The sequence below is a fragment of the Pseudomonas sp. PB120 genome, assembly GCF_009761815.1.
Taxonomy (GTDB): Bacteria; Pseudomonadota; Gammaproteobacteria; order Pseudomonadales; family Pseudomonadaceae; genus Aquipseudomonas.
Window position 1 is genome coordinate 113,944 of the sequence record NZ_RWIN01000039.1, and the last position, 53,549, is coordinate 167,492.

42 protein-coding genes (1 of these 42 running past the window's edge) are annotated in these 53,549 nt (G+C 59.9%); 27 read left to right on the forward strand and 15 right to left on the reverse strand.

Annotation, left to right across the window (positions count from 1 at the left end):
- A protein-coding gene (gene acnA / locus EJA72_RS07875) for an aconitate hydratase AcnA (protein ID WP_157710930.1) crosses the window boundary here: on the reverse strand, positions 1 to 491 show its 5' end (the start). 2,251 nt of this gene lie to the left of the window's left edge; only the first 491 of its 2,742 coding nucleotides appear in the window; the start codon lies at positions 489 to 491; its stop codon lies off the left edge, out of view.
- Between the two features lie 210 nt (positions 492 to 701).
- On the opposite strand from acnA, the gene rlmM reads away from it, so the two are divergent.
- The gene (gene rlmM, locus EJA72_RS07880) at positions 702 to 1,775 is read left to right on the forward strand and encodes a 23S rRNA (cytidine(2498)-2'-O)-methyltransferase RlmM (RefSeq protein WP_157710931.1); all 1,074 of its coding nucleotides are present in this window, start codon (positions 702 to 704) and stop codon (positions 1,773 to 1,775) included.
- Between the two features lie 195 nt (positions 1,776 to 1,970).
- Positions 1,971 to 2,222 carry a sulfurtransferase TusA gene (gene tusA / locus EJA72_RS07885; protein ID WP_157710932.1) on the forward strand — a complete coding sequence of 84 codons (252 nt, stop codon included), beginning with the start codon at positions 1,971 to 1,973 and terminating at the stop codon, positions 2,220 to 2,222.
- Here tusA and EJA72_RS07890 read toward each other — a convergent pair.
- Positions 2,219 to 3,628: an MATE family efflux transporter gene (locus tag EJA72_RS07890; protein WP_157710933.1), complete on the reverse strand. Its 1,410-nt coding sequence runs from the start codon at positions 3,626 to 3,628 to the stop codon at positions 2,219 to 2,221. The genes tusA and EJA72_RS07890 overlap by 4 nt on opposite strands.
- A gap of 317 nt (positions 3,629 to 3,945) precedes the next feature.
- Between EJA72_RS07890 and pdxB the strand changes: the two genes are divergently transcribed.
- A complete protein-coding gene (pdxB, locus tag EJA72_RS07895; RefSeq protein WP_157710934.1) occupies positions 3,946 to 5,088 on the forward strand; it encodes a 4-phosphoerythronate dehydrogenase PdxB in 1,143 nt (380 codons plus the stop codon).
- A gap of 169 nt (positions 5,089 to 5,257) precedes the next feature.
- Here the strand turns inward: pdxB and EJA72_RS28940 are convergent, their stop codons facing one another.
- Positions 5,258 to 5,434, reverse strand: coding sequence for a PA1571 family protein (locus tag EJA72_RS28940; protein ID WP_178129162.1), 177 nt, complete (start codon positions 5,432 to 5,434; stop codon positions 5,258 to 5,260).
- A 260-nt stretch (positions 5,435 to 5,694) separates the two neighbouring features.
- Between EJA72_RS28940 and EJA72_RS07900 the strand changes: the two genes are divergently transcribed.
- Both EJA72_RS07900 and EJA72_RS07905 read left to right on the forward strand, forming a co-directional pair.
- The gene (locus tag EJA72_RS07900) at positions 5,695 to 7,470 is read left to right on the forward strand and encodes an ABC transporter transmembrane domain-containing protein (RefSeq protein WP_157710935.1); all 1,776 of its coding nucleotides are present in this window, start codon (positions 5,695 to 5,697) and stop codon (positions 7,468 to 7,470) included.
- 68 nt (positions 7,471 to 7,538) lie between these two features.
- Complete coding sequence (locus EJA72_RS07905) at positions 7,539 to 8,573, forward strand: Fic family protein (RefSeq protein WP_157710936.1); 1,035 nt, start codon at positions 7,539 to 7,541, stop codon at positions 8,571 to 8,573.
- A gap of 71 nt (positions 8,574 to 8,644) precedes the next feature.
- Here EJA72_RS07905 and EJA72_RS07910 read toward each other — a convergent pair whose 3' ends face one another.
- Positions 8,645 to 10,573: a transglycosylase SLT domain-containing protein gene (locus tag EJA72_RS07910; protein ID WP_157710937.1), complete on the reverse strand. Its 1,929-nt coding sequence runs from the start codon at positions 10,571 to 10,573 to the stop codon at positions 8,645 to 8,647.
- Between the two features lie 212 nt (positions 10,574 to 10,785).
- Between EJA72_RS07910 and EJA72_RS07915 the strand changes: the two genes are divergently transcribed.
- Positions 10,786 to 12,705 (forward strand): ATP-binding cassette domain-containing protein, encoded by a 1,920-nt coding sequence (locus EJA72_RS07915; protein WP_157710938.1) that lies wholly within the window; start codon positions 10,786 to 10,788, stop codon positions 12,703 to 12,705.
- Positions 12,706 to 12,892: 187 nt separating this feature from the next.
- On the opposite strand, the gene EJA72_RS07920 is transcribed toward EJA72_RS07915, so the two are convergent.
- The gene (locus EJA72_RS07920) at positions 12,893 to 13,330 is read right to left on the reverse strand and encodes a universal stress protein (protein ID WP_157710939.1); all 438 of its coding nucleotides are present in this window, start codon (positions 13,328 to 13,330) and stop codon (positions 12,893 to 12,895) included.
- Positions 13,331 to 13,434: 104 nt separating this feature from the next.
- Between EJA72_RS07920 and EJA72_RS07925 the strand changes: the two genes are divergently transcribed.
- The 7 genes from EJA72_RS07925 to EJA72_RS07955 all read left to right on the forward strand — a co-directional run bounded on the left by EJA72_RS07925 (position 13,435) and on the right by EJA72_RS07955 (position 21,933).
- A complete protein-coding gene (locus EJA72_RS07925; RefSeq protein WP_157710940.1) occupies positions 13,435 to 13,872 on the forward strand; it encodes a hypothetical protein in 438 nt (145 codons plus the stop codon).
- A 606-nt stretch (positions 13,873 to 14,478) separates the two neighbouring features.
- Positions 14,479 to 16,626 (forward strand): fatty acid oxidation complex subunit alpha FadB, encoded by a 2,148-nt coding sequence (fadB, locus tag EJA72_RS07930; protein ID WP_157710941.1) that lies wholly within the window; start codon positions 14,479 to 14,481, stop codon positions 16,624 to 16,626.
- Between the two features lie 33 nt (positions 16,627 to 16,659).
- Positions 16,660 to 17,835 carry an acetyl-CoA C-acyltransferase FadA gene (gene fadA / locus EJA72_RS07935; RefSeq protein WP_090182092.1) on the forward strand — a complete coding sequence of 392 codons (1,176 nt, stop codon included), beginning with the start codon at positions 16,660 to 16,662 and terminating at the stop codon, positions 17,833 to 17,835.
- A 99-nt stretch (positions 17,836 to 17,934) separates the two neighbouring features.
- A complete protein-coding gene (locus EJA72_RS07940; RefSeq protein ID WP_157710942.1) occupies positions 17,935 to 18,171 on the forward strand; it encodes a DUF1653 domain-containing protein in 237 nt (78 codons plus the stop codon).
- Between the two features lie 114 nt (positions 18,172 to 18,285).
- A complete protein-coding gene (gene topA, locus EJA72_RS07945) occupies positions 18,286 to 20,913 on the forward strand; it encodes a type I DNA topoisomerase (RefSeq protein ID WP_157710943.1) in 2,628 nt (875 codons plus the stop codon).
- A gap of 155 nt (positions 20,914 to 21,068) precedes the next feature.
- Complete coding sequence (locus EJA72_RS07950; RefSeq protein WP_157710944.1) at positions 21,069 to 21,593, forward strand: DUF6586 family protein; 525 nt, start codon at positions 21,069 to 21,071, stop codon at positions 21,591 to 21,593.
- 106 nt (positions 21,594 to 21,699) lie between these two features.
- Positions 21,700 to 21,933 (forward strand): hypothetical protein, encoded by a 234-nt coding sequence (locus EJA72_RS07955; RefSeq protein ID WP_008028479.1) that lies wholly within the window; start codon positions 21,700 to 21,702, stop codon positions 21,931 to 21,933.
- Between the two features lie 92 nt (positions 21,934 to 22,025).
- On the opposite strand, the gene sulA is transcribed toward EJA72_RS07955, so the two are convergent.
- Together sulA and lexA are read right to left on the reverse strand one after the other, a co-directional pair.
- On the reverse strand, positions 22,026 to 22,499 hold the full coding sequence (gene sulA, locus EJA72_RS07960; RefSeq protein WP_157710945.1) for an SOS-induced cell division inhibitor SulA: 474 nt from the start codon (positions 22,497 to 22,499) through the stop codon (positions 22,026 to 22,028).
- A 10-nt stretch (positions 22,500 to 22,509) separates the two neighbouring features.
- The gene (gene lexA / locus EJA72_RS07965) at positions 22,510 to 23,118 is read right to left on the reverse strand and encodes a transcriptional repressor LexA (protein ID WP_157710946.1); all 609 of its coding nucleotides are present in this window, start codon (positions 23,116 to 23,118) and stop codon (positions 22,510 to 22,512) included.
- Positions 23,119 to 23,347: 229 nt separating this feature from the next.
- Between lexA and EJA72_RS07970 the strand changes: the two genes are divergently transcribed.
- Both EJA72_RS07970 and nagZ read left to right on the forward strand, forming a co-directional pair.
- A complete protein-coding gene (locus tag EJA72_RS07970) occupies positions 23,348 to 24,055 on the forward strand; it encodes a TetR/AcrR family transcriptional regulator (RefSeq protein ID WP_090182102.1) in 708 nt (235 codons plus the stop codon).
- Positions 24,056 to 24,211: 156 nt separating this feature from the next.
- Positions 24,212 to 25,222 (forward strand): beta-N-acetylhexosaminidase, encoded by a 1,011-nt coding sequence (gene nagZ / locus EJA72_RS07975; protein ID WP_157710947.1) that lies wholly within the window; start codon positions 24,212 to 24,214, stop codon positions 25,220 to 25,222.
- 193 nt (positions 25,223 to 25,415) lie between these two features.
- On the opposite strand, the gene EJA72_RS07980 is transcribed toward nagZ, so the two are convergent.
- The 3 genes from EJA72_RS07980 to mfd are packed head-to-tail and all read right to left on the reverse strand — an operon-like array spanning position 25,416 to position 32,147.
- On the reverse strand, positions 25,416 to 28,109 hold the full coding sequence (locus tag EJA72_RS07980; RefSeq protein WP_157710948.1) for a DEAD/DEAH box helicase: 2,694 nt from the start codon (positions 28,107 to 28,109) through the stop codon (positions 25,416 to 25,418).
- A gap of 11 nt (positions 28,110 to 28,120) precedes the next feature.
- Positions 28,121 to 28,687 (reverse strand): CsiV family protein, encoded by a 567-nt coding sequence (locus EJA72_RS07985; protein WP_157710949.1) that lies wholly within the window; start codon positions 28,685 to 28,687, stop codon positions 28,121 to 28,123.
- 10 nt (positions 28,688 to 28,697) lie between these two features.
- The gene (gene mfd / locus EJA72_RS07990; protein WP_178129164.1) at positions 28,698 to 32,147 is read right to left on the reverse strand and encodes a transcription-repair coupling factor; all 3,450 of its coding nucleotides are present in this window, start codon (positions 32,145 to 32,147) and stop codon (positions 28,698 to 28,700) included.
- A 362-nt stretch (positions 32,148 to 32,509) separates the two neighbouring features.
- Between mfd and EJA72_RS07995 the strand changes: the two genes are divergently transcribed.
- The 5 genes from EJA72_RS07995 to EJA72_RS08015 all read left to right on the forward strand — a co-directional run bounded on the left by EJA72_RS07995 (position 32,510) and on the right by EJA72_RS08015 (position 40,551).
- On the forward strand, positions 32,510 to 33,973 hold the full coding sequence (locus tag EJA72_RS07995; protein WP_157710950.1) for a glyceraldehyde-3-phosphate dehydrogenase: 1,464 nt from the start codon (positions 32,510 to 32,512) through the stop codon (positions 33,971 to 33,973).
- A 677-nt stretch (positions 33,974 to 34,650) separates the two neighbouring features.
- Entirely contained in the window at positions 34,651 to 35,709 is a 1,059-nt protein-coding gene (locus tag EJA72_RS08000; protein ID WP_372240687.1) for an HlyD family efflux transporter periplasmic adaptor subunit, read from the forward strand.
- Complete coding sequence (locus tag EJA72_RS08005; RefSeq protein WP_157710952.1) at positions 35,706 to 36,950, forward strand: hypothetical protein; 1,245 nt, start codon at positions 35,706 to 35,708, stop codon at positions 36,948 to 36,950. The genes EJA72_RS08000 and EJA72_RS08005 overlap by 4 nt, the downstream gene beginning before the upstream one ends.
- Before the next feature lies 1 nt (position 36,951).
- Positions 36,952 to 39,102 (forward strand): glycosyltransferase family 2 protein, encoded by a 2,151-nt coding sequence (locus tag EJA72_RS08010; RefSeq protein ID WP_157710953.1) that lies wholly within the window; start codon positions 36,952 to 36,954, stop codon positions 39,100 to 39,102.
- Between the two features lie 9 nt (positions 39,103 to 39,111).
- Positions 39,112 to 40,551 (forward strand): efflux transporter outer membrane subunit, encoded by a 1,440-nt coding sequence (locus tag EJA72_RS08015; protein WP_157710954.1) that lies wholly within the window; start codon positions 39,112 to 39,114, stop codon positions 40,549 to 40,551.
- A gap of 164 nt (positions 40,552 to 40,715) precedes the next feature.
- Here the strand turns inward: EJA72_RS08015 and EJA72_RS08020 are convergent, their stop codons facing one another.
- Positions 40,716 to 42,017, reverse strand: coding sequence for an MFS transporter (locus EJA72_RS08020; protein ID WP_157710955.1), 1,302 nt, complete (start codon positions 42,015 to 42,017; stop codon positions 40,716 to 40,718).
- Between the two features lie 367 nt (positions 42,018 to 42,384).
- Between EJA72_RS08020 and EJA72_RS08025 the strand changes: the two genes are divergently transcribed.
- Positions 42,385 to 43,422, forward strand: coding sequence for an FAD:protein FMN transferase (locus tag EJA72_RS08025; RefSeq protein ID WP_157710956.1), 1,038 nt, complete (start codon positions 42,385 to 42,387; stop codon positions 43,420 to 43,422).
- A gap of 207 nt (positions 43,423 to 43,629) precedes the next feature.
- Complete coding sequence (sthA, locus tag EJA72_RS08030) at positions 43,630 to 45,024, forward strand: Si-specific NAD(P)(+) transhydrogenase (protein WP_007984277.1); 1,395 nt, start codon at positions 43,630 to 43,632, stop codon at positions 45,022 to 45,024.
- A gap of 42 nt (positions 45,025 to 45,066) precedes the next feature.
- Here the strand turns inward: sthA and EJA72_RS08035 are convergent, their stop codons facing one another.
- A complete protein-coding gene (locus tag EJA72_RS08035) occupies positions 45,067 to 45,789 on the reverse strand; it encodes a glycerophosphodiester phosphodiesterase family protein (protein WP_178129166.1) in 723 nt (240 codons plus the stop codon).
- 14 nt (positions 45,790 to 45,803) lie between these two features.
- Positions 45,804 to 46,385: a PilZ domain-containing protein gene (locus tag EJA72_RS08040; RefSeq protein ID WP_157710957.1), complete on the reverse strand. Its 582-nt coding sequence runs from the start codon at positions 46,383 to 46,385 to the stop codon at positions 45,804 to 45,806.
- A gap of 94 nt (positions 46,386 to 46,479) precedes the next feature.
- Between EJA72_RS08040 and EJA72_RS08045 the strand changes: the two genes are divergently transcribed.
- From EJA72_RS08045 to EJA72_RS08055, 3 genes are all read left to right on the forward strand, one after another.
- Positions 46,480 to 47,730 (forward strand): lipoprotein-releasing ABC transporter permease subunit, encoded by a 1,251-nt coding sequence (locus EJA72_RS08045; protein WP_157710958.1) that lies wholly within the window; start codon positions 46,480 to 46,482, stop codon positions 47,728 to 47,730.
- Positions 47,731 to 47,737: 7 nt separating this feature from the next.
- Positions 47,738 to 48,421 (forward strand): lipoprotein-releasing ABC transporter ATP-binding protein LolD, encoded by a 684-nt coding sequence (lolD, locus tag EJA72_RS08050; RefSeq protein WP_178129168.1) that lies wholly within the window; start codon positions 47,738 to 47,740, stop codon positions 48,419 to 48,421.
- Between the two features lie 65 nt (positions 48,422 to 48,486).
- Positions 48,487 to 49,731, forward strand: a complete 1,245-nt coding sequence (locus EJA72_RS08055) for a lipoprotein-releasing ABC transporter permease subunit (protein WP_157710960.1) — start codon at positions 48,487 to 48,489, stop codon at positions 49,729 to 49,731.
- Positions 49,732 to 49,837: 106 nt separating this feature from the next.
- On the opposite strand, the gene EJA72_RS08060 is transcribed toward EJA72_RS08055, so the two are convergent.
- Positions 49,838 to 51,187: a heavy metal sensor histidine kinase gene (locus EJA72_RS08060; RefSeq protein WP_157710961.1), complete on the reverse strand. Its 1,350-nt coding sequence runs from the start codon at positions 51,185 to 51,187 to the stop codon at positions 49,838 to 49,840.
- Positions 51,187 to 51,867, reverse strand: a complete 681-nt coding sequence (locus EJA72_RS08065) for a heavy metal response regulator transcription factor (RefSeq protein WP_157710962.1) — start codon at positions 51,865 to 51,867, stop codon at positions 51,187 to 51,189. Before EJA72_RS08065 ends, EJA72_RS08060 begins: the two co-directional genes overlap by 1 nt.
- A 154-nt stretch (positions 51,868 to 52,021) precedes the next feature.
- On the opposite strand from EJA72_RS08065, the gene EJA72_RS08070 reads away from it, so the two are divergent.
- Together EJA72_RS08070 and queF are read left to right on the forward strand one after the other, a co-directional pair.
- Positions 52,022 to 52,558, forward strand: coding sequence for a plastocyanin/azurin family copper-binding protein (locus tag EJA72_RS08070; protein WP_157710963.1), 537 nt, complete (start codon positions 52,022 to 52,024; stop codon positions 52,556 to 52,558).
- A 61-nt stretch (positions 52,559 to 52,619) separates the two neighbouring features.
- Entirely contained in the window at positions 52,620 to 53,450 is an 831-nt protein-coding gene (queF, locus tag EJA72_RS08075) for an NADPH-dependent 7-cyano-7-deazaguanine reductase QueF (protein WP_157710964.1), read from the forward strand.
- The last annotated feature ends 99 nt before the right edge of the window (positions 53,451 to 53,549 follow it).

Consider the following 53,549-nt stretch of genomic DNA (forward strand, 5'->3'; position numbering starts at 1 on the left):
TGGCCCCAGCGCAGGAACGCGTATCGCTCGCCGTTGCGCTGCATTTCGATGTCGACGTTCTGCTCGAAGGCGCTGGAACTGCCGAACTTGTCGACCATCACCGAATGGTCGATCACCAGGTCCACGGGGGAGAGCGGGTTGATGCGTTGCGGATCGCCGCCGGCTTTGGCCATCGCGGCGCGCATGGCGGCCAGGTCAACCACGGCGGGCACGCCGGTAAAGTCCTGCATCAACACCCGCGCGGGACGGTACTGGATTTCGCGGTCGGAGCGTCGCTCCTTGAGCCAGGCGGCAATCGCCTTGAGGTCGGCGCCGGTGACGGTTTTTTCGTCCTCCCAACGCAGCAGGTTTTCCAGCAGCACTTTCAACGACATGGGCAGCGTGTCGAGATCGCCGAGGCTTTTGGCGGCGTCGGGCAAACTGAAATAATGGTAAGTCTTGTCTTCGACTTGCAGGGTTTTAAGGGTTTTCAGGCTATCGAGGGACGGCATTGAAATGACTCCTTTGAGTCCGCACGGCGACGGACTGACGGGACGAACAGAGCTTTCAACCTAGCCCTGTTTGGGCGTTAAGGCTAATAACTGGACTCTATGGTTAAGTCCAAGGTTCCGAACTCGGCTATCATGCGCCGGTTTTCGTGACAGGCTTTGCTACAGGGCAAGTTTGCGCATCAATTCATTGCCGATTGCCCAGGAGATTCAATGAACACCCTCTTTATGCATTGCCGGCCGGGCTTCGAAGGCGAAGTCTGTTCCGAGATTTCCGAACACGCCGCGCGGCTGAACGTGGCCGGTTATGCCAAGGCCAAGGCCGCCAGCGCCTGCGCCGAATTTATCTGCACCGAAGAAGACGGCGCCGAGCGCCTGATGCGTGGCCAGCGTTTCTCGGACCTGATCTTCCCGCGTCAATGGGCTCGCGGGATTTTCATCGACCTGCCTGAAACCGACCGCATCAGCGTGATCCTCGCGCACATGGCCGACTTTCCGCTGTGCGGCAGTCTGTGGCTGGAGATGGTCGACACCAACGACGGCAAAGAGCTGTCGAACTTCTGCAAAAAATTCGAAGTTCACCTGCGCAAGGCGTTGATGGCGGCCGGCAAGCTTGTAGAGGACGCGCACAAGCCGCGTTTGTTGTTGACCTTCAAGAGCGGCCGCGAAGTATTCATGGGCCTGGCCGAGTCAAACAACTCGGCGATGTGGCCGATGGGCATTCCGCGCCTGAAGTTCCCCCGCGAAGCGCCAAGCCGCTCGACCCTGAAGCTGGAAGAGGCGTGGCACCATTTCATCCCCCGCGACCAGTGGGACGAGCGCTTGCACAGTGACATGACCGGCGTGGATCTCGGTGCCGCGCCCGGCGGCTGGACCTGGCAACTGGTCAACCGTGGCATGCTCGTCACCGCCATCGACAATGGCCCGATGGCCGAAAGCCTGATGGACACCGGTCTGGTACAACACCTGATGGCCGACGGTTTTACCTACAAGCCCCGACAGCCGGTGGACTGGATGGTTTGCGACATCGTCGAGAAACCGGCGCGCAACGCCGCGATGCTCGAAGAATGGATCGGCGAAGGCCATTGCCGCGAAGCGGTGGTCAATCTCAAGCTGCCGATGAAACAGCGTTACGCTGAAGTGAAGCGTTTGCTGGAACGCATCGCCGACGGTTTCAAGGAGCGCGGTATCCGGGTGGAGATTGGCTGCAAGCAGCTGTATCACGACCGTGAAGAAGTGACCTGCCACCTGCGCCGACTCGACGTAAAGAAACCCAAGTCCCGCTGAAACGCAGGTGTTCCCCTGTAGGAGCGAGCCTGCTCGCGATGGTCCCGAGAGCGCCAAGGGGTATCAGGCCCCCAGCGTTATCGTTAACGACCATCGCGAGCAGGCTCGCTCCTAGAGGAGGGGGGTGGCGACATGCCACAGATGACCGAACACCCGGCATTGCGCGACAATGCCGGCACGATTTAGGAGTAAATCATGAGTGAAATGATCAATACGCCGGTAGACGGCACCCTCGACGCGACGGGCCTCAACTGCCCGGAACCCGTGATGATGCTGCACCAGCACATCCGTGACCTGGCGCCCGGCGGCCTGCTCAAGGTGATCGCCACCGACCCGTCGACCCGCCGCGATATCCCCAAGTTTTGCGTGTTCCTGGACCACGAACTGGTCGCGCAGCATGAAGAGGCTGGCACCTACCTCTACTGGATCCGCAAGAAACTCGCTTAACCCGCCGACGGGCTGATGCGGATCCGCTTGCGTGCACTGCGCGCCAGGCGGATCGACAGCATCAGCGCTGCGCAACTCAAGCCCACGATCAAACCTTGCCACAGTCCGCTCGGGCCACTGGGCGCGCCGAGCCAATCGGTCAGTCCCAGCGCGTAACCCACCGGCAAACCAATGCCCCAGTACGCGAACAGCGTCAGGATCATCGTCACCCGCGTGTCCTGATAGCCGCGCAATGCGCCGGCCGCCGTGACCTGGATCGCATCGGAAAACTGGAACAGCGCCGAATACACAATCAGCATGGCCGCCACATGGATCACGGTCGGGTCCGAGGTGTAGATGGTCGCGATGTGCTCGCGCAGCAACAGCATCATGCTTGCGGAAAGACAGGCGTACGCCAGCGCGGTGCCCATGCCGACACCGGCGGCAAAACGTGCTTCGCGCGGTTCCTGGCGACCGAGCGCCTGGCCGACGCGCACGGTCACGGCCATGCCGAGGGAGTAGGGGATCATGAACACCAGCGAACTGAAGTTCAGCGCGATCTGATGCCCGGCCACCACGGTCGCGCCGAGGCTGCCGATCAGCAGGGCGATCACCGCGAAAATGCTCGACTCGGCGAACACCGCAATACCGATCGGCAGGCCGATGCCGAGCAGGCGCTTGATCACCGACCATTGCGGCCAGTCAAACCGGCTGAACAACTGGCTCGACTGATAGGCCGGCGCCCAGCGCTCCCAACCCGCCATGCCCAGCGCCATGACCCACATCACAATCGCCGTGGCCCAGCCGCAACCGACACCGCCCATGGCCGGCACGCCGAAATGGCCGTAGATGAAGATGTAGTTCAGCGGAATATTCAGCGCCAGGCCGCACAGGCCCAGCACCATGGCCGGGCGGGTGCGGCCCAGGCCGTCGCTGAAACAGCGCAGCACATGGTAGAACGCAACGGCAGGCAGGCCGCTGGCGATGCCGTGCAGGTATTGCATGCATGGGCCGATCAGCTCGGGATCGACTTTCATTGCGTGCAGGATCGGCTCGGCGCTGAACAGCATGCCGGTCGCCATCAATCCCACCACCAGCGCCAGCCACAACGCCTGACGCACGATCGGGCCGATCTCGCTGTGGGTGCCAGCACCGAAGCGCTGCGCGACTTTCGGCGTGGTGGCCAACAGGGTGCCGGTCATCAACAGAAATACCGGGACCCAGATCGAGTTACCCAGCGCCACCGCTGCCAGGTCGCGGGGCCCGACACGGCCCGCCATCACCGCATCGACGAAGCCCATCGCCGTCGTGGCAAGCTGCGCGACCATGATCGGCAGTGCCAGGCCGAGCAGGTTTTTCAGCTCCAGGCGAATGCGCGCGGGGCGAGTGAGGGAAATGGCGGCAGGGCGGTCAGTCACAGAACTCAAGGGCGAAACGTCCAAAGGTTTTAAGGCGCGAGGCGCCGCATTCTACGCCTTGACGCAACGGTCAGGAAAAGTCCCGTGTTAGGGATTTGTAATCAACATACACAGAACCCCTGTAGCAGCTGGCGCAGCCTGCGTCCGGCTGCGCAGCAGTCGTAAAACCGGACAACGCGCTGCAACAGGAAGACTGTGCACTCAGGCTTACGACTGCTGCGCAGCCGGACGCAGGCTGCGCCAGCTGCTACAGAGAAGTGCGCAATGCCCGCTGGCCCAGCACAGTCATCTGCGCCTACACTGCCGATCCCCCAAAGGAGCCCGCCATGCTGATTGTTGCCGACGAAAATATCCCGCTGCTCGATGCCTTCTTCGCAGGTTTCGGTGAAATTCGCCGGGTGCCGGGACGTTCCATCGACCGCGCCACGGTCGAACAGGCCGATGTGTTGCTGGTGCGTTCGGTGACCAACGTCAACCGTGCACTGCTCGAAGGCAGCAAGGTGCGCTTTGTTGGCACGTGCACCATCGGCACCGATCACCTGGACCTGGATTACTTTCAACAGGCCGGCATCACCTGGTCCAGCGCGCCCGGCTGCAACGCCCGTGGCGTAGTCGACTACGTGCTGGGCAGTTTGCTGACCCTCGCCGAAATCGAAGGCGCCGACCTGACTCAACGCACGTACGGGGTGGTCGGTGCCGGTGAAGTCGGTGGCCGTCTGGTCAAGGTGTTGCAAGGCCTGGGCTGGAAGGTGTTGGTGTGTGATCCGCCACGACAAGCGGCGGAGGGCGGAGACTTCGTCAGCCTTGAGCACATCATCGAACAGTGCGACGTCATCAGCCTGCACACGCCGCTGAAAAAGCACGGCGCTCAGACCACCTGGCACCTGTTCGATAACAACCGTTTGAACCAACTTAAACCCGGCACCTGGCTGATCAACGCCAGTCGCGGCCCGGTGGTGGACAACGCTGCCCTGCGCCAGGTGCTGCTGCAGCGCGAAGACCTGCAAGCGGTGCTGGATGTGTGGGAAGGCGAGCCGGAGGTCGATGTCGCGCTGGCCGAACTGTGCGTGCTGGCGACACCGCATATTGCCGGTTACAGCCTCGATGGCAAGCAGCGCGGGACGGCGCAGATCTATCAGGCGTACTGCGAGTTCCTCGGGCAGGCGCCCCAGGTCAATCTGAGTGACTTGCTGCCGGCGCCCTGGTTGTCCCGGGTGACGTTGAACGCTGAATGCGATCCGGCCTGGGCGTTGGCGATGCTGTGCCGTGGCGTGTACGACCCGCGCCGGGACGATGCGGATTTCCGCCGTAGCCTCGTAGGCAATGTGAACGAGCAACGTGCGGCGTTCGATGCACTGCGCAAGCATTATCCGGCGCGGCGGGAGATTGATGGGTTGCAGGTGCGGATTGACGGGGATTCGCCTGAATTGCGACAGATCGTGGCGGCGTTGGGGGCTCAAGTCTTATAAGAAACCGAGTTGGCCCTATCGCGAGCAGGCTCGCTCCTACAGGGTTTATTGTGTGCGCCACAGATCAAATGTAGGAGCGAGCCTGCTCGCGATAGGGTGCGCAGCACCCTCAAAAAGCGCCCACAAAAAACCCGGCCATCAGGGCCGGGTCAAGAAGACGGTGGCTACATCACTTTTGTTCGGCAGGCTTGACCAATCGCTGTTCCAGTTCGCGGCACGCGTCCTGGATCATGTCTTCAGTGATCGGTACTTCGCGCCCATCCACGATAATCGAGCAACCCAGAGACTGGTGCGGCTTCGTGCGGATCACTTCAATTTTGTCATCGCTGCTGTTTTGCAAGGACATGGCCTGTCTCCTCTTCAGGTTGTGTGCTTACTATAGAACCGCCAAGTGACCAGGCTGTGACAATTCCCTGCGATCTTTCCAGGGCGGCAACTCCAGTCCACCAGAAATACGACAGCCTTGCTACCCGCACTTTAGACCGATAGCGTCTAGGCACTAGTCTTGGCGGTCATAATTAACCGGACTCATTGTGATTTACCGGTTTTCAGGTTCGAGGCCAGTGTAGGCTGGGCCCTGTCAATTTTCTGTGATCAGGCTATCGGATGATTTCAATACTGTCTTCGCGTCACCGTCGTGCCCTTCGCCTGACCAGCCAGTTTCTTGCGCCTTATCGCTGGCAGGCGTTCGGCGCGTTACTGGCGTTAATCGTCACGGCCGGAATCACCTTGTCGATGGGGCAGGGGATTCGGCTGTTGGTGGATCAGGGGTTCATGACCCAGTCTGCGCATTTGCTCAACCAGACCATCGGCTTGTTCATGTTGCTGGTGCTCGGTCTGGCGATCGGGACCTTTGCGCGGTTTTATCTGGTGTCCTGGATTGGCGAGCGCGTCGTCGCGGACATTCGTCGTCAGGTGTTCAACCACCTGGTCTATCTGCACCCGGGGTTTTACGAAGACAACCGCAGCTCCGAGATTCAATCGCGCCTGACGGCCGACACGACGTTACTGCAATCGGTGATCGGCTCTTCGCTGTCGCTGTTTTTGCGCAATTTGCTGATGGTGATCGGCGGCATTGTCTTGCTGTTCATCACGAACCCCAAGCTGACCAGCATCGTGGTCATTGCGTTGCCGCTGGTGATCGCGCCGATCCTGATTTTCGGTCGTCGGGTGCGCAGCCTGTCCCGCCTGAGTCAGGACCGGATCGCCGACATCGGCAGCTACGTCTCCGAAACCCTGGGCCAGATCAAAACCGTGCAGGCCTACAACCATCAGGTCCAGGACGAACAGCGTTTTGCCGTGACCGTGGAGGAGGCGTTCAACACCGCGCGCAAGCGCATCTTCCAGCGCGCCTGGCTGATTACGCTGGTGATCGTGCTGGTGCTGGGCGCAGTCGGGGTGATGCTCTGGGTAGGCGGCATGGATGTGATTGCCGGGCGGATTTCGGCCGGGGCGCTGGCGGCGTTTGTGTTCTACAGCCTGATCGTTGGCAGCGCCTTCGGGACATTGAGCGAAGTCATCGGCGAGTTGCAGCGCGCGGCCGGGGCGGCCGAGCGAATTGCCGAGTTGCTGCGCTCGGAAAACATCATCCAGCCACCGGCCACGGGGCTGGTCACGTTACCCGAACGGGTGAAGGGCGATCTGCTGTTGCAGGACGTGCGTTTTTCCTACCCGTCACGTCCTGAAAGCTACGCGGTCGATGGCTTGAATCTGGCGATCAATGCCGGCGAAACCCTGGCGCTTGTAGGGCCGTCCGGCGCAGGCAAGTCGACGGTATATGACTTGCTGTTGCGTTTCTATGATCCGGCCCACGGCCGCATCCTGCTCGATGGCGTGCCCCTGACACAGCTCGACCCGCTGGACCTGCGCCGTTGTTTCGCGTTGGTGTCGCAAACACCGGCGCTGTTCTTCGGCAGTATCGAGGAGAACATCCGCTACGGTAATCCGACGGCCACCTTGGCCCAGGTTCAGGACGCGGCGAAAATCGCCTACGCCCATGAGTTCATCGAAGCCATGCCCAACGGTTACCAGACCCACCTCGGCGACGGCGGCCTCGGTTTGTCAGGTGGTCAGCGACAACGCCTGGCCATCGCCCGCGCGCTGCTGGTGGACGCCCCAATCCTGCTGCTCGACGAAGCCACCAGCGCCCTAGACGCCCAGAGCGAGCACCTGATCCAGCAAGCCCTGCCAAGCCTGATGAAAAACCGCACCACCCTGGTCATCGCCCACCGTTTGGCCACGGTAAAAAACGCCGACCGGATCGCGGTGATGGATCAAGGAAAACTGGTGGCCGTGGGGACGCATCAGGAGCTGATTGCGAGCAATGCGTTGTATGCGCGGCTGGCGGCGTTGCAGTTCAATGACGGGCATGAAGCGGCTTGAATGAAGGCTGCTGAATACCGTCAGGTTCGGGCATTATGTCGGCCTCAGTTGTGAGCCTGGATAAGGATATGAGCCGTTATCAACCACCGTTGACCCTGACCTCGAAAATGTTGTCACTGGTCGCCGAGATCAGCGAGCAAATCGGTCAGCTGACAGCTGTGGACGAACGCCTGCAGACGCCTCAGCTACGCCGCAGCAATCGGATTCGTACGATTCAGGCATCCTTGGCCATCGAGAACAATACCCTGAGTGTCGAGCAGGTGACGGCCGTGTTGGCGGGGCGACGAGTGCTGGGACTGCCTCGGGAAATCCAGGAGGTTCGTAATGCCTTCGCGGCGTACGAAGCCATGTCGGATTGGCAACCGAGCGTCCGGGCTGATTTGCTTCGTGCGCATGAGTTGCTGATGGGCGGATTGATTGACGACTGTGGGCAGTTTCGTCGAGCCGGTGTGGGTATCTACCGTGGAGATAAATTGGTCCACATGGCTCCGCCGCCGAGTCGCGTTGCGCACTTGACCGAAGACCTGTTGGCCTGGCTTGGCGCTTGCGATTGGCATCCGCTGATCATCAGCTGCGTTTTCCATTACGAATTCGAATTCATCCATCCCTTCGCCGACGGCAATGGACGCATGGGGCGTCTTTGGCAGACGTTGATTCTCAGTCAGTGGCGCCCGGTGCTGGCTTATCTGCCAGTCGAAGCTGTGATTCGAGAGCAGCAGGACGCTTACTATGCGGCATTGTCGGCTGCCGATCAGTTGGCTGAATCGACGCCTTTCGTGGAGTTCATGCTGCAGGCATTGAGCCTGGCGCTTGAAGAAGCAGCGCGTGGCGAACCTGTGATCGACCCAGTAACCGACCCAGTAACCGACCCAGTAGGGAGGTTGCTTTCTGCTCTACATGTAAACGGGCCGCTGAAAATCAGTGACTTGATGGCGCAGGTCGGGTTGGCGCATAAGGCAACCTTTCGGGCCAACTATCTCCGGCCGGCATTGGCTGCGGATTTGATTGAAATGACCCATCCCGAGTCGCCAAGCAGCCCGACTCAAAAATATCGTCTGACGCCGCAGGGTAGTCAGGTTTGCGCACGGTTCAAGTCGACGTAGACGAGCCGCAGGCGAAAAAAATGCCCGCATCAATCGATGCGGGCATTTTTATTCACGCTACAAAGCCGGTGTCACTGATCATCAAAATACCGCTCATGCCAATCCACCAAGGGCTGTGGCGAGTTGAGCTTCTGGCCGTAGATCACCGAGTACGACAGCACGTTCTGCACGTACTGACGGGTTTCGTCAAACGGGATGCTTTCCACCCACACGTCAAAGCTCAGGTGGTCGGCGCCACGCAGCCATTGGCGCACGCGGCCGGGGCCGGCGTTGTAGGCGGCGGAGGCGAGCACGCGGTTGCCGTTGAACTGGGCGTGGACCTGGCTCAGGTAGGCGGCGCCGAGCTGGATGTTCTTGTCCGGGTCGAGCACTTGCTGTGGCGAGGCCAGAGGGATGCTGAACTTGCGCGCGGTTTCCTTGGCGGTCCCGGGCATTAATTGCATCAGGCCGCTGGCGCCGACGCCGGAGCGAGCGTCGTCCATGAAGGCGCTTTCCTGGCGGGTGATGGCGAACACCCAGCTCGAATGCAGGCCACGGATCTTGGCTTCACGCACCAGGGTTTCGCGATGGGCCATCGGGAAGCGAATGTCCAGGTCATCCCAGTACTGCGCCTGGCTGATGGTGCGGATCGCCGGGAAATACCATTTCAGGTCGTAGGCCAGTTTCGCCTGGGCGACCATTTCGTCGCGGCTGAAGTGACGGCTGACGTGATACCACTCGCGGCGCCCGTCGACGATCTGCCCGCGCGCATGCAGCTCCAGGGCGCGACGCACGCCCGGCGTATTACGCACCTTGTTCATCAGCGCCTGGCTCAGCACCAGCGGTTTGTTGACCAGCGAGTAGGGGGACTGTGAGCGATCGGCCGCAAGGAAACCGTAGAAGTCCCGCTCGCGGGCGAGGCCTTTGTACAGCGTCTGCGCTTCCGGGTTTTGCGGTTGTGCCAGCTCCAGGCTGCGGGCCTGCCAGTAACGCCAGCGATTGGTCGTCGCCAGGTCCTGCGGCAAGCGGCGGGTCAACTGATAGGCATCGTCCCAGCGGGCCAGGCGCAGCAACAGGCGCAGGCGCCATTCGGACACGGTGTTGTCGCGCAGTTCCGGGTCGTATTTGGTCATCACGTCCAGCGCGCGGCTGTCGAAACGCCGTGCGAGAGTCAGGCCGATTTCCCGGGCGATCGCGACTTTTTCGTCACGGGAAAAGTGCATGCTGCTGGCATAACCGTCGAGCAGATCCATGGCCTTGTCCGGGTCCTGGCGCGCCAGTCGGCGCAGGCCAAGGCTGACGATGTCGGACATTGGCTCGTCGGCGGGCGTGAAGCGCGAGGGCTGGTTGAGCAGCTCAGGCTTCTGTGCCACATCTACCAGCAGGCGACCGCGAGGGGCGAGGTTGCTCAGGCCGTTGACCAGGCTGTTGGCCAGTGGATAGTTGCGCGCCTGAGCGGCAAGCTTGGTCCGTTCCCAGCGTCTCTGCTCGGTCAATTGACCTTCGGCGGCCCACATGCCGAACAGTGCGTCGCAGGCGGCGGGTTGGGATTTGCCGGTCAGCCAGAGTTTTTCCGCGTTGGCGTAACCCTGGGGCTTGAGGTTATGGCTGATCTGATACTGCGCGTTCAGGCAGTCCAGTTCGGTGAAATTCATCTTGGGGTCGTAGTACTTGACGAACGGCGCCCAGTCGCCGCGATCGGCCAGCCAGCGCAACCAGCGCAATTTCATCCAGTTGGCTTGCGGCAGGTCACCGTGTTCGGCGAGGAATTTTTCGATTTCTTCGTTGCTCGCCGTTTTAAGGCGCGCGGTCAGTTCGTCATACGCCAGGTACGGTTCCAGCGGGTAATCACTAAGCGCCTGGCTGTAACGGAAATAAGGACCGGTATCACCCTTGGCCAAGGCGCGCTTGGCCTCATCGTAATATTGGCGCTGGGTGGACAGATCCACCGCCTGGGCTGATTGGACGGCAGTGGCAGAAAGAAGCAAACACGATAAAAGACTGAAAAGGCGACTGCGCATGAGACATCCGGGCAGAGAAATCATGACAAGTGCGGGTAGGCCTGCACTGAATAATCTGTAGCTTAGCCTTTTGCCAGCAACGGGCGAAAGCTTTGCCGGCCTCTCAGCATCAGTTCGCAACATTTGTCATGCAGAGTGCCACGAAGGTGAAATTGCCGGCCTTCTGAAGCCTCAAGTCAGGTAGAATGCGCGCCCGGTTTTTGGAGAAGCTCATGACCCTGCTCAAATTCAGCGATGTGTCCCTTGCTTTCGGCGCTATGCCGTTGTTGGACAAGGTGTCCTGGCAGATCGCCCGTGGTGAGCGGGTGTGCATCATCGGCCGCAACGGCACTGGCAAGTCCAGCATGATGAAGCTCGTCAAGGGCGACCAGAAGCCTGACGACGGCTCCGTTTGGCGTGCGCCCGGCCTCAAGATCGGCGAATTGCCGCAGGAATTGCCGGTAGCCGACGAGCGGACAGTGTTCGATGTGGTGGCTGAAGGCCTGGACGGTGTTGGCGAGCTGCTCGCGCAGTATCACCACCTGAGCCAGAACTGCGTTACCGAGGCCGATCTGGACAAACTGATGCACGTCCAGCATGACCTCGAAGCCCGCGATGGCTGGCGTTTGCAAACCTTGGTCGACAGCACCTTGAGCCGCCTGCAGTTGCCGGCCGACAAGACCCTCGCCGAGTTGTCCGGCGGCTGGCGTCGTCGCGTCCTGCTGGCCCAGGCCCTGGTGTCCGAACCGGACCTGCTGCTGCTCGACGAACCGACCAACCACCTGGACATCGGTGCCATCGCCTGGCTCGAAGAGGCGTTGAAAGATTTCCAGGGCGCCGTGCTGTTCATCACGCACGACCGTTCCTTCCTGCAAAACCTCGCGACCCGCATCCTGGAACTGGATCGCGGTGGCCTGATTGACTGGAACGGCGACTACGCCAGTTTCCTGGTGCACAAGGAAGCCTCCCTGGCCGCTGAAGAAACCGCCAACGCGCTCTTTGACAAAAAGCTGGCCCAGGAAGAAGTCTGGATCCGCCAGGGCATCAAGGCCCGCCGCACCCGTAACGAAGGCCGCGTCCGCGCCTTGAAAGCATTGCGCGTCGAGCGCAGCGAACGTCGCGAGCGCACCGGCAAGGCCAACATCCAGCTGGATACCGCCGACAAGTCCGGCAAGCAGGTGATGGTCCTCGAGAACGTGAGTTTCGCGCACCCGGGCGGCCCGTTCCTGATCAAGGATTTCTCGATGGTCCTGACGCGCGGCGACCGGATCGGTCTGCTTGGCGCCAACGGCACCGGCAAGACCACTTTGCTCAAGCTGATGCTCAGCGGCCTGCAACCCACCAGCGGCAAAGTGGAAGAAGGGACGCGCATCGACGTGGCCTACTTCGACCAGTTGCGCCATCAGCTGGACCTGGAAAAGACCGTGATCGACAACGTGGCCGAAGGGCGCGACTTCATCGACATCGATGGTCAGAGCCGTCACGTGTTGAGCTACCTTGGTGACTTCCTGTTCAGCCCGCAGCGTGCCCGCACCCCGGTGAAGGCGTTGTCCGGCGGCGAGCGTGCCCGTCTGTTGCTGGCAAAACTGTTCAGCAAGCCGGCCAACCTGCTGGTCCTCGACGAACCGACCAACGACCTCGACGTGGAAACACTCGAGTTGCTGGAAGAAGTCTTGCTGACCTTCAACGGCACCGTACTGATGGTCAGCCACGACCGGGCATTCCTCGACAACGTGGTCACCAGCACCCTGGTCTTCGAAGGTGAAGGCAAAGTTCGCGAATACGTCGGTGGTTATCAGGACTGGCTGCGTCAGGGCGGCTCGCCGCGCCTGCTGGGCGTGACCGAGAGCAAATCCGGCAAAGCCGACCTGACGTCCGCCGTCGTGAAGGCTGAACCAGCGCCAGTCGCGGCGGCAGTTGAAGCGCCGGTGGCGAAGAAGAAGCTGAGCTACAAGCTGCAGCGTGAGCTGGAAATGTTGCCGGCTCAGATCGAAGCCATTGAACAGCAGATTGCGGCGGTTGAAGCACAGATGGCGGATGCTGGCTTCTATCAGCGTCCTGCTGCCGAAACCGCTGCGGTGATCGCTCAGCTGGAGCAGTTGCAGGCTGAACACGACGTCATGGTCGAGCGTTGGGCCGAGCTGGATGCCTGATTGATCCTGCAATAAAAAAGCCCGGCGTTCAGTGATGAGCGCCGGGCTTTTCGTATGTAATGCGATCTACTGGTTGCCGCAAACCCAATGTGGGAGCGAGCCTGCTCGCGATAGCGATTTATCATTCAACATTGACGTCGGCTGATACACCGCTTTCGCGAGCAGGCTCGCTCCTGCATTTTTGTTGTCAGCTTTTGATCAGGCGCACCGCCAGCACATCGCAAGGCGCGCCGTGCAGCACATCATTGGCGGTGGAACCCAGCAGTAGCGCCAGGCCGTGCCGCCCGTGACTGCCCACCACGATCATGTCGCAGCCTTGTTCCTTGGCCAGGTGGTGAATCTCCTGGCGCGGTTGGCCGTAGGTCAGGTGGCTGTATTCCTTGGAGAGCTCCGGGTATTTGACAATCAACCGGTCCAGGCGCTCTCGGGCTTGATCGAACTGCTGTTGCTGCAGTTGCGACAGGTCCATCGGCACGTCGCCGCCAAAGGCCATGGCCATCGGCTCGACAATGTGCACCAGGGACAGTTTTGCGCCGTTGCTCACGGACAATTCGCGGGCGCGGTGGATAACAGGATCGCACTCTTCGGTTAGATCTACAGCGACCAGAATGTGGTTGTAGGGCATGAGGTGCTCCTCCTGAGGATTGCAATATTGGTAAGTATGGCTGGTTTCAAGCGTATTGGTTTCAAAGTGACCCAATGCGCCCTTCAAGAATCGGGAGTACAGATATGACGGTCTGGATAGTGGTGTCAATCCTGCTGGTGGTACTGAGTCCACTGGCGTGGTTGCGACCGTCCCGCCACCAGAGCGGCCGGATGGCCCTGCGCATGGAGGCGCGACGCATCGGATTGGCCATGCAACTGGCGCCTCAGGAGTGGCCTCACTGGCTGAGCCAGGAGCCGCCAAGCCCTTGTGCGCAGTACCATCGACCGCGTCGCGGCAATCAGCCGGCGTGCTGGTGCTATTGGCAAAAGGCTCCGGGTGTCTGGGTCAATCAGTGGCAGGAAATCTGCGACGATCCGGCCTTGCTGATTCATTTCGAAAAGTTGCCAGACAACGTCTACAAGATCGAAGCCGACAAGCAAATGATCACGTTGTATTGGGGCGAGAAGGGCGAGGCGACTGTTTTGCAACACATCGATGCCACCCTCAAGGCGCTCGCCTGACCCGGATCCCTGAAGGAGCGAGCCTGCTCGCGAAGAACGTCCATGCAACGCGTTGATCCGGACAGCCCGCCTTATCGTTGACGACCATCGCGAGCAAGCTCGCTCCTACGGGGCAGGCAATAAAAAGCCCGACATTCATCATCGGGCTGGAGTTGGCCAGGCAGGCCGGTAATTCTCAGTGAGCTGATCTTACGCCCGGCATTCGCCAAAGCGTTGATGTTTTTCTCCCATGTCCCGCCAGCGTAGCCTGTTAAACACAGGCTGCAGCGAATTAGGGCGACTTTTCTAACTATTGATTCTATGAATGGCCTCACATGCATCTGCGTGTTGCCGGGCTTCGCGGTACGGAAATGACCGGAAAGTCGCATCTTGTCCCGTGTTTAGGGCGATTGACAATTGTCGGGAATTCCGTGAAGGTGACGTACCCAAATCAAACGGGCGTATGAATTGAGCGTTTGTATTTCAGACCGCTCCTACAGAATCCCGACTATCGCGTTGGAGGGTGTACCGGGTGGATTGGCGTAGCATCGACGTTTAACGTCCTGCCAAGCCGGTCGCCTGCGTCCGACGTGTACTGTTCAGCTTCCATATCGTGGAGATCAGTTGATGATTTACGAAGGTAAAGCCATCACGGTTACGGCTCTTGAAAGTGGCATCGTCGAACTGAAGTTCGACCTCAAGGGTGAGTCCGTCAACAAGTTCAACCGTCTAACCCTGAACGAACTGCGTCAGGCCGTAGACACTATCAAGGCAGATGCTTCGATCAAGGGCGTGATCGTCAGCAGTGGCAAGGACGTCTTCATCGTCGGCGCCGACATCACCGAATTTGTCGAGAACTTCAAGCTGCCTGATGCGGAGCTTGTTGCAGGCAACCTCGAAGCCAACAAGATTTTCAGCGATTTCGAAGACCTCAACGTCCCGACTGTCGCCGCAATCAACGGCATCGCATTGGGTGGCGGTCTGGAAATGTGCCTGGCGGCGGACTACCGCGTCATGTCGACCAAGGCCAAGATCGGTCTGCCAGAAGTCAAGCTGGGCATCTACCCGGGCTTCGGCGGCACTGTTCGCCTGCCGCGCCTGATCGGTGCCGACAACGCCATCGAGTGGATTGCCGCCGGTAAGGAAAACCGTCCGGAAGACGCGCTGAAAGTCGGCGCCGTCGATGCTGTGGTTGCCCCTGAGAAACTGCAGGAAGCCGCTCTGGAACTGATCAAACGCGCCATTTCCGGCGAGTTTGACTACAAGGCCAAGCGCCAGCCGAAGCTGGAAAAGCTCAAGCTGAACGCCATCGAACAAATGATGGCTTTCGAAACCGCCAAAGGTTTCGTCGCCGGTCAGGCTGGCCCGAACTACCCGGCGCCGGTTGAAGCGATCAAGACCATCCAGAAGGCTGCGAACTTCGGTCGCGACAAAGCGCTGGAAGTCGAAGCTGCCGGTTTCGTCAAACTGGCCAAGACTTCTGCCGCGCAGAGCTTGATCGGTCTGTTCCTGAACGACCAGGAACTGAAGAAAAAGGCCAAGGCTTACGACGAAATCGCCAAGGACGTGAAGCAGGCTGCCGTATTGGGCGCTGGCATCATGGGTGGCGGTATCGCTTATCAGTCGGCTTCCAAAGGCACGCCGATCCTGATGAAAGACATCAACGAGCACGGCATCGAGCAAGGTCTGGCTGAAGCCGCCAAGCTGCTGGTGAGCCGCGTTGATAAAGGTCGCATGACCGCTGCGAAAATGGCTGAAGTGCTCAACGGCATACGTCCGACCCTGTCCTACGGTGATTTCGGTCACGTTGACCTGGTCGTCGAAGCCGTCGTCGAGAACCCGAAGGTCAAGCAAGCCGTTCTGGCCGAAGTCGAAGACAAGGTCAAAGAGGACACCATCCTCGCGTCCAACACCTCGACCATTTCCATCACCTTGCTGGCCAAAGCCCTCAAGCGTCCGGAAAACTTCGTCGGCATGCACTTCTTCAACCCGGTGCACATGATGCCGCTGGTTGAAGTGATTCGTGGCGAGAAATCCAGCGAGCTGGCGGTTGCCACCACCGTTGCCTACGCCAAGAAAATGGGCAAGAACCCGATTGTCGTCAATGACTGCCCGGGCTTCCTGGTCAACCGCGTACTGTTCCCGTACTTCGGCGGTTTCGCCAAGCTGGTCAGCGCCGGTGTGGACTTCGTCCGTATCGACAAGATCATGGAAAAATTCGGCTGGCCGATGGGCCCGGCGTACCTGATGGACGTGGTCGGCATCGACACCGGTCACCACGGTCGTGACGTAATGGCTGAAGGCTTCCCTGACCGCATGAAAGACGACCGTCGTTCGGCTGTCGACGTGCTCTACGAAGCCAAGCGCCTGGGCCAGAAAAATGGCAAGGGCTTCTACGCCTACGAGACCGACAAGCGCGGCAAGCAGAAGAAAGTCGCCGATCCGTCGGTGCTGGAAGTGCTCAAGCCGATCGTTTACGAGCAGCGCGAAGTCACAGACGAAGACATCATCAACTGGATGATGGTCCCGCTGTGCCTGGAAACCGTGCGTTGCCTGGAAGACGGCATCGTCGAAACTGCTGCCGAAGCCGACATGGGTCTGGTCTACGGTATTGGTTTCCCTCCATTCCGTGGCGGTGCGCTGCGTTACATCGATTCGATCGGTGTGGCAGAGTTCGTTGCACTGGCTGATCAGTACGCTGATTTGGGCGCGCTGTACCACCCGACCGCGAAGCTGCGCGAAATGGCCAAAAACGGTCAGAGCTTCTTCGGTTAAGCGTCCAAACGACTAGAGCGAGAGTGAAATTTTATGAGCTTGAATCCTAGAGACGTCGTGATTGTCGACTTCGGTCGTACTCCGATGGGCCGCTCCAAGGGCGGCATGCACCGCAACACCCGCGCTGAAGACATGTCGGCGCACCTGATCAGCAAATTGCTGGAACGCAACGTCAAGGTTGACCCGAACGAAGTCGAAGACGTGATCTGGGGCTGTGTAAACCAGACCCTGGAGCAGGGCTGGAACATCGCTCGCATGGCGTCCCTGATGACTCAGATCCCGCACACCGCTGCCGGCCAGACCGTCAGCCGCCTGTGTGGCTCGTCGATGAGCGCCTTGCACACGGCTGCGCAAGCGATCATGACCGGCAACGGTGACGTGTTCGTCGTTGGCGGCGTCGAGCATATGGGCCATGTGAGCATGATGCACGGTGTCGATCCGAACCCGCACATGTCCCTGTACGCGGCGAAAGCCTCGGGCATGATGGGCCTGACCGCTGAAATGCTGGGCAAAATGCACGGCATCACTCGCGAACAGCAGGACGCTTTCGGCGTGCGCTCCCACCAACTCGCCCACAAGGCGACTGTGGAAGGCAAGTTCAAAGACGAAATCATCCCGATGCAGGGCTACGACGAGAACGGTTTCCTGAAACTGTTCGACTACGACGAAACCATTCGTCCGGAAACCACCCTGGAAAGCCTGGCGGCGTTGAAGCCAGCGTTTAACCCTAAGGGCGGTACCGTGACGGCGGGCACTTCGTCGCAAATCACGGACGGTGCCTCGTGCATGATCGTGATGTCGGCGCAGCGCGCACAGGACCTCGGCATCCAGCCTATGGCGGTGATTCGCTCGATGGCAGTGGCAGGTGTGGACCCGGCAATCATGGGCTATGGTCCAGTACCGGCTACACAAAAAGCACTGAAGCGCGCAGGTCTTGGTATTAACGATATCGACTTCTTCGAGCTCAACGAAGCTTTCGCCGCACAGGCCCTGCCGGTGCTGAAAGATCTGAAAGTGCTCGACAAGATGAACGAGAAGGTTAACCTGCACGGCGGCGCGATCGCCCTGGGTCACCCGTTCGGTTGCTCCGGTGCCCGTATCTCCGGCACGTTGCTGAACGTAATGAAGCAAAATGGCGGCACCTTCGGGGTAGCCACCATGTGCATTGGTCTCGGCCAAGGCATCTCCACCGTCTTCGAACGCGTTTAAGCGTTCCGTTGACGGAAGCCGGGGCCAAGTGCCCCGGTTTTTGTTTTTCTGAATTTATTTTTGTTTTTATTTTGAAAAGATTTGAGTGAGGGCCAAAGCATGCCGATACAACCTGGGCTCTACCAACATTACAAAGGTCCGCAGTACCGTGTATTCAGTATTGCGCGGCATTCGGAAACCGAAGAAGAAGTCGTCTTCTACCAAGCCCTGTATGGCGATTACGGCTTTTGGGTGCGCCCCTTGAGCATGTTCCTGGAGTCGGTCGAGGTTGACGGCGAACAGGTACCGCGCTTTGCTTTGGTGCAAGCCGAACCGAGCCTTTTTACCCAGCCATAAGCTGAGTGCGCGCAAAACCCTGCGCTTGACCTCACCTTGTAGCCACTATATATAGCGGTGCCGCGTCAGGCGCCAACCGCCTTTCACTTCTAGAATTCAGGAATTTTCTGATCCATGGGCAAATCGCTGGTCATTGTGGAATCCCCGGCTAAGGCCAAGACCATCAACAAGTATCTGGGCAACCAATACGTGGTGAAGTCGAGTATCGGCCATATCCGAGACCTGCCCACCAGCGGTTCGGCTAGCGCCAGCAAAGAGCCAGCCGCTAAGCGCGGCAAGGCCGCCGCGGGTGAAGGTCCGGTGCTCACGCCGAAAGAGAAAGCGCGCAAGCAGCTCGTCTCGCGCATGGGTGTCGATCCCGAGCATGGCTGGAAAGCCAAGTACGAGATCCTTCCGGGCAAGGAAAAAGTCATCGAAGAGCTGCGCCGGCTCGCCAAAGATGCTGACACCATCTATCTCGCAACCGACTTGGATCGCGAGGGGGAAGCCATTGCCTGGCACCTGCGCGAAGCCATCGGTGGTGACGACAGCCGCTACAAGCGCGTGGTGTTCAACGAAATCACCAAGAAGGCGATTCAGGAAGCCTTCTCCAAACCAGGCGAGCTGGACATCGACCGTGTCAACGCCCAGCAGGCGCGTCGTTTCCTCGACCGCGTGGTGGGTTACATGGTTTCGCCGCTGCTGTGGGCCAAGATCGCCCGTGGCCTGTCCGCCGGTCGCGTGCAATCGGTTGCCGTGAAGCTGGTGGTTGAGCGTGAGCGTGAAATTCGCGCGTTCATCCCTGAAGAGTACTGGGAAGTCCACGCTGACCTCGGTACCGCCAAGGGCGCCACCGTGCGCTTCGACGTGGCCCGCGAGAAAGGCGAAGCCTTCAAGCCGCTCAACGAAGCCCAGGCCATGGCCGCGCTGGAAAAGCTCAAGGCTTCCAGCTACAGCATCGTCAAGCGCGAAGACAAGCCGACCAGCAGCAAGCCGTCCGCTCCGTTCATCACGTCCACCCTGCAGCAGGCCGCGAGTAACCGCCTGGGCTTCGGCGTGAAGAAAACCATGATGATGGCCCAGCGCTTGTATGAGGCGGGCTACATCACGTATATGCGTACCGACTCCACCAACCTCTCGGTTGATGCGGTGGCCATGGCGCGTACTTATATTGAAAGCGAGTTCGGTAAGAAGTACCTGCCGGAAACCCCGAACGTCTACAGCAGCAAGGAAGGCGCACAAGAGGCTCACGAAGCGATTCGTCCATCTGACGCCAACACCGAGCCAAGCAAGCTGTCGGGCATGGAGCGTGATGCAGAGCGCCTCTACGAGCTGATCTGGCGCCAGTTCCTGGCTTGCCAGATGCTGCCGGCCCAATACCTGTCGACCACTGTCACCGTCGGTGCCGGCGACTTCGAATTGCGCGCCAAGGGCCGCATCCTGAAGTTCGACGGTTACACCCGCGTGATGCCGCAAATCGCCAAGCCGGGCGACGACGACGTGCTGCCAGACATGGCCCAGGGCGACGCGATGAAGCTGATCAAGCTTGATCCGACCCAGCACTTCACCAAGCCGCCGGCGCGTTACTCGGAAGCGAGCCTGGTTAAAGAAATGGAAAAACGCGGCATCGGTCGTCCTTCGACCTACGCGGCGATTATTTCGACCATCCAGGACCGTGGCTATGTGGCGCTGCACAACCGTCGTTTCTATTCGGAAAAGATGGGTGACATCGTCACCGAGCGTCTGTCCGAGAGTTTCTCCAATCTCATGGACTATGGCTTTACCGCCGGCATGGAAGAGAACCTCGATGATGTGGCCCAGGGCGAACGCGACTGGAAAAACGTGCTGGACGAGTTCTACGGCGACTTCAAGAAGAAGCTCGAAGTAGCCGAAAGCGCGGAAAACGGCATGCGTGCCAACCAGCCGGTGATGACCGACATTCCGTGCCTGACCTGTGGCCGTCCGATGCAGATCCGCACCGCATCGACCGGCGTGTTCCTCGGTTGCTCGGGTTACAGCCTGCCGCCGAAAGAGCGCTGCAAGGCCACCGTCAACCTGGTGCCGGGCGATGAAATCGCGGCGGACGACGAAGGTGAGTCGGAGTCGCTGGTGTTGCGTGGCAAGCATCGCTGCCCGATTTGCAGCACGGCGATGGACGCTTACCTGCTCGACGAGAAACGCAAGTTGCACATCTGCGGCAACAACCCGGATTGCGACGGCTACGAAATCGAAGAGGGCACTTACCGCATCAAGGGTTACGAAGGTCCGAGCCTGGAATGCGACAAGTGTGGCAGCGAGATGCAGCTCAAGACCGGCCGTTTCGGCAAGTTCTTCGGCTGCACCAACGCGACCTGCAAGAACACCCGCAAGCTGCTGAAAAGCGGTGATGCGGCGCCGCCGAAGATGGATCCGGTGAAGATGCCTGAGCTGAAATGCGAAAAGGTCAACGACACCTACATCCTGCGCGACGGTGCGTCCGGTCTGTTCCTGGCGGCCAGCCAGTTCCCGAAAAACCGCGAGACGCGCGCTCCGCTGGTGATGGAAATCATCCCGCACAAGGACGAGATCGATCCGAAATATCACTTCCTCTGCGAAGCGCCGAAGAAGGACCCGGACGGTCTCCCTGCCGTGATTCGTTACAGTCGCAAGACCAAGGAGCAATACGTTCAAACAGAAGTCGACGGTAAGCCGACTGGCTGGAAGGCGTATTACGACGGCGGCAAGTGGACTGTTGAAGACAAACGGCCGGCCGCGAAAGCGTAAAATCGCAAGACCTTGTAGGAGCGAGCTCGCTCGCGATGAATTTGAGAGCGGCGCGGGAATGCTGATGGCCCGCGTCATCGTTGACGACCATCGCGAGCGAGCTCGCTCCTACATAGCCTGCGTGAAGCAATTATTTCGTTGCGGAGGCTGCCGTCATGGCCCACGAACTCTATACCCGTACCAACCAGAAGATTTATTTCGCCGGCCTGTCGCTGGAAGCGCTCGCCAAAGCCGAAGAGGGGCGGGCGATGAATTCGCTGGCGCTTATTCAGGCCGGGCGCGAATCAGCATTGTTCCACCTGTACGGAGCGCTGTTGGGGCTGTGCCATGAAATTGCAGGCTTCTATCGCTTGCCTCAGGCCAATGCGCCTCGGGCGGAGTTGTTGCTGACTCGCGAAATGCTGGAAACCATCGCCATTCCTGAAATGGCCGAGATGGTCGAGTTGGCGCACAACCCGGAAACCTGGCTGGCCAAGCTGTTGGCGGCTCACGCGGCGCTGTTCCAGCCGCCTCGTGCCCCACACAAGCCCAAGGGCGACGTGACGCAGCCGCTGATTCTGGCCGTTAACCTGGATGAGGAGGACGCGTCGGAAGAGTTGAGCCGGGAAGAGCTGGAGAGCTGGCGTCAGAACCTGAAAGGGCTGGCTATCCGGTTTCGCGAAGGTTTGAACGAGTGCTGATGAGGGCAGATCCAGCGGTGCGATTAAACGTGCTGCTGGTCAAGATCATGAGCGAAGCCTGCTCGATGCCTATATAATCCCCGCCTTTCGTGGAGAACAGACCTTTATGCCAACGTCCTTTCTAGAAATTGTCGAGTTGCCAGACGGCCGAATCGAGCTGCGTAGAGCTGAGGACGAGGGTTCTCTGGTTACTTTGGATTTCTCCGAGGATGCCAAAGCGTTCCTGCAAGGCCAGCACGTGGAAGTCGCCAAAGCGATGTTGAGCGTCGGCGTGCAGATGGCAGGACGTCTGGTTGAAGGCGATTTCAATACGGATGAGAGCTCTCGGGTCCTCCATTGATCCCGTTCGTCGCTTTCTACTGATATCGCTTCAGATTGGCTTCTCTGCCCTTGGAGAAGCCCTGCGCGGCTCCCTTCGCGCAATGGTTGCCATTATCCCAATCGAATATTCAAGCTTTGTGCGTCCCCGGTGCGGGCGGCGCTGATCAGCTGTTGCCGTGAGTTCGCATTCAATGGGTTGAGCCAGCTGACGACGGTGTGGCTGCGGCCCAGGCGCAAGGCTTCGCAAGTCAATTGCTGGGCGCTTTGAGTGCCGCGTGGTTGCAACAACAGAATGCGTTCACGGTTAAGGCCGGCGTCCCTCAACCAGGCCTGAGTCAGGCTGGCGGGCGGGGCGATCAGCGTCAGCCAGCGCGCGTCCTGATCCTGGCTCAGTTCCCTGAGAATGGGTGCCAGAAGGTTCAGGCAGTTCCCGGCCGCACCGCGCAGTGACAATTCACTGAACACTTCAGGTTCGGCGATCCAGGGCGATTCGATCACGTCTTTCATGATCGGCGCCAATGGCTGCACCATGAACGCCTCGAACAACGGCAACTGGGTTTGCTGGTGGGTGTGCGGGAACTGCATAAAGCCTCCTTTAGCGGCGAATGACGCCAACACTCAAGCCTTCGATCACCAGTTCCTGATCTTTCAGGTTCACTTCGATAGGGGCGAATTCAGGGTTTTCGGCAATCAGCCAGACTTTGCTGCCATCGCGCTTGAAGCGCTTGACGGTCACTTCGTCGCCGATCCGTGCGACCACGATCTGGCCATTGCGGGCTTCGCGGGTGGTATGCACCGCCAGCAGATCACCGTCGAAAATGCCGATGTCCTTCATGCTCATGCCGTGAACGCGCAGCAGGTAGTCGGCCCGAGGATGGAAGAAGGCAGGGTTGATGTTGCAGGATTCTTCGATGTGCTGTTGGGCGAGGATCGGCGCACCGGCGGCCACTCGGCCAATGATCGGCAGCGTGGAGTCGTCGGCCTTGGCTTCGAAGCCGGGAATGCGAATTCCACGGGAAGCGCCAGGCGTCATTTCGATTGCGCCTTTGCGGGCCAGCGCCTTGAGGTGTTCTTCCGCCGCGTTTGGCGATTTGAAACCCAGTTCCTGAGCGATTTCCGCGCGGGTCGGCGGGTAGCCGTTGTCTTCGAGGCAGCGTTTGATGAAGGCCAGAATCTCTGCTTGGCGTGGCGTCAGCTTTAGCATATTGATCGCTCTGTCTTTTTATACAGTGACTGGGATTATATACAGTGAAAGCGTCTTGGCAATGCTCCTTTTTTTAGCGGCCGCCAGACGGTCGATCAGGCCGCTGATTTACGCTTCGTCGTTGTATGGTTAAATAGCTGACCGGCCATTCCCAAAACGAACTGCCAGGCTTGACAACGCACAGGCTGAAACGTATGTTTCAAACAAGTGTTTGTCAGGCGGAGTAGCCATGGCCCAGTCGGAAACCGTTGAACGCATTCTTGATGCTGCCGAGCAGTTGTTCGCGGAAAAAGGTTTCGCTGAAACCTCATTGCGTTTGATCACCAGCAAGGCCGGTGTGAATTTGGCGGCGGTGAATTATCACTTCGGCTCAAAGAAGGCGCTGATCCAAGCGGTCTTCTCGCGCTTTCTCGGGCCGTTTTGCCTCAGCCTCGATAAAGAGCTGGAGCGTCGCCAGGCCAAGCCAGAAAACAAGCCGACGCTTGAAGAGCTGCTGGAAATCCTCGTCGAACAAGCCCTGGTGGTTCAGCCACGCAGCGGCAACGATCTGTCGATTTTCATGCGTTTGCTGGGGCTGGCGTTCAGTCAGAGCCAGGGTCACTTGCGTCGTTATCTGGAAGACATGTACGGCAAAGTGTTCCGCCGCTACATGATGCTGGTCAATGAAGCCGCACCGCGTATTCCCCCGATCGAACTGTTCTGGCGCGTGCATTTCATGCTCGGTGCCGCGGCGTTCAGCATGTCGGGTATCAAGGCGTTGCGCGCGATTGCCGAGACCGATTTCGGTGTCAACACGTCCATCGAGCAGGTGATGCGGTTGATGGTGCCATTCCTGGCCGCCGGCATGCGTGCCGAGACCGGCGTGACCGATTCGGCCATGGCCACCGCGCAATTGCGCCCGCGCAGCAAATCGGCCCCGGTTGCCGCCAAGGTTTAGCCATACGGGTGGGCGCGGCAGCTTACATCCGCTAAGCTAGCCGCCCATGCCGAATCCCTTTCAGATCCCGCTTCCCATTGTTATCTCCAGCCTGCAGGGCACAGCCTGCGGCGGCGAAGTCGTGCGAGCCGGGTTTATCGTTATCAAGGAATCTCTATGACTGCTGGCCTGCAAGGCTCGTTGATGGTGGACGTCGCCGGTACCTGGCTGACGGCCGAAGATCGCCAATTGTTGCGCCAGCCCGAAGTGGGCGGCCTGATCATTTTTGCCCGTAACATCGAGCATCCGCGCCAGGTGCGTGAACTGAGCGCTGCAATCCGCGCCATCCGTCCTGATCTGCTGTTGGCGGTCGACCAGGAGGGCGGTCGCGTACAGCGCCTGCGTCAGGGCTTCGTGCGACTGCCAGCTATGCGCGCCATCGCCGATAACCCGAATGCCGAGTACCTGGCCGAGCAGTGCGGCTGGATCATGGCAACCGAGGTGCTGGCTGTGGGTCTCGACCTGAGTTTCGCGCCTGTGCTGGATCTGGATTACCAGCGCAGCGCGGTGGTCGGTACGCGTTCGTTCGAAGGTGATCCAGAGCGCGCAGCATTACTCGCCGGTGCCTTTATCCGCGGCATGAACAGCGCTGGCATGGCTGCTACCGGCAAGCATTTCCCCGGTCACGGCTGGGCCGAGGCGGATTCCCACGTGGCGATCCCGAACGACGAGCGCAGTCTCGAAGACATTCGCGCCAACGACCTGGTGCCTTTCGCAAAACTGAGCAAACAGCTGGCTGCGGTCATGCCGGCCCACGTCATTTATCCACAGGTCGATTCCCAACCCGCCGGTTTCTCGCGCCGTTGGTTGCAGGACATCCTGCGCGGCGAGCTGCAATTCGACGGTGTGATTTTCAGCGACGACCTGTCCATGGCCGGTGCCCACGTGGTGGGCGATGCCGCCAGCCGTATCGAAGCGGCGCTGACGGCCGGTTGCGACATGGGCCTGGTGTGCAACGATCGTGCGGCTGCCGAACTGGCCTTGAGCGCCGCCCAGCGCCTGAAGGTCAAGCCGTCCGAGCGCATTGCACGGATGCGCGGTCAATCGTATGCCAGCACCGAGTACCGCCAGGATCCGCGTTGGCTGACAGCCATTGGCGCGCTCAAAGAGGCTCAACTGATCGAATAAGGGCGGGATGGGGGGCATGTCTGCGTTGGTGCAGGTATTGAAAGGCTGAGCCAGGCGCGATACCGAGTTGACTCCATCGCGAGCAGGCTCGCTCCCACCTTGGATCTGTGTTTACCCTCCATCATCGAGGCAACACAAAATCAAGGCGGGAGCGAGCCTGCTCGCGATAGCGATCTACAGGTCGCAGTAGATCTCAGCGCTTCTCCAGCTTGTCCGGCAACGGCGCAAACAACGCTTCAATATCATCACTCTGCAACTTCCAGTCGCCAGTCTTGCGACCATCGAGCACGCCCGCCGCCAGGTCGGATTTTTCCTTTTGCAGGTGCTGAATTTTCTCTTCCACCGTGCCCCTGGCAATCATCTTGTAGACGAACACCGGTTTCTCCTGGCCGATGCGGTAGGCGCGGTCGGTCGCCTGGTTTTCCGTGGCCGGGTTCCACCACGGGTCGTAATGAATCACCGTGTCCGCTTCGGTCAGGTTCAGGCCGACACCGCCAGCCTTCAAGCTGATCAGAAAAATCTGACGCTTGCCGCTCTGGAAATCCTTCACCGGCGCGCGTCGATCGCGGGTTTGTCCGGTCAACAACGCGTAGTCGACGCCACGTTTCTTCAGTTCGACCTCAATTAAGGCGAGCATTGAAGTGAACTGTGAAAACAGCAGGATCCGTCGACCTTCCTCAAACAACTCTTCAAGCATTTCCATCAGGCTGTCGAGCTTGCCCGAGGTACTGCCGCGTGTTGGCAGGACCGCTTCGTTGACCAGACGCAAATCGCAGCACACCTGACGCAGCTTGAGCAGCGCCTCAAGAATGATGATCTGGCTGCGGGCCACGCCTTTGCGGGTGATTTCGTCGCGGACTTTCTTGTCCATGGCCAGGCGCATGGTTTCGTACACGTCACGCTGGGCTTCGTTGAGTTCGACCCAGTGGATAATTTCAGTCTTTGGCGGCAATTCCGTTGCGACTTGCTCTTTGGTCCTGCGCAGCAGAAACGGTTTGATCCGACCGTTCAGGTGCTGAAGCCTTACTTCGCTGGCGCGTTTTTCAATCGGCACCCGGTAATCGCGGTTGAAGCTTTTCACGTCGCCGAGCCAGCCGGGTAGCAGGAAGTGAAACAGCGACCACAACTCGCCCAAGTGGTTTTCCAGAGGCGTACCGCTCAGGCACAGACGTTGGCGCGCATTCAGCTCGCGAGCCGCTTGGGCGGCTTTGCTGTTGGGGTTCTTGATGTACTGGGCTTCATCCAGAACCAGCACGTGCAGTGGCTGTGCGGCCAGGCGTTCGACGTCCTTGGGCAGCAGCGCATAGGTGGTCAGGATCAGGTCGTAGTCGGCCAGATGCTCGAAGTGTTTTTTGCGGCTGGCGCCGTACAGCGCCAGCACTTTGAGTTGCGGCGTGAAGTGCGCCGCTTCGTCGAGCCAGTTGGGGATCAGGCTGGTGGGCATCACCACCATGCACGGCCGATCGAGACGCCCGGCATTTTTTTCGCTGAGCACGTGCGCCAGGGTTTGAAGGGTTTTACCCAGCCCCATGTCGTCCGCAAGAATTCCACCCACTTCCAGCTGACGCAGCGACTGCATCCAGCTCAAGCCCTCCAGCTGATACGGGCGCAAAGTAGCGTTCAAGCCTTCCGGCGCCGCCACTGTGAAGTCCTTGATATCCCGCAAACGCTGGGCAAACGTGCGGATCTGCTCGCCACCTTCCCAGAGCAGCGGCATGCCTTCCAGCGGGTTCAGCCGTATCGCGTCAGCCTTGCTCAGGCGCAGCGTGGTGTCGCCGGGCTCTTGCAGGTAGAACTCGCCGAGGGTCGCCAGCACCGGTTTCAGCCGGCCGAAGGGCAGGGCGACTTGCAGCGGGCCGTGCTCGGAGTTCGGGCGATTGGGGATGTTCACCAGAATCAGCTCGTCATCGCGACGGCGGGCGAGGCGCTCCGGGTTGAGGATTTCGGTGTGGGAGCGCATCAGGTTCAACAGGATCGGCAGCAGGCTCAGCCGTTCACCGTTGACGATGATGCCCAGTTCCAGATCGAACCAGTCGCGCTCCGGTGCCTGCTCGACGGTGGCGTACCAGTCGTCCACGGCGGTCAGGTCGAAACCGAATTCCTCGTCGATCTGAAGTTCCCAGCCCTGGGTGCGCAGCTTTGGCAGCTCATTGAGCGTGAAGGTCAGCCAGGCGCTGTCGTTGACCATCTCGAACAGCTCGCCCGCGCTTTCGGGCAGGGCCTTGCTTTGCCGGGTGGCGACCTTGAAGCCGAGGATTCTTAACTGTTCCCTGTAGGCCTGTTCGACGTCCGGGTGACGTTTTATCCGCAACGTCTGGGTTTCCTGGCGAATCAGGATGTCGGCGTTCTTCTGCCCGGCAACGTATTCATCCAGATAACTGAAAGACAACGCCGCGCGATGCTGGATGTAGCGCTGCATCTTGCCATTGCGAGGTTCAAAGGCGCTGAACTCGATACTCGCCAGCCACAGGCGCGGCACCGGCTGCACGTTATCCACCATGACTTGCGGCGGGGCTTTCGGGCTGCGGTTTTCCAGTACGGCTTGCAGTTTCTCCAGCAGATCGGCGTCCTGGGCAGCAGCGGGATAGGCCAGGGTTTCCTGAACTTTCAGCAGCACCGCGGCGCAATGTTTGCAGTTGCTGTGTACCGGGCACGTGCACGTGGCGTCGACCATCAGCAAAGTGGCTTTGGCTGACTCACGCAGGCGAATGGTCTGACGGTAAACGTTACCGCCAGAGCCTTCGCAGGCCGCGATGATGGTGGCGTCGCCGGCCTCGACAATCCTGACGCGGTTTTCCAGCGCGTAGCGCCGGCCGCGCTCCAGGCTCTGTTCCTTGAATCGGCTGACCCAGGAAGGCGCCAGAGGTTTGCTCAGGGTCGGGGGCATAAGGACTTCTATCAGTCCGGAATTTCTTCAGGGACTGGCCGGGGAGCGGGGGCGGTCAACGAGGTGATCTTGATCAGCATGCCGAGATGGCCGGCGTCGAGGAAATTCAGCTGGCCGTTTTTAGTGTGGCTTTCTGTCTTCAGGCGTTCACTGGCGGTCACCAGGCCATCGGTGTTGATCTGGTTGACCCAGAAGTCTGCGTCGACGTCGGTGAAACGCCCCAGCTTCAGATTCAGCGTGCCCTCGATCGGGAACTGGCCGAATTGCTCTTTGCCGTCGCTGATCGCGACTTTGACGGGTTGTTCACCGAGGGTCTGCTGCCACGTCTTGTGCAGCAATACCGTGTAGTCATTGCTGGCGGTGAGCTTTTCAACTTCACCGTTGAGGCTTGGCGTGCGCAGGCTGTCGGGGTTGATGCGCTGGGCACCGGCGGCCCAGTCTTCCGGCGCCGCACGAGTGACGATGGCCGGGACGGCGTTTTGGCGGACCAGAATCATTTCAACCTGATACAGGTCATCGGCAAATACCGATGGGGCGACCAGCGTTATCAACAAGGTCAGTGAGCGAAACAGGCGCATGCGGCGTCCTTCAAGCAGTTTTCGGAATGAGGCGCTCGAACAGCGCCTCTACAGTATTAAAGCGCTCTTCCGGGCGCTCCATTGGCACCTGGAATTTAAACATCGTGGCGCCTTCGAATTTGTAGCGTTTGGGTTGGCTCTGGATCAGTTTGATCAGCGTCAGCGGGTCGACCGGTGTTTGCGTCGCGAACTCGATGCGGCCGCCTTGCGGACCGCCATCGACCTTCTTGATGCCCAGCAATTCGGCCTGCAATTTCAACGCCGTGATGCGCATCAGGTTTTTGGTCGGCTCCGGCAACAGGCCGAAACGGTCGATCATCTCCACTTGCAGGTCCTTGAGGCCTTCCTCATCGGTGGCCGAGGCGATGCGTTTGTAGAGAATCAGTCGGGCGTGCACGTCCGGCAGGTAGTCTTCGGGAATCAAGGCCGGCACACGCAAATTGACTTCCGGCCCGCCACCCAGCGGTTGATCGAGGTTCGGTTGTTCGCCCTTGCGGATCGACTTCACGGCGCGCTCGAGCATCTCCATGTACAGCGTGAAACCGACCGCCTGGATTTGTCCGCTCTGGCCATCGCCGAGCAATTCACCGGCACCGCGAATCTCCAGGTCGTTGGTCGCGAGCACGAAACCTGCGCCAAGGTCCTGGGTGTTGGCGATCGCTTCCAGACGTTTTTCCGCATCCGTGGTGATTTGCTGGCGCGGTGGGGTCAGCAAGTAAGCATAAGCCTGGTGGTGACTGCGGCCGACGCGGCCACGCAATTGGTGCAGCTGCGCCAGGCCGAACTTGTCGGCACGCTCGATGATGATGGTGTTGGCGCTCGGCACGTCGATGCCGGTCTCGATGATGGTCGAGGCGATCAGCACGTTGAAGCGCTTGTGGTAGAAGTCGCTCATCACCTGTTCGAGATCGCGTTCACGCATCTGCCCGTGGCCAATGCCGATCCGTGCTTCCGGCACCAGTTCGGCGAGGTCGGCGGCGCACTTTTCGATGGTCTTCACATCGTTATGAAGGTAGTAGACCTGCCCGCCGCGCAGCAGCTCGCGGAGCAGGGCCTCTTTGACCGTGCTCTTGTTCTGCTCCATGACGAAGGTCCGCACCGACAGGCGACGAGCCGGCGGTGTGGCGATGATCGACAGGTCGCGCATACCTGACACGGCCATGTTCAACGTGCGCGGAATTGGCGTGGCGGTCAGGGTGAGAATGTCGACTTCACTGCGCAGGGCCTTGAGCTGTTCCTTCTGACGGACACCAAAACGGTGCTCTTCGTCGATGATCACCAGCCCGAGGTTTTTGATTTTCACGTCGTCCTGCAGCAACTTGTGCGTGCCGATGACGATGTCGATCTTGCCCTCGGCAAGGTCCGCGACGGCGGCGTTCACTTCTTTGGTCGACTTGAAGCGGCTCATCACTTCCACGGTCACCGGCCAGTCGGCGAAGCGGTCGCGGAAACTGTTGTAGTGCTGCTGGGCGAGCAGGGTAGTCGGCACCAGAATGGCCACTTGACGACCGCCGTGCACCGCGATGAACGCGGCGCGCATCGCCACTTCGGTCTTGCCGAAACCCACGTCGCCGCAGACCAGGCGATCCATCGGTTTCGGGGCGAGCATGTCGGCGCGCACCGCTTCGATGGTGGTTTGCTGGTCCGGGGTTTCTTCAAACGGGAAGCCAGCACTGAACGTCGCGTAATCGGCTTTCGGGTCGGCGAAGGCATAACCTTCGCGAGCGGCGCGACGGGCATAGATGTCGAGCAATTCGGCGGCCACGTCGCGTACCTGTTCGGCAGCTTTGCGTTTGGCTTTCTGCCAGGTCTCGGAACCGAGACGGTGCAGCGGGGCCAGGGCATCGTCGCTGCCGGTGTAACGGGCGATCAAATGCAGGTTGGCGACCGGTACATAAAGCTTGGCGTTTTCCGCGTATTCGAGGGTCAGGAATTCGGCGGCCTGGCTGTCGATTTCCAGAATCGTCAGCCCGAGGTAACGACCGACGCCGTGATCGATATGCACCACCGGCGCACCTTCGCGCAGCTCGGTGAGGTTCTTGATCACGGCATCGTTGTTGGCGTCGGCGCGCTTTTCGCGGCGACGGCGCTGCATCACGCGCTGACCGAATAACGGGCTTTCAGCCACCAGGGCCAGGGCCGGATCGTCCAGCACCAGGCCTTCGTCGAGCGGGGCGATGGTGATCGCCAGGCGTTCCTTGCTCTTCACGAAGTCTGGCCAGCTGTCGACGGTCTTCGGTCGCAACTTCAGGCGTTCGAGCAATTCCAGCAGTACTTCACGACGGCCCGCGGACTCGGCGGTAAACAGCACGCGGCCGGGAAACTCGTCGAGGAAACCGGCCAGTGCGGCCAACGGCTGGGTAGCCTTGGCTTCGATGGCCAGGTTCGGCAGCTCCCGCGCCGGGAAGCGCTCGCGACCGACGCCGGTTTCCACATCCTGTTGACTGGCAACCACCCGCGGCCAGTTTTTCAGGCGCGCAAAACAGTCTTCTACCGGCAGGAACAACTCGGCGGGTGGCAATAAAGGACGGGATGGATCGACACGCCGTTCTTCATAGCGATTGCGCACATCGTTCCAGAAGTTTTCCGCCGCCTGTTCGATACCCGGCAGGGAAAACACCTGGGTGTCCTGGGGCAGGTAATCGAATAGCGTCGAGGTTTCTTCGAAGAACAGCGGCAGGTAGTACTCGATGCCAGCGGGGGTAATTCCGCTGTTCAGGTCCTGGAAGATCGGGCAGCGACGGAAGTCGACATCGAAGCGCTCGCGAAAACGCGCCTTGAAGCGGGTGACGGCTTCTTTCTCCAGCGGGAATTCCTTGGCCGGCAGCAACTTGACCGAATCGACCTTGTCGATGGAGCGCTGGTTTTCCGGGTCGAAGGTGCGCAGGGTTTCGATTTCGTCGTCGAACAGGTCGATCCGGTAAGGCAGCTTGCTGCCCATCGGGAACAGGTCGATCAAGGAACCGCGTACGGTGAATTCGCCGTGCTCGTACACGGTATCGACGTAGCGATAGCCAGTGGCTTCCAGGCGGGTGCGCATGTGCTCGACGTCGAGCTTCTGGCCGACGTCGAGCACCAGGCTGCTGCCGAGCAGGAATTTGGTCGGCGCCAGGCGATGCAGTGCCGTGGTGATCGGCACCACCAGCACGCCGTGGCTGAGCTCCGGCAACCGATACAGGGCGGAGATGCGCTGGGAAATAATGTCCTGGTGCGGCGAAAACAGATCGTACGGCAGGGTTTCCCAGTCCGGGAAATGCAGCACCGGCAAATCCGGGGCGAAGAAGCTCAGCTCCTGTTCCAGCCGTTCGGCGCTTTGGCTGTCGGCGGTCAGCAGCAGGGTAAAGCGCTTGGCAGCGCTGGCAGCCTCGGCGATGGCCAGGCTGAGGGCGGCACCGGGCAGGTTGCCCCAGTGCTGTTTACCTGCCGCGGCAGGGAGTAGCGGTAGACGCAGAACGGGCACGGAAGGTTGAGCTCCAAGCGTTGCGACAAAGTCGGTAATTGTAGCGGCCTAGAGTGCCGCCTGTCAGTTGCAGACTGTGTCTATTACGCAGGTTTGCGAAATGTAGTGGTAAAGACAAAAAACCACGGTTTTTTAGCAAAAACTGGCGAATATGTAGTGGCAAAACCAGCGAGTGTTACGGAGGGTTACGGACAAGACAGCGGTGTCTCCAAAAAATTGACTGCGCTGGAAGCCGCGGTTTTATTGGGCTTGGGCCAGGCGTAATTTTTTTGAACGGAATTTTGTTACGGATCGCACGACAAGCGCGCATTGCTACGGGAGGCGCACGGCGGCATAATGTAGCCCCTTTTTTCTGCCCCTACATGTGGAAGGTTCCCGTGACTCAGAAGCCCGACCAGTGTCTTGGTGAATGGATCGACCGTGAAGCACTCGCAGAAGCGATGATTCCGCTTATCGGTCAGCTCTACCGCAATAACAACGTGGTGAGCTCGATCTATGGCCGCAGCCTGATCAACCAGTCTGTCATCGCGATTCTCAAAGCTCACCGCTTTGCTCGCCATCGTTCTTCCGACGATAGCGAACTCTCCGTCCACGAAACATTCCCACTGCTTAAAGCCATGAGCGAGCTGAAACTCGGCGCGGCTTCGGTAGACTTGGGCAAGTTGGCGTTCAAATTCCGCGCCGAAGGCAATGGCCGCACTGCCGAGCAGTTCGTCCGTGAAGAAATGGCTGAGGTGGTTGGTCAGCAAAACGTTGCCGCGCGCAAAGGCACCGACGTTGTCCTGTACGGCTTCGGTCGTATCGGCCGTCTGCTGGCACGTATCCTGATCGAAAAAACCGGTGGTGGCGACGGTCTGCGTCTGCGTGCCATCGTGGTGCGCAAAGGCGCCGAAAACGACCTGATGAAGCGCGCCAGCCTGCTGCGCCGCGATTCGGTACATGGTTCGTTCAACGGCACCATCACCATCGACGAAGAAAACAACACCATCACCGCCAACGGTAACCTGATCCAGGTTATCTACGCGAAGAACCCGACTGAAGTGGATTACACCCAGTACGGCATCAAAGACGCGCTGCTGGTGGACAACACCGGTGTATGGCGTGACGCCGACGGCCTGGGCCAGCACCTGGCCTGCCCGGGTATCGATCGCGTTGTTCTGACCGCGCCGGGCAAAGGCAAGCTGAAGAACATCGTTCACGGCATCAACCACGGTGAAATCACCGCGGACGACAAGATCGTTTCGGCCGCTTCCTGCACCACCAACGCCATCGTGCCGGTGCTGAAAGCAGTTAACGACAAGTTCGGCATCGTTAACGGCCACGTTGAAACCGTTCACTCGTACACCAACGACCAGAACCTGATCGACAACTTCCACAAAGGCGATCGCCGTGGTCGTAGCGCCGCGTTGAACATGGTGATCACCGAGACCGGTGCTGCCACCGCTGCTGCCAAGGCCCTGCCTGAACTGGCCGGCAAGCTGACCGGTAACGCGATCCGCGTTCCGACGCCAAACGTGTCGATGGCCATTCTCAACCTGAACCTTGAGAAAGCCGCCACCCGTGAAGAGATGAACGAGTACCTGCGCTACATGGCGCTGCACTCCGAACTGCATAAGCAAATCGACTTCGTCAATTCGCAGGAAGTGGTTTCCACCGACTTCGTTGGCTCGCGCCACGCAGGCGTTGTGGACGCTGAAGCGACCATCACTCAGGACAACCGCGTTGTTCTGTACGTTTGGTACGACAACGAGTTCGGTTACAGCTGCCAGGTGGTTCGCGTGATGGAAGACATGGCCGGTGTAAACCCGCCAGCTTTCCCGCGCTAAGCGTTATCGGCACATGAAAACGCCCTGACTTCGGTCGGGGCGTTTTTGTTTGTGGGCTACTTATATCGTTTTAATCTTTCCGCTTGGCAATTAAGAATTATCTTAAATTCGATACAAAGTTCATTCAGCTATAAAAAATAAAAACTCCTAATGAAAATAAGCAGTTGTCAGCCAATTGAGCCATCGCCATTAAAACGGATCCAATTCATCGCGCGTTATATATTTGGCGTCATTTAATCGTTTCATCCAAATGCTTGACACCCAAAAGCGCTGAATCTAGTGTCGCCACTAACAGCGCCCGGTCTGCCTAGGGCTTCGCTGGTTTTTTTAGTTACCCCGCTGCACAGCAACTCTCCAAAAAGACAGGAATCTCATTCCTGCTCACATCACAATAAAACCAATTAAAACAGTGTCGGCTTAGTTGCCGTCCATAAAATCATTTCGTGTTGCTCACCCTGCCAAAAGTTTTTCGCAGTCACGGCCTGCTGTTGCCTGGCTATTACGCGGTTGGTCTAACGGGAGAGTTGAACATGGCTGAAGAACGCTCAAGGCTATTGTCTCTATTGCCGCGCCTGGTGGGTTTGGGAGTTCTCGGGTTTATCATTTGGTTGCTGTTATCGACACTGCTGATGCCCCTGATGTCGGCTTCCGCCACGCGGGCTATTTTGAATGCGCCCGTGATTCTGCTAACGACGCCGATTGACGGCGTGGTGAGCGCGCTGGACGTCAAACCCGGTGCGACGTTTGTCCAGGGCCAGAAAATCGCCGTCGTGGAAAACCCGCGAGCGAATCAGGAAACCTTGCTGACCCTGCAGACACGACGACTCACCCTTGAACAGCAGTTGTCCTCGTCGGCCAGCCAGGCCGAGCATGATCAGCAGTATTACGAAGCGCTGGAGAAAACCAGCGAGCAATACCAGACCGCGTTTCATACCCGCCAACTCTTCACCCAAAAAGCCCTGAAAGCCGAAAGCAGTGCGGCCAGTGCACGGTTGATGGACGCTCAGGAAACCGTCGAACGCAACCTCGAGTTGTTCGTTCAAGGGGCCGTGAGTGGCGCCGTAGTCGCCTCGTCGAAAGCCCAGCTGGCGTCCTTGCAAGGCGCCGCCGAGTCGGTGCGTTCGCAATTGCGGATCAACGACGGCGATGTCAGTGCGGCCAACAAACAGGTGTACCTCGATCCCGATCAACTGCGCATGTTCGACCTCAACGCGCAAATGACCACGCTCAAACTCAGCCTGGAGAATCAGGCGCGCAATCGTGCGACCTATCAACAGGAGCTCGACAACCTCAACCAGCTGATCGACACCGAACAGAACCGCGTCAAGTTGATGGCCGGTTACGACGTGGTGGCGTATTCGCCGGGCACCGTTCAGGAACTGCTGGCGCCGCAGGGCACGCTGGTGCAGGCCGGTTCGACCCTGCTGCGTGCCACCGATTGCGGGCAGAGCTATGTGATCGCGGTGTTCCCCGAACGCATGGCCAGCAAGATCGATCGTGACAGCGTGCTGACCGTGAAAATCCGTGGCCTCGATCAACCGCTCAAGGCCAGCGTGGTGCAGCTGTTGTCCAGCGCTTCGGACATTCGCGCCAACTCCTACAGCGTGCCGTTCCCCTATGCCGAGCAAAACTCGGTGTACGTGGTCGGGACCTTTGCCGCAGACCTGACGGACAGCCAGCGCGCCATGACCTGCAACCCAGGGTTGTGGGCCAGTGCCGAAGTGTCGCGACCATGAACGGCGTGCTGCGGGGGATCGTCGGCGTGATTGTGATGAGCAGCGGGGCGTGCGCATTCGCGGCGCCAGCCAGGCCGCAACTGGCGGCAATGACCTGTGCGGCGCTGGATCGCGCAGTGACCACGCAGCCAGCAGGCCCGGTGCTGGTGGCCAGTTATCCACCGCTGGATGGCCAGCCCGCACCGATCCTGGCCTTGCGCGGCGTCGCGTTCACTTACGACAACGCCTTGGCGAGCATTGCGTTGTTTGCCTGTGGCAAGGCCGAATCGGCGCTGCGGATCGCCGATGCCTTGGTCTTCGCCACGAACCACGACCCCGAGTATCAGGACGGACGCATACGCAATGCCTACGCCGCCGGACCGGTGGGCGCGCCGTCGATGAAATTGCCGGGCTATTGGAGCACCGAACGCAACGCGTGGAATCAGGACGCCTATCAAGTCAGCAGCGCCACCGGCAATCAGGCATGGGCGGCGCTGGCCTTGCTGGAGGCTTTTCGCCAGAGCGGCGAGGCGTCTTACCTGGAGGCAGCGAGAAAAGTCCTGCACTGGTCGCAGAAAAACACCTACGACGCTCAGTCGCCGGCTGGGTTCAGCGGTGGCTATTACGGCTACTTTACCAAGCAGGTCCAGCAGAACTGGAAGTCCACCGAGCATAACGTCGACCTGGCGGCGGCGTGGTCGGCCCTCGATGCGGTGGCGCCGGATCAGGGTTCGGCCCAGCAGGCGCGCATCGCCCGGCAATTCGTCTCAAGCCAGTGGGACGCCGGGGAAGGGCGCTTCCTGATCGGCACGGGGGCGGATGGCCAGACATCCGACCGCGTGCGCTCCGGCCTGGATGCGCAGATATGGCCGTTGATTGCCTTGCATGACCCGCCCAAGGACTGGCGTCGGGTCTTCGCGTTTGTCGATCACGCGCACCGGGCGGGCGATGGCTACGGTTTCAACCGCGACCCCGATGGCCTCTGGACCGAAGGCACGGCGCAGGCCGCAGCGGTTGCGCAATTGAACGGCTTGAGTGACAAGGCGCTGCCGTTGTGGAGCGTGCTGCTCGCACAACAGGCGGGTGACGGCTGGCTGTTTGCAACGCCGGCACCGCGCATCAGTACCGGGCTGGCCATAGGCCCGGACTCCGTCACCAACGATTTTTTCTATTACCACCTGCCTCACTTGGGCGCCACGGCGTGGGCGGCGATTGCGGCCACCGGCGTCAATCCCTTTACCGGTTCGCAAGAGGCTGACTGACATGCAGGCACTGGACTCGCTGCAACTGCTGCAAATCAATTTCTGGACGTTGGCGGCGGTGATTCTGTTCACCTGCCTGACTCGCCGGGACCAATGGGCCGCGCGGGCAGGGTTCGGTGCTGTCACGGCATTGCTGTTGGTCAACTACGCGGCCTGGCGGATTCGTGACACCTTGCCCGACGGGCATTCCGGGTTTGCCACGGTCTGGGCCTACGCCTTTTTGTTTTTCGAAATGCTGGCGATTGGTTACACGCTGTTTTCCATCGTCGTCATGTTTTTCCGCTCGGATCACACCAAGGCTGCCGATGCCGGCGAGCGACGGTTGCGCGCCCAGGGGAACGAAGTGCCCGCGGTGGACGTGTTCATCGCCACGTACAACGAAGGCCTGGACATCCTCGAGAAAACCATCATTGCCGCACAGGCCATCGACTACCCCAACTTCACCATCTGGGTGCTCGACGATACGCGCCGTGACTGGTTGCGTGATTACTGCGCCGAGGTCGGCGTGCAATATGCGCGGCGTCCCGACAACGCCCACGCCAAGGCCGGCAACCTGAACAACGGTTTGCGCCAGTCCGCGGCTGTCAGCAATGCCCCTTACATTCTGGTGCTCGACGCCGACTTCGCGCCGCAGCAACCGATCCTGTTGCGCACGCTGGGATTGTTCGAGGACCCGAAAGTCGGGCTGGTGCAGACACCGCAGTTCTATTACAACCCCGATCCGATTCAGCACAACCTGGGCACCTCGGCTTGCTGGGTGGATGAGCAACGGGTGTTTTTCGATGTGTTTCAGCCGGCGAAGGATGGCTGGGACGCGGCGTTCTGCGTCGGCACGTCCTTCGTGGTGCGGCGCGATTTGATCAACGAGATCGGCGGTTTTCCGACAGGTTCTGTCTGCGAAGACATCTACACCACCTACCGATTGCTGCAAAAAGGCTACGTCACCCGCTGGCTGAATGAACGCCTGTCGATTGGTTTATCGGCTGAGGGCCTGACCGAGTACATCAACCAGCGTGGGCGTTGGTGCCTTGGCACTATTCAGGTGGCGCTGCTCAAGGACGGACCGTTGCGCGGCGGGGGTTACACGCTCAACGACCGTTTGCACTACCTCCACGGGCTCATGCACTGGTTTTCCAAGCCGTTCATTTTGATGATGCTGGTCTCGCCGGTGCTGTATTGGTACTTCGGCATCGCCGGGTTCTACGCCAACCCGGTGGATTTCCTCGCGTTCGGCATGCCGGCGTTGATTGCATTCTGGGGGTACGGGACGTGGGTCACGGACCGGCGCACCTTGCCGATTTTCACCGAGGTCACACAGATCGTGGCATCCCTGGCCGTCACGGCGACCATCGCCAGCGCGATGATCCGGCCGTTCGGGCGGCCGTTCAAAGTCACCGCCAAAGGCCTTGATCGCACGAAAACCATGGTGCACTGGAAGCTGTTCGGCTTCTTTTTCTTCCTGACGCTGTTTTCGCAGATTGGCGCCTATATCGCCATCAGCACGGCGGCCGCCTTCGACGGCAACATGGTGTTCAACCTTTGCTGGACCGTGGTGGCGCTGATCTACAACCTGGCGACCCTGGTTGCCTGCGTCGACCGTCCGCGGTTGCACGGTGAGGAGCGTTTCCCGTTCGACAAAGCCACCGGGTTGCGATTCGGCGGCAAAGTGCTGCCGGGTCGGCTGGTGGATATTTCCCTCAGCGGCGCATCGCTTCATTGCGCGTTCGCCTCGTCGATCAAACCCGGGCTGTGCGGCCAGATGTGGGTCGACAAACTGGGGTGGCTCGACGTCGAGGTCATGCGCAATCACGGTGAAGATCAATTGGGCCTGAGGTTTGCCGACCTCGATGAAGACCTGAGGCGGCGGCTGATTGCACGGCTGTTCAGTGATGCGTCAGTCAACGTTGTCAGCAAGGCCGACCCGGCGCTGGCGTTTGGCACCTTGCTGCGTCGCGCATTGCTGGGTGAAAAACGCACGGCACCGCGTTTGCCTGCGCCCGCCAGGGCTTCGTCCTACGCGCCGCAACGTCGGTGGCGGCCGGTCAGTGTTCGTTCCCGTAGACAGTCTGTGCCGCACATCAGTGTCGGTCGCTCAGGCCTGTGGTCCTTGCTGCTTTCCCCTTTGCGAGCTTTGCTCGGCCAACGTTTTTAGGTGCGCGCCATGAACCGTTGCTTATCGACCTCATGCTTCATGTCTTTGCTGCTGCTCGGCGGGTGTTCGCTGGAGCCGACCTACGAGAAACCCGACGCGCCGATCGATCAGCAGTGGCCGGCCAACACAACGGGCCAGTGCTGCGTCGGCAAGCAAGCGTTCGACAAGGACTGGCGCGGTTTTGTGGTGGATGACCGACTGCGCCAGTTGATCGACATGGCCTTGGCCAACAACCGCAGCCTGCGCCAGTTCGCGGCCAGCGTCGACGAGGCGCGGGCGGGGTACGACGGTGCGCAGTCGGGGCTGTTTCCTACGATAGGCATCGACACTTACGCAGGCCGCAGCAAATTGCCGCCGCTGGTGCGCACGCAGAACGGTGGCACCAGTTCCGGCAGCATTGCCAACACCTTTCAGGCCACGGGCGGTTTCACGTCCTACGAACTGGATCTGTTTGGCCGCATCCGCAGTCAGCGCAATGCCGCTGGCGCGCGATTCGAAGCGTCGGAAGCCGACTATCAAGCGGCGCGCCTGGCGCTGATCGGCGAAGTTGCCAGCACCTGGTTGAGTCTCAAGGCCAATCAGCATCTGCTTGACCTTGCGCAGAACACCTACCAATCCCAGGACCGTTACGGGCAGTTGCTGCGCAAGAGTTTCAACCTCGGTTCCAGCGCCCGGATCGACGTTCACCAGGCGGATGCGCAAACCAACACGGCGGCGGTTCAGGTCAATACCTACCGTATGCAAGTGGCGCAGAACAGCAATGCGTTGCGGGTGCTGGTAGGGCAACCGGTGCCGGTGGGTTTGCTGCCGACCGGCGCGTTGGGTGAGCAGTTGGCAACGCTGGATGTGCCGGCCGGTTTGCCGTCGTCGCTGGTCGAACGCCGCCCCGACATCATGTCTGCGGAAGCTTCGCTGCGTGCGGCCAATGCGGATATCGGCGCGGCGCGTACCGCCTACTTTCCGACCTTTTCCCTGACGTCCGCGCTGGGCAGCCTGACCGGGGATTTCTCGCGGTTACTCACCGGCCCGGCCGAATTCTGGTCGGTGGCGTTGGCGGGCTCATTGCCCTTGATCGATGGCGGTGCGCGGCGGGCGCAAGTGGACGCCAGCCATGCGCGGTTTAACGGGCAGGCCGCCGCGTATGAGGCCACGGTGCAGAACGCTTTTCGCGAAGCGGCCGATGCGTTGAACGCACGTCAGGAAATGCTCACCCAGGTGGAATTTCAGAAGAAGCTGGTGGGGGATTACCAGGAGGCTTATCGCCAGTCTCGCCTGCGATTCGAGGCCGGGCTGGACAGCTATTTTTCGACGATGGACGCGCAACGTTCGTTGTTCGATGCACAGCAGAAATGGGCGCAACTGGAATTGGCGCGAGAGATTAATCAGGTGACGTTGTACAAGGCGTTGGGCGGGGGGTGGAGTGGGTCGTTGAAAGTGGCTGAACGATAAATTTTTTGGTGATTCGGAGGACCTCATCCCTGTAGGAGCGAGCTTGCTCGCGATGGTCGTCAACGATAACGCGGGCTGTCTGAATGCTTGCGGTGTCCAGGCGTTTTTCGCGAGCAAGCTCGCTCCTACAGGGTTTCAGTGATCCCTGTAGGAGCGAAGGCGATTTATCGGGTGCCACCGACGACCGCGGCCTGCGCGGTGCGCAACGCATGCCGGTTGCCACGGAACAACACCAGCGTCGCGATCAACCCCAGCACCGCAGCGCCACTCAACCAGATCCCCGGTGCAGCCTTGTTGTCCAGTACATGGATCAGGTACGTACAGGCCGCAGGCGTGAAACCACCAAAGGTCGCGGTCGCCAGGCTGTAGGCCAAGGAGAAACCGGTCGTACGAACTTCCACCGGCATGATCTCGGTCAGCGCCACGACCATGGCGCCGTTGTACGAGCCATACAGGAACGACAGCCACAACTCGACAATCAGCAAATGGCTGAAGCTAGGGTTCGCCACCAGCCAGGCCAGTGCCGGGTAAGCGGTGAGGATCGCCAGAATAGTCGCCGCCAGCAGTAGGGGTTTGCGGCCGATCTTGTCGGACACGGAACCCATTACCGGCAGCCAGAAGAAGTTCGACAGGCCGATGCACACCGTGACCAGCAACGCGTCCATGTCCGACAGGTGCAGTTCGGCTTTGCCGAACGTCGGGGTGTAGGCAGTGATCAGGTAGAACGACACGGTGGTCATGACCACCAGCGCCATGCCAGCAAGGACAATGCCGAAGTTCTGGCCGATCGAACGGACGATTTCCTGCAGGCTAGGGCGGTGTTTACGCGCCTGGAACTCGGGGGTTTCCTCCAGCGAGCGACGAATCACGAAGATCACCGGCACGATCATGCAGCCGATCAGGAACGGCACGCGCCAGCCCCAATCGCCCATTTGCTCCGGGCTCAGCCAATGGTTCAAGCCCACGCCCAGCAAACCGGCGAACACGACGGCGGCCTGTTGGCTGGCGGATTGCCAACTGACAAAGAAGCCCTTGCGGCCCGGCGTGGAGATTTCGGCCAGGTACACCGACACGCCACCCAGTTCCACACCGGCCGAGAAACCTTGCAGCAATCGGCCGAACAGCACGATCAGCGGCGCGGCCACGCCCAAGGTGGCGTAACCCGGCACGCAGGCAATCAGCACCGTCCCGGCAGCCATCAAGGCGAGGGTGATGATCAGGCCTTTGCGGCGGCCATGACGGTCGATGTAGGCACCGAGGAAAATCGCACCCAGCGGACGCATCAGGAAGCCGGCACCAAAAGTGGCCAGCGACAACATCAGGGAGGCGAAAGCGCTGTCGGCAGGAAAGAAGGTTTTGGCAATGGCCGTGGCGTAGAAGCCGTAGACCATGAAGTCGAACATCTCGAGAAAGTTACCGCTGACAACGCGAAAAATCGCCTTGCCTTTGCCCGTATTCGAGGACATTTGAACGCACTCACTTTTGTCAGTCTTGCTGGAAATCCTTGGTTTAGACACGTCCTCGCCGCCGCCTGTGAAGGCAGGCTCCTTCAGCGAACAGTTTTGTAACAATATGTGTGTGCGGATAGATAGGCAACAACTAGTTAGGTTGCTGCTTAAACGATATAGCCATTAGGCGATAGGGATTGCGGCCTGGAGCGAATTAAAATCTCCGGACAACGCAGATCAACTGTAGGAGCGAGCTCGCTCGCGATGGTCGTTAACGATAACGCGTAAAACCAGATGCCCAACGGTGCCCTCGGATTTTTCGCGAGCAAGCTCGCTCCTACAGGGTTCTATCGCATAATGGCGGGCCTTGGCGCGGTGTCAGGGAATGCCTTGGGAGACGTGGGAATTGTTGAAGTGGTGGCAGGGCGTTTTCTTTTTAGGGCTCGGCGCGCTCTCCGGCTGCGGCAACGGCGATTCCTTGGAAACCTTCGGCGGCCCGACCATGGGCAGCACCTATTCGATCAAATACGTACGCCACGCCAATCTTCCCGCGGCCAAAGACGTCCAGATTCAAGTCGAAAAAATCCTCGCCGAGGTCGATCAACAAATGTCGACCTACCGCAGCGACTCCGACATCGAACGCTTCAACGATCTGCCCGGCAATCGTTGTCAGAAAATGCCCGCGCCCATCCTCAAATTGATCCGCGTCGGTGAGCAGCTGTCGGAGCAAAGCGAAGGTTCCTACGACTTGACGGTGGAGCCGCTGCTTAATCTATGGGGGTTCGGTCCTCAGGGGCGTGAGGAAAAAGTCCCGGATGCCGAGGCGCTGGCGCAGGTGCGACAACGCGTCGGCTACCAGCACCTGCGCATCGAGCGCGATCAGCTGTGCAAGGACGCGGCGGTGGAAGTCGACTTCAACAGCATCGCCGCCGGCTACGCGGTCGATACGATTGCGGCAAAACTGGAAGCCATGGGCATCCACGACTACCTCGCCGAAGCCACCGGCGAACTCAAGGCCGCTGGCAGGAAGCTCGACGGTTCCGCCTGGAAGATCGCGCTGGAAGAGCCCCGTGACGATCAGCAAGTCGCACAGCGCATCATCAAGGTGCAGGGTTACGGCGTGTCCACCTCTGGCGACTATCGAAACTATTTTCAACAGGACGGTCGGCGTTATTCCCACACCTTCGATGCCCGCACCGGCGCACCGGTCTCACACGCGCTGGCGTCCGTCACGGTCATTCATCCTTCCGCCTTGATGGCCGATGGCTTATCGACGCTGTTGCTGATTCTCGGTCCTGAACGGGGTTGGGACTACGCCCAGGTCCATGACATTGCTGCATTCTTTGTGATTCGTGCCGATACAGGTTTCGTCACACGAACCAGTCAGGCTTTTGAGCGCCTCAGTGGCGACAAAACCGAATGATTACGGCGACTGACGCATCGAAGACTGGCGTTGTAGTGCAGGCAAAACTAGCCTACGACGCGACCAAGGGTTAATGTGCGCGGCGTTGACGCTTCTATAGACTGTGTCCGGGTTCTGCATTGGCCCCAAATTGTTCCTTCACGCCGCAGATCGGCGTGATTTAGCCGCAGGTGCCGAGGGCGCCGCGGCCTGTTCTGAGGAGTACGCATGGCTGTCTACAACTACGACGTGGTGGTGTTGGGTTCCGGCCCGGCGGGAGAAGGCGCGGCAATGAACGCCGCCAAAGCAGGGCGCAAGGTGGCGATGGTCGATAGCCGTCGCCAGGTCGGCGGCAACTGCACCCACTTGGGTACCATCCCGTCCAAGGCACTGCGTCACTCGGTCCGGCAGATCATGCAGTTCAACACCAATCCGATGTTCCGGGCCATTGGTGAGCCACGCTGGTTCTCGTTCCCGGACGTGTTGAAAAGCGCCGAAAAGGTTATCTCCAAGCAAGTCGCTTCGCGCACCGGCTATTACGCCCGTAACCGCGTCGACGTGTTCTTCGGCACCGGCAGCTTCGCCGACGAGCAAACCATCGAAGTGGTCTGCGCCAACGGTGTGGTCGAAAAACTGGTGGCCAAGCACATCATCATTGCCACCGGTTCGCGTCCTTATCGCCCGGCGGACATCGATTTCCATCACCCGCGTATCTACGATAGCGACACCATCCTCAGCCTCGGCCACACCCCGCGCAAACTCATCGTTTACGGCGCCGGCGTGATCGGTTGCGAATACGCTTCGATCTTCAGTGGTCTGGGTGTACTGGTCGAGCTGGTGGACAACCGCGGTCAGTTGCTGAGCTTCCTCGACTCGGAAATCTCCCAGGCGCTGAGCTACCACTTCAGCAACAACAACATCACCGTTCGCCACAACGAAGACTACGACCGCGTCGAAGGCGTGGACAACGGCGTGATCCTGCACCTCAAGTCCGGCAAGAAGATCAAGGCCGACGCCTTGCTCTGGTGCAACGGCCGTACCGGCAACACCGACCAGTTGGGTCTGGAAAACATCGGCGTGAAGGTCAACAGCCGTGGCCAGATCGAGGTCGACGAGGCTTACCGCACCTGCGTACCGAACATTTACGGTGCCGGTGACGTGATCGGCTGGCCGAGCCTGGCCAGTGCGGCGCATGACCAGGGCCGTTCGGCCGCGGGCAGCATCGTCGATAACGGCAGCTGGCGCTTTGTGAATGACGTGCCGACCGGCATCTACACCATTCCGGAGATCAGCTCGATCGGCAAGAACGAGCAGGAACTGACCCAGGCCAAGGTGCCGTACGAAGTGGGCAAGGCGTTCTTCAAGAGCATGGCGCGTGCCCAGATCGCCGGCGAGCCGCAAGGCATGCTGAAGATCCTGTTCCACCGCGAAACCCTGGAAGTGCTGGGTGTTCACTGCTTCGGTTATCAGGCGTCGGAGATCGTGCACATCGGTCAGGCGATCATGAACCAGCCGGGCGAACTGAACACGCTGAAGTATTTTGTCAACACGACGTTCAACTACCCGACCATGGCTGAAGCCTACCGGGTAGCGGCGTACGACGGCCTCAACCGGCTTTTTTGAGCGGCTCCGGCCGGTGGCCTGAGCCGGCCGGGGAGACCGATTTCAGCAATTCTCGAGCGTGGCGCTGGCCAAACCGGGAAAGTCTGTAATCAGGCTGTCAACGCCGAAGTCGGCGAGTCTGCGCATCAGCGCGGGCTCGTTGACTGTCCACACCGACACATGCAGCCCCTGACGCTGCGCCTTCTGCAGGCGTTCCGGCGTACACAGGGTCCAGTTCAGCGCCAGAATCTCACAGCCATAACTTTGCGCGACCTTCAACGGATCGAGCCAGGCGTACTCGGCCACCAGTCCGCGGGACACGTCCGGCACCAGGTCGAGCGCGGCTTTCAGCACCTCACGTGAACTCGAGGTGATCGTCACCTTGTCCATCAAGCCATGCCGTTGCGCCATTTCGCGAATGGCCAGCACCGTCGTCGCCGCACGGGTGCGTGAGGCGCTTTTGACTTCCAGTTGCCAATGCTCGAAATCACATTTCTCGAACAGTTCTTCCAGGGTGGGAATAGGGCAGGGCTTGATCCAGCCCGGTCCGCCCTTGCGGGCGTCGTAGGTCACCAGTTCCGCCGCCGTGTGCTCGACAACTTTGCCGCGGCGGTCAGTGGTGCGCTTGAGCGTCGGGTCGTGGATGACCATCAACTCGCCGTCCATGGACAGGTGCAGGTCCAGTTCGCAACGGCGTACACCGTGCTTGAGGCATTCCTGAAAGCTGGTCAGGGTGTTTTCCGGTGCTTCGCCCTTGGCGCCGCGATGGCCGTAGATGAGGGTCACGGTTCTTCCTTAAATTAAATGCCTGATTCGTGTTGTTCGCGGGCCAGGCGTCGTTCCTGGGCCTGCTTCTGCAAAATGTAGCGGGCCAGCAATTGACGTTGGGCATCGGTCGGGCGTTCGAATTCGGTGCCGATGTCGTAGCCACCGCCCTTGCGGTCGCAGTGTGTGACCCTGGCGCGGAGCAACAGGCCCAGCGCTTGTGGCATCAGCACCAGTTTGATCGACAGGTGCGCGCCGGCGGCGATGGGCGTCGGATTCTGGAAGTCGATACCGCCTTCGGAAATGATCACCGGCTGCGGTTCGCCGATTTGCCCGAGCACCGTGATGGCGACCACCTGGCTGAGCAGATCGATGCGTTTGTTCTGGGATTTCAGGAACGCCGCGAGGTTGCGATCGCGTTCACTGATCTGGCGCAGCAGGTGTTGCGACTCGAATTCGCTCAGGTGCAGTTCGCTGAGCAAGTTGAAGAGTGGGGAAGCATCCTGCAACACTTCCTGGCCTGCGGCTTCGGGAGCGGACAGGGGCCGAATTTCCAGTGCGATCGAATCCTCGATACGGTAGTATTCGCGGCGATCTTCTTCATCTAATGTCGACATGGCGAACCCATGGTAGCGGCGGTGGTCTGAGTGTAAAGCTGGTTATCGACCCCCGCCACAAGGACGTTCCTTTTCCCTCCGAACAAGCCCCGACATGTTCAGACCTCTCTTCGTATTTATCGGCACGCGTTATACCCGTGCAAAGCGTCGCAATCATTTTGTGTCGTTCATTTCCCTGACCTCGATGATCGGACTTGCCCTCGGCGTGGTCGTGATGATTGTCGTGTTGTCGGTCATGAACGGCTTCGATCATGAGATGCGCACCCGCGTGCTGGGCATGGTGCCCCACGCGACCATCGAGTCCGGCGAGCCGATCAGCGACTGGCAAAGCCTGGCCGCCAAGGTCAAGCAGAACCCGCAGGTGACCGCCGTGGCGCCGTTCACCCAGATGCAGGGTTTGCTGACCAACAACGGCCAGGTCTCCAAAGTCCTGCTCAATGCCGTGGACCCGGCGCTGGAACGCCAGGTGTCGATCATCGACAAGTTCATGCTGCAGGGCAAACTGGACGACCTGACACCCGGCAGCTTCGGCATCGTCATTGGCGACAAGGCGGCCGCCAAGCTCGGTGCGGCCATCGGCGACAAGCTGACCTTCGTCGCGCCGGAAGTCACCGTGACCCCGGCCGGGATGTTCCCGCGCATGAAGCGCTTTACCGTGGTGGGCATCTTCCATGTCGGCGCCGGTGAGATCGATGGTTACCTGGGTGTGACCAATCTGGAGGACCTGGCGAAGCTGCATCGCTGGAAACCGGATCAGGTGCAAGGCATCCGCTTGAAGTTCGACGATCTGTTCCAGGCACCACGCACCGCGTGGAGCATCGCCCAGCAACTGGGTGAAGATCATTATTACGCACGTGACTGGACCCGCACCCACGGCAACCTGTACCAGGCGATCCGCATGGAAAAAGCCATGATCGGCCTGCTGTTGCTGCTGATTGTGGCGGTGGCCGCGTTCAACATCATTTCCACGCTGGTGATGGTGGTGAACGACAAGAAGGGGGACATCGCGATTCTGCGTACCCTGGGCTCCACGCCGGGGCAGATCATGTCGATCTTCATGGTCCAGGGCACGGTCATCGGTGTGATCGGAACGCTGATCGGTGCCGTGGTCGGGATCTTCGCGGCGCTGAACGTCAGTGCTGCGATCTCGGCGGTGGAAGGCCTGATCGGCCACAAGTTCCTGAACGCCGACGTGTACTTCATCGATTACCTGCCGTCGCAGGTGCAGAGCCAGGACGTGTTGATGGTCTGCGCCGCCGCGTTGGTCCTGAGTTTCCTCGCCACCCTGTATCCAGCCTGGCGTGCCGCGCGCACCCAGCCTGCGGAGGCGCTACGTTATGAGTGAGTCGGGCATGAGTGATAAAGCAATCTTGAGCTGCCGCAACCTGGGCAAATCCTACGAGGAAGGCCCGGAATCGGTAGAGGTCCTGGCCGGCCTGCAACTGGAACTGCATCCGGGCGAGCGCGTGGCGATTGTCGGCACGTCGGGTTCGGGCAAAAGTACCTTGCTCAACCTGTTGGGCGGTCTCGATACGCCGACCAAGGGCAGCGTCTGGCTCGACGGCGAAGAGCTGTCGGCACTCAGCGAGAAAAATCGCGGCCTGCTGCGTAACCGTTCCCTCGGGTTCGTGTACCAGTTCCACCATTTGCTGCCGGAATTCACCGCGCTGGAAAACGTCTGCATGCCGCTGCTGATCGGCAAGACCGCGATCCCGGAAGCCCGCAAGCGTGCGACGGCATTGCTGGAGCGGGTAGGGCTGGGCCATCGCCTGGAACACAAACCGGCGGAATTGTCCGGGGGCGAACGCCAACGCGTGGCCATCGCCCGCGCCCTGGTGAACAAGCCAGGCCTGGTGATGCTCGACGAGCCGACCGGCAACCTCGACTCCCACACCGCCCAGGGCATTCAGGATTTGATGCTGGAACTCAGCACCTCGATGCGCACGGCGTTCCTGGTGGTGACCCACGACATGAACCTGGCTCGCCAGATGGATCGCGTCCTGCATTTGCAGGAAGGTTGCCTGACGCCCATCTGATTGGCCGAAACCCGACGTGCCGAAAGGTGCGCCGGGTCTTTTATTTTTATACGGTGCCCCAGCGAATGTTCAGACCGTTATCGATCTTTATCGGCACGCGCTATACCCGCGCCAAGCGCCGCAATCGCTTTGTTTCATTCATCTCGATGACCTCGATGATCGGTCTCGCCCTGGGCGTGCTGGCGATGATCGTGGTGTTGTCGGTGATGAACGGCTTCCAGCGCGAAATGAGCTCGCGCATCCTCGGCATGGTGCCGCACGCGACCATCGTCGGCGTCAACCCGATCGATGACTGGCAGCCCGTAGCCGCTGCCGCGATGAAAAATCCGGAAGTGACGGCGGCGGTGCCGTTCACCGAGATGGAAGGCATGCTGTCCTATAAAGGCACGATGCAGCCGATCCAGGTCAGTGGCGTCGATCCGGCGCTGGAAGGCAAGGTGTCGATCGTGGCTCAGCACATCGTTCAGGGGCGGCTTGATGCCTTGAAACCGGGCGAGTTTGGCGTGGTAGTCGGTGAGATCACCGCGCGGCGTTTTCGCTTGAATGTCGGCGACAAGATCACCCTGATCGTGCCGGAAGTCAGCAACGCACCGGGCGGAATCACCCCGCGCATGCAGCGGCTGAACGTGGTGGGCGTGTTCAAGGTCGGCGCCGAGCTGGACGGTTCCATGGCACTGATCCATGTCGCGGATGCCGCGCAGATGCAGCATTGGCAGCCGAACCAGGTGCAGAGCGTGCGCCTGGCGGTGAAGGACCTGTACGCGGCGCCGAAGGTCTCCGGCGATATCGCGGGGGGCCTGGGCACGGCGTACAAGGCTGACGACTGGACCCACACCCAGGGCAGCCTGTTCAGCGCGATGAAAATGGAAAAAACCATGATCGGCCTGTTGTTGCTAATGATTGTCGCGGTGGCGGCGTTCAACATCATCGCGACCTTGATCATGGTGGTGAACGACAAGGGCGCGGACATCGCAATCCTGCGCACCATCGGCGCGACACCCCGGCAGATCATGGCGATCTTCATGGTGCAGGGCACAGTGATCGGGATTGTCGGCACCTTGATCGGTGGCGTGCTGGGCGTGATTGCCGCGCTGAACGTCAGTGAGATGGTGGGCTGGATAGAGCGGGTGAGCGGGCAGCACATCTTCAGTTCGGATGTGTATTTTGTCAGCAACTTGCCCTCGGAATTGCAGGGCGGGGATGTGGTGTTGATCTGCTCGGCTGGTTTTGTGTTGAGCTTCCTGGCCACGGTTTACCCGGCCTGGCGTGCGGCGAAAATCGAGCCGGCTCACGCGTTGCGGTATTCGTAAGCGCTGAAACCGCTATCGCTGGCAAGCCAGCTCCCACATTGGATTTGAGTCACCTCGATCCATTGTGGGAGCGAGCCTGCTCGCGATGAGGCCGGCCTGGCTGGCCTTAAACTCCCCTTGGCAACTCAATCACAAACCGCGTCCACCCATTCTCCGATTCGCAATGAATCTGCCCACCATGGGCACGAACGATCGACTGGGTAATCGCCAACCCTAACCCCGCATGTTCACTGCTGCCTTCCTGGCGCGCCGGATCTGCCCGATAAAACCGGTCAAACAAACGCGGCAACAACGCACCGTCAATCCCTGCGCCGCTGTTCTCAACCGTCAGACTCAACCCCTTGGCCTGATCAACAATCCGCATCCGCACTTCACCGTCGGGCGGGGTAAACCGCAACGCGTTGTCCAGTAAATTGGAGAGTGCCCGCCGCAACATGCTGCGGTCGCCCTCCATGCGCGCATGGCCCTCGCGGTTCAACGTCACTCGGGCGTCCTCCGCCAGCGGCGCAAAAAACTCCAGCAGCACATCCACTTCCTCCGCCAGCTCCAAGGGCTCGCGCTTGGGCATCAGCAATCCGTGGTCGGCCTTGGCCAGGTACAGCATATCGTTGACCAGTTGCGCCATCCATTGCAGTTCTTCGAGGTTGCTGTGCAGTGCCTCGCGGTAATCCTCGATGGGGCGTGGGCGGGTGAGGGTGACCTGGGTGTGGGTCAACAGGTTCGACAGCGGCGTGCGCAGTTCATGGGCGATGTCGGCAGAGAAGGCCGAAAGCCGTTGAAAGGAGCTGTCGAGGCGTCCGAGCATGGCGTTGAAGCTGTGGGCCAACTCCGCGAGCTCTGGCGGCATGTTTTCTTCCGGCAGGCGGGCATTCAGCGATTGTGCGGAAACACCGCTGGCAACTGTGCTCATCCGGCGTAAGGGGCGTAAACCACTGCGCGCTGCCCAGGCTCCCAGCAACGCAGTCGCCAATGCCGACAACCCCACCGTCAGCCAGATCAAGTGCTGCATGCGTTGCAGAAAGTGTTGGTGGTGGGTGATGTCCAGCAACAAGGTCAATTGCGGTGAGTCGGGTTTGCCGACAAACAACGGCGCATTCAACACGCGGTAGTCGATGCCGTTGTTGTTCAGGGTCGACAGGCCGGGCCTTTGCGGGAGTTTGTCGGGCAGGCGCGCCGAGCTGTCGTACCAGCGCTGGCCGTCGCTGCCCGTAATGCGTAGCGACAAATCAGCTTGCCGGCTCAATTCATCCGCCAGTTTGATTTCACTTTCACTCGATTGAATGTCGTGCAGCGCCCGGCGCAATCCGATCAGCTTGCCGTCGAGCAATTGCTGGTCGAGCTCCACGAAGTGTGCCTCGCTGGCGCGGCTGAACAACACGCCGGCGAACAATGAAACCACGGCCGTACACGCCGCAAACAGCAGCGCCAGGCGGCTGCTCAATGAAAGTCGACGCATCAGACAGGACGCTCTTCAAGCACATACCCCATGCCGCGCACGGTGTGAATCAGCTTGTTGGGAAAGTCATCATCGATCTTCAGGCGCAAACGGCGCACCGCGACTTCGATGACATTGGTATCACTGTCGAAATTCATGTCCCAGACCTGGGAAGCGATCAGCGACTTGGGCAGTACTTCGCCCTGGCGACGCAGGAGCATTTCCAGCAGGGAAAATTCTTTCGCGGTCAGGTCGATGCGTTGACCGTTGCGTTCGACACGGCGGCGCAGTAAGTCGAGGCGCAAATCGGCCAGTTGCAGGCTGGTTTCCTGCTGCGGGGCGCTGCCACGACGCAACAGGCTGCGGACCCGGGCCAGTAATTCCGAGAAGGCAAACGGCTTGACGAGGTAGTCGTCGGCACCGAGTTCGAGGCCGTGGACCCTGTCCTCCACCGCATCTCGCGCCGTCAGAAAAAGTACCGGCGTATCCAGACCTGCGCCGCGCACCGCCCGCAGAATCTGCCAGCCATCGCGACCGGGCAGCATGACATCGAGGATCAACAGGGCGTAATCACCGGTCAAAGCCAGTTGCTGGCCGGTGCTGCCGTCGGCCACCAGTTCGGTGTTGAAACCGGCCTCGTTCAGGCCCTGGCGCAGGTAATGGCCAGTTTTCGCTTGGTCTTCGACAATCAGCAGTTTCATGGTCAACTCGGGGCAATGGAACGGACGCTTTATACCGTGGGTAGCGTGAATACAGGTCAACCTGACAAAGTTGTAATCTGTCTGTCAGGTTACGGGCAGTGCCGGCAGTTTAGAGTTTTCCACAGGCTGAACCTTATCTTGTTGGAGTACGACTATGTTTTTGCGCAAACCGCTGTTGCTGGCCGCGTGCATGCTGGCGCTGAGCTCGCCGGTATGGGCATCGCCGGCGCACACCTATGACTTCGGTCAACCGGCGCCAGCGGCCAAGGCCACTCGCAGCGTTGAAGTGGTGATGGGTGACATGTCATTCACCCCCAAGGCTATCGAGATCAAGGCCGGTGAGACGGTTCGTTTTGTGTTGGTGAATAAGGGCCAGTTGCTGCACGAATTCAACATTGGCGATGCGGCGATGCATGCAAAACATCAGCAGGAAATGATGAAGATGCAGCAGAACGGCATGCTAACGCCTACAGGCATGGCGGATATGGACCACAGCTCGATGCCGGGCATGGAACATTCAGCACATGGGCATGGGATGAAGCACGACGACCCCAACAGCGTGCTGGTCGAACCGGGCAAGACCGCCGAACTGACCTGGACCTTTACCAAAGCCACTAACCTGGAATTTGCCTGCAATATCCCTGGCCACTATCAGGCTGGCATGGTCGGCAAGTTGACTGTCAGTCAGTAAGCACTCAAAGGCGCGGGCAAAGGCTGGTAGAATCGGCTGATTCTTCAGTCAGGTTTCCGCCATGCATCCCGCAGCCGAACACTCGCCGCTGGGCAAATCCAGCGAATACATTGCCACTTACACGCCATCCCTGCTGTTCCCGATCCCGCGCACCGCGAAGTGGGCCGAGTTGGGCCTGACGGCCGAAACCCTGCCTTATAAGGGCGTGGATTTCTGGAACTGCTTCGAGTTGTCGTGGCTGTTGCCGTCCGGCAAGCCCGTGGTGGCGATCGGCGAATTCAGTATCCCGGCGGATTCGCCGAACATCATCGAGTCGAAGTCGTTCAAGCTGTACTTGAATTCGCTGAACCAGACGCCGTTTGCCGACACCGCGAGCCTTGAAGCAACGCTGGTGAAAGACCTGTCGGCCGCCGCCGGCAAACCGGTTGGCGTGCGGATCCGCAGCCTGAAAGACGTCGAGGCCGAAGGGGTCGTAGCGTTGCCGGGCGTGTGCATCGATGACCTGGATATCAGCGTCAGCAACTACGAACATCCACGTCCTGAGCTGCTGCGTTGCGATGATTCGCGGGTAGTGGAAGAAAGCGTGCACAGTCATTTGCTCAAATCCAATTGCCCGGTCACCAGCCAGCCAGACTGGGGCAGCGTGGCAGTGGAATACCGCGGCGCGGCGCTGGATCACGCGAGTTTGCTGGAGTACATCGTCAGCTTCCGTCAGCACTCGGACTTTCACGAACAGTGCGTTGAGCGGATTTTCCTCGACCTGCAGCGGTTGCTGAAACCGGAGAAACTGACGGTGTATGCGCGTTATGTGCGTCGTGGCGGGCTGGATATCAACCCTTACCGCAGTACTGAAACCGTTCAATTGCCGAATCACCGCCTGGTTCGCCAATAAGCATCACGCCCCCCTTGTAGGAGCGAGCTTGGTCCGGGCGGCGTTCCGACGATGGAGTGTCAGCTACCTCTGTGTCGACTGACACACCATCGTCGGAAC

Excerpts from the sequence above, each read along its gene's own strand:
- rlmM (WP_157710931.1), top strand. The coding sequence starts at position 702 with ATGAACACCCTCTTTATGCATTGCCGGCCGGGCTTCGAAGGCGAAGTC.
- tusA (WP_157710932.1), top strand. The coding sequence starts at position 1,971 with ATGAGTGAAATGATCAATACGCCGGTAGACGGCACCCTCGACGCGACG.
- pdxB (WP_157710934.1), top strand. The coding sequence starts at position 3,946 with ATGCTGATTGTTGCCGACGAAAATATCCCGCTGCTCGATGCCTTCTTC.
- EJA72_RS28940 (WP_178129162.1), bottom strand. The coding sequence starts at position 5,434 with ATGTCCTTGCAAAACAGCAGCGATGACAAAATTGAAGTGATCCGCACG.
- EJA72_RS07900 (WP_157710935.1), top strand. The coding sequence starts at position 5,695 with ATGATTTCAATACTGTCTTCGCGTCACCGTCGTGCCCTTCGCCTGACC.
- EJA72_RS07905 (WP_157710936.1), top strand. The coding sequence starts at position 7,539 with ATGAGCCGTTATCAACCACCGTTGACCCTGACCTCGAAAATGTTGTCA.
- EJA72_RS07910 (WP_157710937.1), bottom strand. The coding sequence starts at position 10,573 with ATGCGCAGTCGCCTTTTCAGTCTTTTATCGTGTTTGCTTCTTTCTGCC.
- EJA72_RS07915 (WP_157710938.1), top strand. The coding sequence starts at position 10,786 with ATGACCCTGCTCAAATTCAGCGATGTGTCCCTTGCTTTCGGCGCTATG.
- EJA72_RS07920 (WP_157710939.1), bottom strand. The coding sequence starts at position 13,330 with ATGCCCTACAACCACATTCTGGTCGCTGTAGATCTAACCGAAGAGTGC.
- EJA72_RS07925 (WP_157710940.1), top strand. The coding sequence starts at position 13,435 with ATGACGGTCTGGATAGTGGTGTCAATCCTGCTGGTGGTACTGAGTCCA.
- fadB (WP_157710941.1), top strand. The coding sequence starts at position 14,479 with ATGATTTACGAAGGTAAAGCCATCACGGTTACGGCTCTTGAAAGTGGC.
- fadA (WP_090182092.1), top strand. The coding sequence starts at position 16,660 with ATGAGCTTGAATCCTAGAGACGTCGTGATTGTCGACTTCGGTCGTACT.
- EJA72_RS07940 (WP_157710942.1), top strand. The coding sequence starts at position 17,935 with ATGCCGATACAACCTGGGCTCTACCAACATTACAAAGGTCCGCAGTAC.
- topA (WP_157710943.1), top strand. The coding sequence starts at position 18,286 with ATGGGCAAATCGCTGGTCATTGTGGAATCCCCGGCTAAGGCCAAGACC.
- EJA72_RS07950 (WP_157710944.1), top strand. The coding sequence starts at position 21,069 with ATGGCCCACGAACTCTATACCCGTACCAACCAGAAGATTTATTTCGCC.
- EJA72_RS07955 (WP_008028479.1), top strand. The coding sequence starts at position 21,700 with ATGCCAACGTCCTTTCTAGAAATTGTCGAGTTGCCAGACGGCCGAATC.
- sulA (WP_157710945.1), bottom strand. The coding sequence starts at position 22,499 with ATGCAGTTCCCGCACACCCACCAGCAAACCCAGTTGCCGTTGTTCGAG.
- lexA (WP_157710946.1), bottom strand. The coding sequence starts at position 23,118 with ATGCTAAAGCTGACGCCACGCCAAGCAGAGATTCTGGCCTTCATCAAA.
- EJA72_RS07970 (WP_090182102.1), top strand. The coding sequence starts at position 23,348 with ATGGCCCAGTCGGAAACCGTTGAACGCATTCTTGATGCTGCCGAGCAG.
- nagZ (WP_157710947.1), top strand. The coding sequence starts at position 24,212 with ATGACTGCTGGCCTGCAAGGCTCGTTGATGGTGGACGTCGCCGGTACC.
- EJA72_RS07980 (WP_157710948.1), bottom strand. The coding sequence starts at position 28,109 with ATGCCCCCGACCCTGAGCAAACCTCTGGCGCCTTCCTGGGTCAGCCGA.
- EJA72_RS07985 (WP_157710949.1), bottom strand. The coding sequence starts at position 28,687 with ATGCGCCTGTTTCGCTCACTGACCTTGTTGATAACGCTGGTCGCCCCA.
- EJA72_RS07995 (WP_157710950.1), top strand. The coding sequence starts at position 32,510 with ATGTGGAAGGTTCCCGTGACTCAGAAGCCCGACCAGTGTCTTGGTGAA.
- EJA72_RS08005 (WP_157710952.1), top strand. The coding sequence starts at position 35,706 with ATGAACGGCGTGCTGCGGGGGATCGTCGGCGTGATTGTGATGAGCAGC.
- EJA72_RS08010 (WP_157710953.1), top strand. The coding sequence starts at position 36,952 with ATGCAGGCACTGGACTCGCTGCAACTGCTGCAAATCAATTTCTGGACG.
- EJA72_RS08015 (WP_157710954.1), top strand. The coding sequence starts at position 39,112 with ATGAACCGTTGCTTATCGACCTCATGCTTCATGTCTTTGCTGCTGCTC.
- EJA72_RS08020 (WP_157710955.1), bottom strand. The coding sequence starts at position 42,017 with ATGTCCTCGAATACGGGCAAAGGCAAGGCGATTTTTCGCGTTGTCAGC.
- EJA72_RS08025 (WP_157710956.1), top strand. The coding sequence starts at position 42,385 with ATGCCTTGGGAGACGTGGGAATTGTTGAAGTGGTGGCAGGGCGTTTTC.
- sthA (WP_007984277.1), top strand. The coding sequence starts at position 43,630 with ATGGCTGTCTACAACTACGACGTGGTGGTGTTGGGTTCCGGCCCGGCG.
- EJA72_RS08040 (WP_157710957.1), bottom strand. The coding sequence starts at position 46,385 with ATGTCGACATTAGATGAAGAAGATCGCCGCGAATACTACCGTATCGAG.
- EJA72_RS08045 (WP_157710958.1), top strand. The coding sequence starts at position 46,480 with ATGTTCAGACCTCTCTTCGTATTTATCGGCACGCGTTATACCCGTGCA.
- lolD (WP_178129168.1), top strand. The coding sequence starts at position 47,738 with ATGAGTGATAAAGCAATCTTGAGCTGCCGCAACCTGGGCAAATCCTAC.
- EJA72_RS08055 (WP_157710960.1), top strand. The coding sequence starts at position 48,487 with ATGTTCAGACCGTTATCGATCTTTATCGGCACGCGCTATACCCGCGCC.
- EJA72_RS08060 (WP_157710961.1), bottom strand. The coding sequence starts at position 51,187 with ATGCGTCGACTTTCATTGAGCAGCCGCCTGGCGCTGCTGTTTGCGGCG.
- EJA72_RS08065 (WP_157710962.1), bottom strand. The coding sequence starts at position 51,867 with ATGAAACTGCTGATTGTCGAAGACCAAGCGAAAACTGGCCATTACCTG.
- EJA72_RS08070 (WP_157710963.1), top strand. The coding sequence starts at position 52,022 with ATGTTTTTGCGCAAACCGCTGTTGCTGGCCGCGTGCATGCTGGCGCTG.
- queF (WP_157710964.1), top strand. The coding sequence starts at position 52,620 with ATGCATCCCGCAGCCGAACACTCGCCGCTGGGCAAATCCAGCGAATAC.